The organism is Variovorax sp. J31P179, assembly GCF_030316985.1.
Classification (GTDB): Bacteria; Pseudomonadota; Gammaproteobacteria; order Burkholderiales; family Burkholderiaceae_C; genus Variovorax; species Variovorax ginsengisoli_B.
On sequence record NZ_JASZYL010000001.1, the window covers coordinates 559,000 to 614,124 of the forward strand.

The following is a 55,125-nucleotide window of genomic DNA, read 5'->3' on the forward strand; positions in this document are numbered from 1 at the left end:
TCGTCGACCACGTTTTCCTCGCGCCGCACGTAGAGCAACATCCGTGCCCATGCATCGAGCACCGAGCCGGATTCGAACTGCGATTCGATCTCCTGCCGCTTGAGGCGTTTCAGCTCGTCCTGCTCCCAGGTGGCCGAGGGCGGCCCGCGCCGGCCCAGCGCGTCGGCGCCCAGGCCGACGGCCGCGGCGAGCCAGGGCGCCTCGTAGATCGCTTTGAACATGCGCTCCGACATCGCATCCTTGGCATCGCGCACGCGGTCGAGCGATTGCTCGATGCGGCCGGACATCTCGCGCTCGGCCTTGGTGAAGGGGTTGTCGGGCGCGGCCGCGCGTCGATTCGCGCGCACGTTCTCGGCCATGGCCTGGACCCAGAACATCCACGGGTTGAGGTTGGAGAAGCCCCAGCGCTCCATCCGCGACGGATTGGTGGCCCGCGACATCTCGGCACTCGCCTCGCTGCTCATGGCCTTGACCAGCGGCGAGGCGAAGGTGTCGTAGAGCCCCTGGTTGATCTGCGCCACGCGGTCGACCACCTCGAAGGCTTTCTCGTCCTCGCGGCCGTCGTCGAAGGCCAGGATGTCCTCGATGGTGCGCGGCACGAACTGGATCAGGTAGCGCCCTTCCAGGTAGGCCAGGCCGGGCATGTCGGGCTGGGTGTCCTGGATCACGGCCTCGTAGAGGCCGGGCGGCAGTGTTTCGATGAGGTCGAGCGCGCTCGCCAGTTCCGAGGTTTCGCGCTTCGCCACGCCGGCCGAGACGAAGATGCCGAGGTGGCCGATCTTCTCGTGCAGGCAGTAGACGATGGTCTGCTCGTTGAGCCGGATCTCGTCCACGCTCGCATAGGCGTCCGGGATCCAGTTCAGCGCCTGCTGCGGCGGCGTGATGTTGTCGCCCCAGGAGGCGAACACCACGATCGGCGTGCGGATGTTGCGGATGTCCACGCGGTGCTTGCCGTCGAAGGATTCGACCTCCCCGGCCGAGAGCTTGTTGCCGACGAAGAGGTTCTTGGTGATCCACTCCATCTCTTCCTTGTTCATGAGGAAGAGGCCGCCCCACCACTTCTCGAACTCGAGGAAGCGCTCGCGCTCGGTGTCCACCTGCGCGTAGAGGTTGTAGAGCTTGCTCCAGTAGGTGTTGGCGGGATTGAGGCCCTCGAAGTTGTTGACCAGGTAGGCGCCGTCGAACTTGCCGTGCCCGAGGTCGCCGGCCAGCGAGGCCAGCCAGGTGCCGCCGAGCAGGCCGCCCGAATAGCGCATCGGGTTCTTGCCCTCGACGCCGGCCCAGTAGGAGACCGGCGACCCGGCCAGCAGCAGCGGGCCCACATGCTGCGGCGCCAGCGCGGCGAGCATGATGAGCGCCCAGCCGCCCTGGCAGTTGCCGATGACGAAGGGCTTGCCGTCGGCGTCCGGATGCAGCTCGTTGACCTTCTTCATGAAGGCGATCTCGGCGGCGCAGACCGACTCGATGGTCTGGCCCGGCATCGGGTACGGAAAGAACATCACGAAATAGCAGGGATGGCCGTGCTGGAGCGCGATGCCGATTTCGCTGTCCATCTTGAAGCCGCCGATGCCCGGGCCGTGGCCGGCGCGCGGGTCGATCACCACGAAGGGCCGCTTCTTCGCGTCGGTCTTCGCATGGCTGGCATCGGGCTTGATGCGCACCAGCGCGTAGTTCGCGGGCTTCGGGAAATCGCGCGCGTCGAGCACCGTGTCGTAGTCGAACACCAGCACCGGCGGCTTGCCGGACTTGGTGTGCTCGAGGTATTGGTTGCCGCGCTCGCGCAGCACGTCCATGGTGAGGATGCTGCGCTGCCAGGCATCGATGCCGTATTCGGCGGCGGCCTGCGCGGCCTGCATCGCCCACAGTGGGGAGGAAGGGAAAGAGGCGGAAGGGGGAGGGGCTTTGTTGGCCATCAATGCACTCCTGGAGGCGAAGGCCGATCGTCCTCGCCCTGTGTTTCAGATTCGTGGCGGCAATCCATGTGCACCAGCGTCACGCCACCGTCGCGCGCCAGGGTGATCGGCAGCCCGCTGCGCCTGAACACGGCCAGCATCGGCGCGTTGTCCGCCAGCACTTCGGCCTTCAGCGTGTGCAGCCGCGCCGCCTTGGCGATCAGCGCCAGGTGGCGCATCAGCAGCGTGCCGATGCCGAGTCCGTGGTGCGGGTCGTCGACCGCGAAAGCCATCTCCGCGCAGCCCGGCGCCGAGACGATGTAGCGGCCGCCGCCGGCGATCACCGGTTCGCCGTTCTCCTCCAGTTCGGCGACGAGTGCAACGTGGCTGACGAAATCCACATTGATGTAGTAGTCGATCTCGGTGTCGGTGAAGTGGTGCTTGGGCGAGAAGAAGCGGCGGTAGAGCGAGGCGTCGCCGATGCGATCCACCGCCGCGAGCATCGACTCGCGGTCCGCCGGCTTCAGCGCGCGGATGCGAACGGGTCGGCCATCGCGCAGGGTTTCTAACGCAAGGTACTCGGCTGCATTCATGAGTCGGTCGGCTGGGATTCGCGCCGCGGCGGGCTGTCGCCGGGCAGATTCGGGTGGCTTGAGCTTGCGCCTGCGGCGCGCGGCGTGTGAATCCAACCAAAGTAGGATTTTCGGCCCGTCGGGCAGGGACTAGCGTAGGGCCTCCATTTGTGCGGCCACCTCCCGGTCGACCCGCTGCCGCTTGCATCGAAGGACGACACATGCAACAACAAGTGCACATCGTCATCGGAAACCTGCCCGACGACGTCACCGAGGAAGGCATTCGCGAGGCGCTCAGCGCCTTCGCGCAGGCCGACAAGATCCGGCTGGTCAACGAGACCGGCACGCCGAGCGCGCTGATCGACGTCGACATGCCGCGCGCGCAGGTCGAGGCCCTGGCGCAGCGCATCAACGGGCGCTCCTACCAGGGCCGCGTGCTGCGCGCCTGGGTGCCCAAGATGGACTGGTAGCGCGCCGCCATGGACCTGAGCGCGTTGTTCGATCGCGTGGCCTCGGCCCTGTTCGGGCGCGATGGCGCGCCGCCAGACGACGCGGCCGAGAAGCAGCTCGTCGCCGACATGACCGAGCTGGTGGTCGAGACGGTGGATGCGCGCATTCGCCTGCAGTCGCGCTACGCCGAGAAGCTCGAAGGCTGCGTGCGCAAGACCATCGCCCACCTGCGAGAGATCGGCCGCCAGCCCCTGGAGCCGCTGCTGCTCTCCCGCTCGAGCTGGAACGACGATCCGCGGCTGAACGCGTTCTTTGCCTCGGCCGACGACGTGCCGGCGTTCCTGGGTCGCAGCAAGGAGCTGCGCGCCTTCTTCGGCGTGCCTTCGCAGCGCGAGCTCGGGGAGGCCTATGCGCTGCTGGCGATGAAGAAGGAGGAGCGCACCGTGCTGGCGCCCAAGCAGGACGGCGACCGGGTGCAGCACGAGGTACCGCAGGTCACGGTCAGCTTCTCGGGACACCGGCTGTTCGCGCCTTCGGCCACGCTCGAAGCGACGCGGCTGGAGGTCGGGCGCCGCATCATCCGCCGCCTGTCCCAGCAGGCGCTCAAGCGCATCGTGGACCTCGACATGAAGGCGGCCGATCTCGGCGAGCGCAAGGCCTGGCTCGCCGCCCGGCTGCGGCTGGTGAAGCTGGCGGTGGATGGCGCGGCCGGCCTGCTGGAAGACACGGTGGACACGCGCTCGAAGATGGCCGCGCTGGAGCGCGAGCTCAACGAGACGGTGCACGACTACATCGAGACCAAGGCCAGCGTCGCCACGATGGCCAGTTACACCGGCCACATCAAGGCCATCCTGGACCACCCCGAGCAGCATGTGAGCCTGCAGCGCACGCCGATGCGGCTGAGCCGGATGGGGGTGCGGGTGGACGACGCCGATCCGGGGCCGGTCAATGCGTTCACGCTGTCCGAACTCGCCATCGGCGAGGGCGTGGTCGCGGTGATCGCCATCGTACGCTGCCCGCTGGCCGAGCTGCCCGCCGAGGCGGACCCGCTCGCCAACGCCGAGCGTTTCCTCTAGCTGCCGACCAGGGAGGCGACGGCCCATGTCGAAGTCAGCCAGCGTCCGGATCGTCTATGTCGTGGATGGCGACGCTTCCGTGCGCGAAGGCATGTCGCGCCTGATGGACTCCGCGGGCCTGGAGGCGCGGCCCTGCGCCTCGGTGCCGGAATTCCTGGACCAGGCGCGCGGGATGCGTGTCGCCTGCGTGCTGCTCGACGTCTGGGGGGCGCGGCAGTGCGAGCTGGCGGTGCGCAATGCGCTGCTGGCGGTCGCCAGGGTGCTGCCTGTCATCGCCCTGTCATCGAGCGACGATCCGACGGCGCGGCAGCTGGCGCGGGAGTTGGGGGCCCAGTCTTTCTTCCGCAAGCCGGTCGATGCGGCGGCCCTGCTCGATTCGATCGAATGGGTGATGCAGGGCGATGGCCGAAATGCGCCGAACTGAGGGCGGCATGGGCCCTGCTCTTCGCTTGACAGGGATCGAGGTCGGGAATCATCATCGTGCGGAATTCCGGCCCTCGGCACGCCTGGCGCGTTGCGGGTGGCGCTGCGACAGGCTGCCATGTACGACAACCCGCGATCCGCGCGAGGAGGAATCGATGCGCCAGGCACAGGCCAGTTCGGCTGCGGCCGTCCACGCTGCCCAAGGGCGGGCGGAAGCCGTGCTGCTGGAGCGGCACGCCTTCGAGCGCCTGCTGGCCCAGCTGTCCGAGCGCCTGGGCGACATCGCCGAGCCCGATGTCCTGGCCCGCACCGAATGGGCGCTGAGCCGGCTGCTCGCGTTCCTCGACTGTGACCGCTGCACCTTCTCCGAGTTCGTCGCCGGCGACTACCTGAACGTGCTGTGCTCCGTGGGTTCGGCCGATTTCGGTGCCTTGCCCCGCGGCCGGTTCCAGCAACCGTTCCGGTGGTTCATCGACGCGCTGCGAAGCGGCCGCATCGTGGCGCTGTCGAACCTGCCGGACGAACTGCCGCCCGAGGCGATCGAGGAGGCCGAGCACTGCCGGCGCACCGGCCTGCGCTCGCACATCTCGATCCCGGTGCGCATCGGCGGGCGCGTGACCAGCGTGCTGTCGTTCGCCGCCGTCCGCAGGGCGCGCAGCTGGCCTCCCGAGATGGTCGACCGGCTGCGCATCGTCGGCGACCTGCTCGGCGGTTCGGTCGCCCTCGCGCGCTCGGAGGAGGAAGTGCGGCAGCTGCGCCACCGCATCTGGCATGCCGACCGCGTGCAGCGCGTGGGAGCGCTCACCGCGGCGATCGCCCACGAGGTCAACCAGCCGCTCGCGGCCATCCTCAGCAACGCCCAGGCCGGGCTCCAGTACCTCGCGCGCGGGGATGCGGCGCCCGAGGCGATCCAGGACATCCTCGGATCGGTGGTGCGCGAAGGCAAGCGCGCGGCCGAGACCATCCGCACCATGCGGGCCCTGATCCGCCGCGACGAGACCCGGCGCGAGCGCATCGACCTCGCGGCCGCACTGGGCGAGGCCGAGCGCCTGCTGGACAGCGAGTTCGCGGGCCACGGCGTGCGCCTCGAGACCGCCTTCGACCCCGCCTGCTGGGTGCTGGCGGACAAGGTGCAGATGGAACAGGTGGGCCTCAACCTGCTGCTCAATGCGGCCGCGGCGGTGCGGGACGCACCGCCGGCGTCGCGCCTGGTCCGGCTGCAGGTGTCGCGGGGCGAAGAAGGCAAGGTACGGATGTCGGTGCGCGACGCCGGCAAGGGCATCGCACCGCAGGACCTGGGTTCGATCTTCGAGCCCTTCTGGACCACCGGGCAGGAAGGACTGGGCCTCGGGCTCGCCATCTGCCGCTCCATCGTCGAGGCGCACGGCGGCCGCATCTGGGCCGAGTCGAATCCGGAAGGCGGCGCCACCTTCAGCGTCGAACTGCCGGCGGCCGCGCTCGATCGCGCTGCGTCGCAGCCGGCTCGCGACGAGCCCATGGCCGCTGCCGCCGTTCCCGCGAGCCAGGCCGGCGGGGAGGCGGTGGTGTGCGTCATCGACGACGACCCCGAGGTGCGCGGCAGCCTGCTGCGCCTGCTCGACGGGGCCGGCTGGCGCGGCGTCGGCTATGCCTCGGCCGAGGAGTTCCTCGGCAACCCTCCAGCGGGCGAGCCGGCCTGCATCCTGCTCGACGTGCAGATGCCGGGCCTCTTCGGGCCGCAACTGCATCGGCGCCTGCTCGAAGGCGGCTGCGCGCCGCCGGTCATCTTCATCACCGGGCGCAGCGATGTCGCGGCCGGCGTCGACGCGATGAAGCGCGGCGCGGCGGACTTCCTCGAGAAGCCGGTGGACGGCGAGGTCCTGCTCGCGGCGCTGCGCCGCGCGGTCGAGCGCCGCGCCGGCGAGCGCCGGCAGGCGCTGGCGCAGGACGCGGCCAAGGAGCGGATCGCCCGCCTGTCGCCGCGCGAGCGCGAAATCATGCGCCACGTGGTCAGGGGGCGCCTGAACAAGCAGATCGCGGCCGACCTGCTGATCGCGGAGCAGACCGTCAAGCAGCACCGGGGGCGCGTCATGGAGAAGGTGGGCGTGCATTCGGTCGCCGAACTCGTGCGGATCTGCGAGGCCGCCGACCTGGCCGCGGAGCCATCGCCGGGCCCCCTTGAACAACAGCGCGACGACACGACCGGCGCCGGAAGCCTGAAAGGAGACAAAAATGGAAACCCAGTTCGCATTCGACCTCTCGAGCCGCAAGGCTGACGGCCCATGGCGTGGCTTCACGCCCGGCATGTGGCAGGACCGCGTCAACGTGCGCGAGTTCATCCAGCGCAACTACACGCCCTACGAGGGCGACCACGCCTTCTTGCAAGGCCCGACCGCGCGCACCAAGACCATGTGGCAGACCCTGGCGCCGCTGCTCGCGAAGGAGCGCGAGAAGGGCATCCTCGGCGTCTCGCAGGTGCCGTCGGGCATCCTCGCGCACGCGGCCGGCTACATCGACCGCGACAACGAGATCATCGTCGGCCTGCAGACCGACGCGCCGCTGGTGCGCGCGATCATGCCCTTCGGCGGCTGGCGCGTGGTCGAAGACAGCTTGCGCGCCTACGGCTACGAGCCCGACCCGGCGCTGGTCGACGTCTTCACCAAGTACCGCAAGACCCACAACGCCGGCGTCTTCGATGCCTACACGCCGGAGATCCGCAAGGCGCGTTCGTCGCACGTCATCACCGGCCTGCCGGACGCCTACGGACGCGGGCGCATCGTCGGCGACTACCGCCGGGTGGCGCTCTACGGCGTCGACTTCCTGCTGGCCGACAAGGCGCGCGAGAAGCACGAACTCGACGAGCGCCATTCGACCGAGGAGACCATTCGCCTGCGCGAGGAACTGTCCGAGCAGATCCGCTCGCTCGAGGAGCTGAAGGAGATGGGGTCGCGCTACGGCTTCGACATCTCCGTGCCGGCCAACAATGCGCGCGAGGCCGTGCAGTGGACGTACTTCGCCTACCTCGCCGCGATCAAGCAGCAGAACGGCGCCGCGATGTCCGCCGGCCGGCTCTCCACCTTCTGGGACATCTACTTCGAGCGCGACCTGCGCGAAGGCACGCTGACCGAAACCCAGGCCCAGGAGATCATCGACGACCTGGTCATCAAGTGGCGGCTGGTGCGTTTCCTGCGCGCCCCGGAATACAACCAGCTGTTCTCCGGCGACCCGGTGTGGGTCACGGAGGTGGAAGGCGGCATGGGCGAGGACGGCCGCACGCTGGTCACCAAGTCGGCCTTCCGGATGCTGCACACGCTCAACAACCTCGGGCCGGCGCCGGAGCCGAACCTCACGGTGTTCTGGTCGCCGCGCCTGCCCGAGGGCTTCAAGCGCTTCGCGGTCAAGATCTCGATCGACACCAGCTCGATCCAGTACGAATCCGACGACCTGATGCGACCCAAGTGGGGCGACGACTGCGCCATCGCCTGCTGCGTCTCGGCGATGCGGCTGGGCAAGCAGATGCAGTTCTTCGGCGCCCGGGTCAACCTGCCGAAAACGCTGCTCTACGCGCTCAACGGCGGGCGCGACGAGCTGACCGGCGAGCAGGTCGGGCCGATGCTCGCGCCCATCACCGGCGACCTGCTCGACTACGACGAGGTGATGAAGCGGCTGGACCCGATGCTGGACTGGCTCGCCAAGACCTACGTCAACGCGCTCAACGTCATCCACTACATGCACGACAAGTACTGCTACGAGGCGATCGAGATGGCGCTGCACGATCGCGACGTGCTGCGCACGCTGGCCTGCGGCATCGCGGGCCTGTCGCACGCGGCGGACAGCCTGTCGGCGATCCGCTACGCGCAGGTGCGGCCGGTGCGCGACGAGCGCGGGCTCATCGTCGACTACCAGACGACCGGTGATTTCCCGTGCTTCGGCAACAACGACGACCGGGTCGACGGCATCGCGACCGAGCTGGTGTCGATGATGATGAACAAGATCCGCATGTACCCGAGCTACCGCAATGCGGTGCACACGCAGTCGGTGCTCACGATCACCTCGAACGTGGTCTACGGCAAGGGCACGGGCAACACGCCGGACGGCCGCAAGAAGGGCGAGCCGTTCGCGCCGGGCGCGAACCCGTCCAACGGGCGCGACACGCACGGTGCGCTGGCGGCGCTGATGTCGGTCGCCAAGATCCCCTACGACGACGCGGAGGACGGCATCTCGCTGACGCTGTCGGTGGTGCCCTCGGCGCTCGGCAGCGAGGAGGAGCGCCTCACGCGCGGCACCGGCGCCCTCGACGCCTACTTCGCGAGCGGCGGCTTCCACGTCAACATCAACGTGCTCAACCGCGAGACCTTGCAGGACGCGATGGCCCATCCGGAGAACTATCCGCAGCTCACGATCCGCGTCTCCGGCTACGCGGTGAACTTCATCAAGCTCACGAAGGAACAGCAGCTCGACGTGATCAACCGCACCTTCCACGGCGCGATGTAGGCCGGCCCGGAGCACCCCATGGGCCAGTCACTGAGCGGCAGCCGCTACGAGCTGCACGTCGCGCGGAAGTGGGCGGCGGAAACCAAGTCGCAGGACTACTACACGATCCACGCGGCGGATCTCGAGCAGGCGCCGGACACCGGCGAGGACATCGTCGGCTACGTCCACTCCTGGGAGGTGGGCAGCACCGTCGACGGGCCGGGCATCCGCTTCGTCGCCTTTCTCACGGGCTGCTTCCTGCGCTGCCAGTACTGCCACAACCCCGACACCTGGCACCGCCAAAACGGCAAGCCGGTGACGGTGGCACGGGCGATGCAGCAGATCGCGAAGTACGCGCAGGTGCTGAAGATCAGCCGCGGCGGCATCACGCTGTCGGGCGGCGAGCCGATGGTGCAGAAGGCGTTCGCGATGCAGATCTTCAGGCGCTGCAAGCAGCTCGGGCTGCACACCTGCATCGACACCTCCGGCCGCCTGGGCGAGCGCATGACGGACGAGGAGCTGAGCCAGATCGACCTGCACCTGCTCGACATCAAGTCGGGCGACCCGGCGATCTACCAGCAGGTCACCGGGCAGCCGCTGCAGCCGACGCTCGACTACGCGCGCCGGCTCTCCGACCTGGGCCGGCCGATGTGGGTGCGCTACGTGCTGGTGCCGGGCCTCACCGACGGATTCGACAACGTCGAGAAGGTTGCCGAGGTGTGCGCCGGGCTGAAGTCGCTGGAGCGGGTCGAAATCCTGCGCTTCCACCAGATGGGGCGCGACAAATGGCAGCGGCTCGGACTCGACTACCCGCTGAAGGACGTCGAGCCGCCGTCGCCGGAACTCGCCGAAAGGGTGCGCGGCCAGTTCCGCAGCCGCGGTCTCACGGTCTACTGAAACGAATCCCGGACCAGAACCAAGAACAACGAGGAGAAGACCTTGGAGACATTGAGCAACATACTCGTGCAGCAGCCGATGATGGCGCTGTTCCTCACCATCGCGCTCGGCTACCTGCTGGGCGAGGTCAACATCAAGGGCTTCTCGCTCGGCGTCGGCGCGGTGCTGTTCGTGGCCTTGTTCATGGGCTGGCTGGCGCCGAAGTCGGCGCCCGCGCCGATGGTCGGAACCCTGGGGCTGGCGCTGTTCCTGTATGCCGTCGGCGTGCAGTACGGCAAGCAGTTCTTCGTCGGGTTGACCAGCGCCAACGGCCGCCGGGCCAACCTGATCGCGCTCACCGGCGTGCTGCTGTCCGGCATCGTGAGCGTGCTGTTCATGAAGCTGTCGAGCCTGCCGCTCGGGCACGCGCTGGGACTGTTCGCGGGTGCCGGCACCAGCACGCCGACCTTGCAGGCCGCCATCGTGCAACTGGGCAACGACGATCCGGCGGTCGGCTATTCGGTGGCCTATCCGCTGGGTGTGGCGGGGCCGATCCTCTTCCTTTACATCTGCTTCATGGTCCTCAAGCCGAAGATCCAGGCGCCCACGGGCGGCGGCATCGAGATGCTCGAGATCGCGCCCGAGGACTCGGCGCTGAAGGGCAAGACGATCGGCGACCTGCTCGCCGGACTGCCCGCCGGCATCGACATCGCGGCGCTGCGGCGGGCGCACCACAACCTGCCGGCCTCGCGCTCGATGGCGCTGGCGGCCAACGACGTGCTGCTGGTCACGGGGCCGAGCCGCGAGGCGCTGGAGCAGGCCGCCAAGCAACTCGGCGAGGTCCATCACGGCCGCGTGACCGGCGACCGCCGCGACCTCGACTACGTGCGCATCTTCGCTTCGCGTGCGGCCGTGGTCGGCCGCAGCCTGGGCGACCTGAAATTGCCGGAGGGCCGGCCCCACGCGCTGGTCCAGGTCCGGCGCGGCGACGCCGACATCATGCCGAGGCCCGACCTGGTGCTGGAGTTCGGCGACCGCATCGGCATGCTGGCGCACCGCGACGACTTCGCCGCGCTGCGCAAGTTCTTCGGCGATTCGATCAAGGGCACGGCCGAATTCAGCTACATCTCGATCGGCTTCGGGATGGCGCTGGGCTTTCTGCTCGGGGCGATCAACTTCCCGCTGCCGGGAGTCGGCAAGCTCGCGCTGGGGCTTTCGGGCGTGCTGATCGTGGCGCTGGTGCTCGGCAAGATGCGCCGCACCGGCGGATTGAACTGGACCATCCCGCTGTCGGCCAACCTGGTGCTGCGCAACCTCGGCCTGACGCTGTTCCTGGCCCAGGTGGGCATGGCCTCGGGGCCCAAGTTCGCCGCCACGGTGTCGCAGACGGGCTTCCTGATGCTCGGCCTCGGCGCGATCGTGGTGGTGGCGCTGGTGCTGCCGATCCTGCTGCTGGGCCTGGGCGTCTTCAAGATGCCCTACGACGAGGTCGCCGGCATCGTGGCCGGGGCCTGCGGCAATCCGGCCATCCTTGCCTATGCCAACAAGCTGGCGCCCACCGACAAGCCGGACATCGGCTACGCGATGATCTTTCCGGGCATGACGATCATCAAGATCCTGTTCGTCGACATCGTGCCGGCGCTGCTGGGCGGGTGAGGCGGCCTGGGGATGACCTTGCGCAGCGCCGCCGAGGAAATCCGACCAAAGTAGGATTTGCGCCCCCGGTCGGCTGCGCTACGTTCGACGCACAACAATGACGAGCGAGGTTGCCATGGCGCAGAAACACAAACCGTCGGACAAGCAGGAGCACGAAGCCGTTGCGGTGCACGACGAGGCCAAACCCAAGGATGCCGAGACGACCAAGGGCACGCTCGGCCGCCGGCAGTACGACAAGGAGCTCGAACGCTTGCACGTCGAGCTCGTCAAGCTGCAGCAGTGGGTGGTGCACAAGGGCCTGAGGGTGTGCATCGTGTTCGAGGGGCGCGACGGCGCGGGCAAGGGCGGCACCATCAAGGCGATCACCGAGCGCGTGAGCCCTCGCGTGTTCCGGGTGGTCGCGCTGTCCGCGCCGACCGAGCGCGAGAAGAGCCAGATGTACGTTCAGCGCTATCTGCCGCACCTGCCGGCGGCCGGCGAGGTGGTCATCTTCGACCGCAGCTGGTACAACCGCGCGGGTGTCGAGCGGGTCATGGGCTTCTGCAGCGACGAGGCCGTCAAGGGCTTCCTCGAGGCGATCCCGAAGGTCGAGCGGGTGATGGTCGACTCCGGCATCATCCTCGTCAAGTACTGGCTCGAGGTGAGTCCCGAGGAGCAGACCCGGCGGCTCGAGGAGCGCATCGACGACGGGCGCAAGATCTGGAAGCTGACGCCGATGGACCTCAAGTCCTACAGCCGCTGGTACGACTATTCACGCGCGCGTGACGACATGTTCGCGGCGTCCGACACCGAGTTCGCCCCGTGGAACGTCGCGCGGTCCGACGACAAGCGCCGGGCCCGCCTCAACATCATTTCGCACTTGCTGAGCCAGGTGCCGTACCGGGAGGTGCATCGCGAGAAGATCAAGCTGCCCAAGCGGCAGAAGGCGGACGGCTACCGCGAGTCCAACCATCCGATGCGCTTCATCGAAGAGCGTTACTGAAGAGCAGCCGACCACGCCGCCACACCGGGAACGAACGGATGCCCCTCTTCAATCGCCTAGCCGCTGGCCGGTCGTGACGCTTCGGGCGATGGCTCGCAACCGGTCCTGATTGGAAAAAAATGACTCTCGCACTCAGGGAACATGCGGCGAAGCGCTCCCATCCGCCGCGCCTGCTTGGCATCGGCGCACTCATTGCGGCGCCGGCGGCGCATGCGTCCTTCCTGCCGCCCGACATGCTGGCCTCCGCCGCCACCGGCATCGCCTGGTTCGTCGTCTTCGTCGTGCCCATCGCCGTGATCGTGCTGTTCTGGATGGTGCACGTGCTGCCCGAGAAGATCGCGCACAAGCGGCATCACCCGCAGCGCGATGCCATCAAGACGCTGTGCCTGCTGTCGCTGGTGTTCGGCGGCATGCTGTGGCCGCTGGCCTGGCTGTGGGCCTTCGTCAAGCCGGTGGGCTACCAGGCCGCCTACGGCACCGAGAAGCACGACGACTACTTCCACGAGCAGAGCGAGAAGGCGCACGCGGGCGAGCTGCTGGAGCACGAGATCGCGCACCTGCGCGAGGAACTCGATGCGATGGAGGCCAAGGGCGCGCTGTCCGCCGAACTCAAGCAGGTGCGCCGGAACCTGGCCGCGGCGCTGCAGGCGCGGCGCGCCGAGGCGGACGCCACCCGAGACGCGAGCACCTGATGGACATCCTTCTCCTCGGCATCTATGCCTTCTTCGTCTGGCTGATCTTCATCAAGCTGAAGTGGCTGCCATGGAACACCGCGTGGCAGGTCACGGTGGTGATCATCCCGATCGTCGCGCTGTCGATCCTGATCCTCACGCTCAACGTCGTCGCGCCGTCGACCGCCGACGTGCGCGTGCTCAAGTACGTGGTGCAGGTGGTGCCGCAGGTGCGTGGCCGTGTGCTCGAGGTGCCGGTCGAGCCCAACCGGCTCGTGAAGAAGGGCGAGCTGCTGTTTCGCATCGACCCGACCCAGTACGAGAACGAACTCAACGCTGCCAAGGCCAAGCTGGCGTCCGACGAGGCGAAGTTCGCAGCGGCCGGCGCCTCGCTGGTCGATGCCTCGGCCGGCGCCCGCCAGCTGCAGGAGCAGCTGAAGGCCGCCACCGGCCAGGTCAAGGCGCTGCAGCCCAAGCTCGAACTGGCCCGCCTGCGGGTGCGCCAGAACCGCGAACTGGTCGCCACTGGCGCGGGCGAGCGCTTCGCCCTCGAGCAGGCCGAATCCACGCTGGCCGAGTTGCAGGGCCAGATCGCGACCGCCGCCGCCAACGAGACGCAGGTCTCCCAGCGGCTGGCGGCGCAGGTCAACGGTGAGCAGGCGTCGGTCGCCACATCGCGGGCCCAGCTCGCGACCGCCAAGGCGCAGGTCGACCTCAGCCGGGCCGAGCTGGGCAATGCGCAATGGAACCTCGACCAGACGGCCGTCTACGCGCCTTCCAACGGGTATGCGATCAATGTCCAGTTGCGGCCGGGCTCCTTCGTGGTCTCGGTGCCGTTCTCGCCGGCGATGAGTTTCGTCGAGGAAACCTACCAGGTGATCGCGCTCTTCGACCAGAACGAGCTGCGGCTGGTCGAGCCCGGCGACAAGGCGGAGTTCACGCTCAAGACCTATCCAGGCCGCATCATCAGCGCGACGGTCGACTCCATCGTGTGGGCGCAGGGCCAGGGGCAGGTGCAGCAGTCGGGCACGCTGCCGCAGACCGGCGCGTTCCCGCAGGTGCCGGGCCGCTTTCCGGTCAAGCTGATCGTCGACGAGCCCGACGCCGGGCTCTTCCTCGCCGCCGGCGCGGATGGGCAGGGCGCGATCTACACCGCACACGTCGCGGCCATCCATATCCTGCGCATGGTGATCCTGCGCGTCGGCTCGATCACCAACTACCTCGTGCTGAAACTGCACTGATGTCCATGCCCTCGCTTCGTCCCTGGGTCCTGGCGGCGCCGCTCGCGGCGGCGCTGGCGGGCTGCGCGCTCAAGCCGCCGCCGACCACCGACGACCTTCGCAAGGAGGTGCTGCAGCAGGGGCCGATGCCCGAGGCATTCCGGGCCGGCGGCGGCGTCTCGACACCGGTGGCCGATCACTGGCTCGCCTCCTTCGAGGAACCGGCGCTGACAACGCTGGTCAACGAAGCACTGGCCTACAACGCCGACCTGCAGGTCGCCGCGGCCCGGGTCGAACAGGCGGCGGGCTACGTCAAGGTGGCGTCCGGCGGCCTGCTGCCGTCGGTCGGCCTGGCTGCCCTGGGCGGCGACAAGTCGGGCGGCGGGGGCGGGCTCAATGGCGTCTTCCTGAATGCCTCGCTCGAACTCGATGTCTGGGGCCGGCTGCGCTATGAAAGCGCGGCCTCGCGCGAGCAGCTCGCCGCGGCCGAGGCCGACTACGCCTACGCGCGCCAGTCGCTGGCCGCGATGGTCGCGAAGAGCTGGTTCCTGGCGGTCGAGGCCGGCATGCAGCGGGCGATCGCGAAGGATTCGCTCAGCTCTTCCGAGGGCTTGATGCGCCTGGCCGACGACCGGTTGCGGATCGGCAACGGAACGGCACTTTCGTCGGCGCAGGCGCGGGCGAGCGTCAACGGCTATCGCGACACGCTGAAGCAGGTCGAGCTGTCGCGCGAACAGGCCTTGCGCGCGCTGGAGCTGCTGGTCGGCCGCTACCCGGGCGCGGAGATCGCGGTCGCGGACCAGCTGTCGCGCATGCCGCCGCCGCTGCCTGTCGGGGTTCCCTCGGAAGTGCTGGAGCGCCGGCCGGACATGGTCGCGGCCGAGCGTCGCGTGGCGGCCGCCTTCAATCGGGTGGGCGAAGCCAAGGCCGCGCAGCTGCCGAAGATAAGGCTCACTGCAGGCGGCAGCAACGTGTCGAGCGAACTGATCGTCCTGAAGGACGTCAGCAGCCCGGTGTGGAGCCTGGGCGCGAACCTGATCGCACCGATCTACCAGGGTGGCGCGCTGCGGGCCCAGGTCGAGATCCGGTCGGCCGAGCAGAAGCAGGCAGTGGCCGAATACGCGCGCGCGGGGCAAAAGGCGTTCAGCGAGGTCGAGACCGCGCTGGGCACGGAATCGATCCTGCGCGAACGCGAGGCCGTCCTGACGGCCGCGATCCGCGACAACGAGGAGGCGCTGCGGCTGGCGCGGATTCAATACCAGGTGGGCACGGCGGACCTGCGCACGGTCGAGCAGAGCCAGCTGGCGCTCTATGCGGCGCGGACGTCGAGGCTGCGGGTGCAGAGCGAGCAGCTGGCCCAGCGGGCCAATCTGTACCTGGCCCTGGGTGGCGGGGTCTAGCGCGATGGCGAACGCACACCCAAGCGGCGCGAGGTCAGCGACCCATGCGGGCGTCGTAGCTGCGCGAGACCCGATCGATGAGCGCGGGATCGCGCGCGCCGGTGGCGTCGAACTGGACGCGGACACTGCCGTCCGCCTGCTGGCGCACGCTGGCCGACACCGTGGCGCTGCCCGCCGTTCCGATGATCATGCCGGCGCTGCGGTCTTCGGTGCCGATCGCCAGCCCCTGGTCGCGCATCGCGCCGGCCGCGGCCGCGAACGATCGGTCGAAGCTGGCCGGGGCCCCCACGGTCACGGGGTACGCGGGCGGCGGGTAGTAGCAGCCACTGGCAACCAGGGCGGCGCCCAATGCCGCGACCCGCAGGAAGGTGATGATGAACTTCATTCGTGACTCCGATCGATCGTCCCGCGATCGTAGTGAGTTGCCCATCGACTGCCTACCGTCAGCCAATTGCGGCCTCCGGCATACCCCCGTATGCTGGCTGCCAACCTGAAGAGGAGTGCCCATGTTCTCTGTTGCGACCCGCTTCACGCGCATGCTGGCAGTGTCGATCTCGCTGCTGGTGTCGGCGTCCCTGGTGACGGCGCAGCAGGCGCCCACCTTCAGCCGGGAACAGCTCGACCAGATGATGGCGCCTATCGCGCTCTATCCGGATTCGCTGCTGTCGCAGGTGCTGATGGCCTCCACCTACCCAGCGGACGTGGTCGACGCCGCGAAATGGTCGAAGGCGAATTCCAAGCAGCAGGGTGATGCCGCCGTGAAGGCGGTGCAGGACAAGCCCTGGGACCCGAGCGTGCAGTCGCTGGTCGCCTTCCCGCAGGTGATCCAGATGATGGGCGACCAGCCCGACTGGACGCAGAACCTCGGCGACGCCTTCCTGGCCTCGTCCAAGGACGTGCTCGACTCGGCCCAGCGGCTGCGGACCAAGGCCCAGCAGCAGGGCAGCCTCAAGACGACCGAGCAGCAGAAGGTGATCGTCGAGCAGGAACCGCAGACGCAGCAGACCGTGATCAAGATCGAGCCCACGAACCCGGAAGTGGTCTACGTGCCGGCCTACAACCCGACCGTGGTCTATGGCGCCTGGCCCTATCCGGCCTATCCGCCGTACTACTACCCGCCCTACCCGGCCTACTACCCGGGCGCCGCGCTCGCCACCGGCATCGCCTTCGGCGTCGGCGTGGCCGCCGTGGGTGCGCTCTGGGGCAATGCGAACTGGGGCGGCGGCAACGTGAACGTCAACGTCAACCGCTACAACAGCATCAACACCAACCGCCAGATCGCGGCCAACCAGACCAACTTCCAGCACAACGCCGCCAATCGCAAGGGCGTGCCTTACCGCGATTCGCGCAGCCAGCAGCAGTACGGCCGCAACGCCGGCGATCCGGGCCAGCGCCAGGACTACCGCGGCCGCGACAACGCGGGCCGCGATGCGCAGCGGCAGCAGGCGCAGTCCTCGCTCCAGCAGCGGGGCATGGACCCGGGGCAGGGTCGCGAGAACCTGCGCAACGATCCGGGCACGCGTGAACGGGCGCAGCAGGCCGTCGACCGCGGCGGCCAGCGGGGCGGCCAGGGCGGGGCCGGCGGCGGCTTCGACCGCGGCGGGCAGGGCGGACAGGGCGGCGGCTTCGATCGGGGCGGCGCCGGCGGCCGCGAGCAGGTCCAGCATCGGGGCGGCTCCGACAATGCCCTGCGCGGCGCGGGCGATGGCGGCGCCCAGGCGCGGCAACAGGCCGATCGCGGCAACGCGAGCCGCCAGTCGATGGGCGGGGCCGGTGGCGGCGGGGCGCGTGCGGGCGGCGGTGGCTACGGGGGTGGCGGTGCGCATGCCGGCGGCGGTGCACGGCCGAGCGGCGGTTCCTACGGCGGTGGCCATGCGGGCGGTGGCGCGCGCGCCGGCGGCGGTGGCGGCGGCGGCATGAGGGGCGGTGGTGGCGGCGGACGCGGCGGCGGCGGAGGCCGGCGCTAGGCGCGCGAGCGATGACGGCGATGAACCCACTCCACTTCATGCGAGGCTCGAACATGCTGAATCCGATGCGCACCAGGGCAGCAGCGGCTGCTGCGATGGCCACACTCATGCTGGCGCTTTCCGCCCCCGCTTTCGCGCAGCGCGCGTACCCCAGTCCCGAGGCGGCCTCGGAGGCCTTCTTCCGGGCGCTGGCGGACAACGACCAGAAGGCGCTGCAGACGGTGCTCGGCAACGACTGGCGACGCTTCGTGCCGGCGGGCGAGGTCGATCGCGAGGACATTTACGACTTCCTGGGCGCCTACGCCAAGCAGCACAAGGTGGTGCCCGACGGGCCCGACCGGGCGTTGCTGGGGGCGGGCGACAGTGGCTGGACCTTGCCGATCCCGATCGTCAAGGGCGCGGGCGGCTGGCACTTCGACCCGCGCGCCGGCGCCGACCAGATGCAGACGCGCCGCATCGGCCGCAACGAGCTGGCCGCCATGCGGGCCGCGCTCGCCTACTTCGATGCCCAGCGGGAGTACGCGCAGGTCGACCGCGACGGCAACGGCGTGCTCGAGTTCGCCCAGAAGTTCGCCAGCACGCCGGGCAAGCACGACGGCCTGTACTGGCACACCGGCCCCGGCGAGGCGGAGAGTCCGCTGGGCCCGCTCTACGCCCCGGCCCGGGCCGGCGAGGGCTACCACGGCTACCACTTCAAGATCCTCAAGGCGCAGGGTCCGAACGCACCCGGCGGCGCCTACGACTACGTCATCGGCAATCGCATGCGCGGCGGCTTCGCGCTGGTCGCCTGGCCTGTCAAGTACGGCGAGACCGGCGTGATGAGCTTCATGGTCAACCACGACGGGGTGCTCTACGAGAAGAACCTGGGCGCCGGCACGGACGCCGCCGCACGGGCGATGACCCGGTTCGACCCCGATGCGGGCTGGAGAAAGGTCGACGTACAGTAGGCGCGGGCGCGGTTCCGCCGGCGCCCTCCACGCAGCGAGGGCCCAATTGATTCCCGACACCACCCGTCCCGACGGCGGCAGCGACGACCTGCTGCTGCGGGTCTCGCCGCCGAGAGTGCCGCGCCATCTGGTGGCGCGGCCGCGGCTGCTGGCGGCCGACCCGGCGTTCCGCGATGTCCCGGCCATCCTGCTGCAGGCGCCGGCGGGCTTCGGCAAGACCTCGCTGCTGGCCCAATGGCGGCTCGAGCATCTCGCGCACGGCCTGGTGGTGGCATGGGTCTCGGCGCAGGCGCGCGACACGCCGCAGCGCCTGGCGCAGGCGCTGGCGCTGGCGGTGCGGCGGGCGTCGGGGCGCTCCACTTTCGGCCACGTGCTGCTCGACGCGGCAGCGCCGAGCGGCCTCGAGGGCATCACCATCTGGCTGGCGGAACTGGCGCAGACGGCGCTCGACGTGGTGCTGGTGGTGGACGAGGCGGAGCGCCTGCCGGCGGCGTCGCGCGAGGCGCTGGCCTACCTGCTGCGCAATGCGCCACCCAACCTGCGCACCGTGATCGCCAGCCGGCCCGACTGCAACCTGGACATCGACGACCTGATCGCCTATGGGCAGTGCGTGGTGGTCGGGCCGGCGATGCTGCGCTTCAGGCTCGAAGAGACGCTGGAACTGATCCACGGCCGCTTCGGTGCCAGCGTCGACAACGACACCGCCGCCCGGCTGCACGCCCTCACGGAGGGCTGGCCGCTGGGACTGCAGCTCTCGCTCACCGTGCTGGCGCGCGGCACCGACGCGCGGGCCGACGTGGCGGGGATGAGCGCCCTTGGCGGGCAGCTGCGCGAGCAGTTCCTGGCGATGCTGCTGGCCAATCTCGATGCGCGCGACCGCGAGTTCCTCACCCGCATCGCGATCCTCGACCATCTGCACCCGGAGCTGTGCCGGCAGGTCGCCGGCATGGACGATGCGACGGAGCGGCTGGCGCGACTGAGCCGCGACACGCCGGTGTTCGTGGCGGCGGAGCAGGGCGACTGGCTGCGCATGCACGCGCTGGCGCGCGATGTGCTGCGCGAGGGCTTCGGCGCGCTCCCCCCGGAGGTGCAGGCCGGAGCCCATGCCCGGGCGTCCGGGTGGTTGGCCGAGCGCGGCATGCTCGAGGACGCGGCCCGCCACGCGCTGGTCGCCGGCCAGCGCGAGCGGGCCTACGAGCTGGCCGAGCGCAGCCTCTACGAATCGATCATGACCCACGGCCGGCAGGGCGTGGTGCTCGAATGGCTGGCGCAACTGCCGCCCGACGAACTGGACCGCCGGCCGCGGCTGCTGCTGGCCGCGGCCTGGACGCTCGCCACCAGCGAACGCCATGAAGACGCCGGCCGGCTGGTCGACCGGATCCTGGCGCAGCCGCAGCACGCGCCCGATGCCCCCCTGCGCTGCGAATGCGCGTTGATCCTGAGCGGCGGGGCGGTGTTCGCGGACGACCCGGACCGCTTCGCGGCGCTGCACGACCCCTGGGCCGAGGCGCCGCCTCTGCGCGATCCGCTGCTGCTGCAGGTGCACGCCAATCGCACCGCCTACCGGACGCTGCTCGAGGGCGATCCGGCGCTGGCGCGGCTGCGCCAGCAGCAGTCGCCGCGCGGGGATTTCGGCCGCGGGCAGGGCTTCATCGGGCGCTGGGGCGAGCTCATCATCGCCCTCTCCTATGTCTGGGAAGGCCAGGTCCGGCTGGTCGAGAGCCTGCTGCATCCGGCCGTGGCCAGCGCCGAAGCCGACCTGGGGCGGCGCAACAGCTTCGTGTGCATGCTCGCCGCCCTCCTTGCCGCCGCGCTGTGGGAGCGCGGCCGCCCGGTCGATGCCGCCGCGCTGCTGGCCGACCGGCTCGACGTGCTGGAGCGCAGCGGGCTGCCTGAAGCGCTGCTGCTGGCCTACCGGACGATGGCCCGCATGGCGGTGGCCGAGGGCGCCGAGCACCGGGCGGTGGAACTGCTCGGCGCGCTCGACGCGGCGGGCTCGGCACGCGCGCTGCCGCGGCTTCGCATCGCCAGCCTGGTGGAGCTGGTGCGCCTGCATGCCCGACGCTTTCGGGCGCAGCGCTGCCGGGAACTGTGCCAGCGCATCGACGCCCTGCTGGCCGACCCGGCCCTGCCGCAGGGGCGGCTCTGGCGGCGCAGCGTGGACGCGATGCGCGATCTGGCCCACGGCTACGCGGCGATCGCGGCCCAGGACTGGCGCGGCGCCCTGGCGCCGCTGACCCAGGCCAGCGAACTCGTGCAGGTGGTGCGGCAAGGCCGGCTGGAGATCGAGATCCTCGGCCTGCGCGCCTTCGCACTCGACCGTTGCGGCGAGAAACGCGCCGCCCCGATGCTGCGCGAGGCGATCGACCTGGCTCAAAGTTACGGCCTCGTGCGCATTTTCGAGGACGCCCATCCGGACCTGGGCGCATGGGCCAGGCAGGTCGCCGGCGAAGGCGACGAGCATGCGCCGGTGGCGCCGGCCGTGGCCGCGCCGACGCGTCCGGTGCCGGCCGCCGAAACGCCCCGGCCTCCGGCGGTGCGCGGCATGGTGCTGACGCCCAAGGAGCGCGAGGTGATGGAGCTGCTGGCGCGCAGCCTGTCCAACAAGGAGATCGGGCGCGCCATGCAGGTGGGCGAAACCACGGTCAAGTGGCACGTCAAGAACCTGCTGGCCAAGCTGGACGCCGGCACGCGCAAGGAAGTCGTCGTCCGCGCCCGCATCCTCGGGCTGCTCCAGCCGGCGCCCTAGCGGAAGGGGCCTCCCCCCTCCTGCAAGGAGGGGCTCGGAAAGGGCGCCGAATCCTATTCTTCGGGCTTGGGAATTCGCGCTCAAGCGGCCTCCCGCCAGACGGAGACAAGACATGCCCTCAACAACCGAAGCCGCGCCCCTGAAAGGCGCACCCGCCGTAGTGTCCAGCGCGGCACTGAAGACATCCATCCAGGTCGAACCGCTGACCTGCACCATCGGCGCCGAGCTGCGCAACGTGGACCTCGGCGCCGCCTCGCGCGACGCCGACACGGTGGCCGAGATCCGCGCGCTGCTGCTCAAGCACAAGGTGCTGTTCCTGCGCGACCAGGACTTCTCGCGCGCCGAGCACGTGGCCTTCGCCCGCCACTTCGGCGAACTCGAAGACCATCCCGTGGCCGGCAGCGACCCCGAGCACCCCGGCCTGGTCCGGATCTACAAGTCGCCCGACACGCCCAACGACCGCTACGAGAACGCCTTCCACACCGACGCCACCTGGCGCGAGAAGCCGCCCTTCGGCTGCGTGCTGCGCTGCGTCGAAACGCCGGAAGTCGGCGGCGACACCATCTGGGTGAACATGGTCGAGGCCTACGCCCGTCTGCCGGAAGACATTCAGCGCAAGATCGAGGGCCTGCGCGCCCGTCACAGCATCGAGGCCAGCTTCGGCGCGGCGATGCCGATCGAGAAGCGCCTCGCGCTGCACGCGCAGTTCCCCGATGCGGAGCACCCGGTGGTGCGCACCCATCCGGAAACGGGCGAGAAGATCCTCTTCGTCAACGCCTTCACCACGCACTTCACCAACTTCCACACGCCGGCGAACGTGCGCTTCGGCCAGGACTACGCGCCGGCCGCCGGCCAGCTGCTGAACTACCTGGTCAGCCAGGCCGCGATCCCCGAGTTCCAGGTGCGCTGGCGCTGGAAGAAGAACAGCGTCGCCTTCTGGGACAACCGCAGCACCCAGCACTACGCGGTCATGGACTACCCGCCCTGCCACCGAAAGATGGAACGCGCCGGAATCATCGGCACAGCCACCTACTGAACCCCTCATCCAACACGCAACTGAAAGACCAACCATGAACTTCCTCGACGGCTCCCTCTTCCCGGAGAACCAGGACAAGCTGGTGATCACCGTGGCGCCCTACGGTCCCGAGTGGATCCCCTCCGACTTCCCGCAGGACATCCCTGTGACCATGGAACAGCAGATCCAGAAGGCGATCGACTGCTACAACGCCGGCGCCAGCGTGCTGCACCTGCATGTGCGCGAGCTGGACGGCAAGGGCTCCAAGCGCCTGTCGATGTTCAACGAGCTGATTGCCGGCGTGCGCAAGGCAGTGCCCGACATGGTGATCCAGGTCGGCGGCTCGATCTCCTTCGCTCCCGAGAGCGACGGCGCCAACGCCAAGTGGCTGCACGACGACACGCGCCACATGCTGGCCGAGCTCGACCCGAAGCCGGACCAGGTCACGGTCACCGTCAACACGACGCAGATGAACGTGCTGGAGCACATGGAGGCCGAGGACATCGCCGGCACCTCGCTGGCCGAGGCCCAGACCAACGCGGCCTACCGCGAGATGATCGTGCCCTCGGGCCCCGGCTTCATCGAGGAGCATGTGCGCCGCCTGAGCGCCGCCGGCATCCAGAGCGCCTTCCAGTTCTACAACATCAACAGCTACGAAACGGTGGAGCGGCTGATCCGCCGCGGCGTCTACAAGGGCCCGCTGGTGATGAACTGGGTGGCGATCAGCGGCGGCATGGATGCGCCCAACCCCTACAACCTGACGAACTTCCTGCGTGCGATTCCGGACGGCTCGATGCTGACCGTGGAAAGCAGCATGCGCAACGTGCTGCCGATCAACATGATCGGCATGGCGCTGGGCCTGCATGTGCGCTGCGGCATCGAGGACAACCTCTGGAACCAGTCGCGCACCGAGAAGATGACCTCGGTGCAGCAGATCGAGCAGCTGGTGCGCATGGCGCGCGAGTTCGGCCGCGAAGTCGCCAACGGCAAGGAAGCTCGCGAGATCCTGAAGATCGGCGTGTTCTACGACACCGTCGAGGAGACGCTGGCCGCCAACGGCTTCGCGCCCAACCCGAAGGGGCGCCAGCAGGGCTACCTGCGCCGCGTGGCCTGAAGGTGAGCGGAGCATCCCCCATGACCACCGTGCTCATCGTCCCCGGCCTGCGCGACCACGTCGGCGCCCACTGGCAGACGCTGCTGGCCGCGCGCCTGGCGGCGCGGGGCGGTCCGGTGCGCTGCGTGCCGCCGATGGGCCGGGCCGACCTCGACTGCGCGACGCGCGTGGCCGCGATCGAGCGCGAGGCGCAGGCCGTCGAGGGCCCCTTGATCCTGGTGGCGCACAGCGGCGGCTGCGTGATGGTCGCGCACTGGGCGCGCCAGACCAAGCGGGCCGTCCATGGCGCGCTGCTGGCCGCGCCGCCGGACTTCGATCGGCCGATGCCCGAGGGCTACCCCACGGTCGATGACTTGCGCGCCAGCGGCTGGCTGCCGGTGCCGCGCCGGACGCTGCCTTTCCCGAGCATCGTGGCGGCGAGCCGCAACGATCCGCTGGCCGACTACGGCCGGGTGGCGGAACTGGCCCGCGACTGGGGCAGCCGCCTGGTCGACCTCGGCGAGGTCGGCCACCTGAACCCCGCCTCGGGCTTCGGCGACTGGCCCCGCGCCGAGCTGTTCATCGCCGAGCTTTCGCACCGCTGAAATCAGATACCAAGGAGACACATCATGGCCAAGGCCATTCGCTTTCATGAAACCGGCGGACCGGAAGTCCTCAGGCTGGAGAACGTCGATGTCGGCGAACCCGGCCCGGGCCAGGCGCGCGTGCGCCACACCTACATCGCAGTCAACTTCATCGACATCTACTTCCGCACCGGCCGCTATCCACTGCCGCTGCCCAACGGGCTCGGCTCCGACGCCGTGGGCGTGGTCGAGGCCGTGGGCCCCGGCGTGACCGACATCCGCGTGGGCGACCGCGTGGGCTACCTGATCGGCCCCCAGGGCGCGTACTCGGAAGCGCGCGTGATGCCGGCCGAGCTGCTGATCCCGCTGCCTGAAGGCGTGTCCGACCGCACGGCCTCGACCTTGATGATGAAGGGCATGACGGCGCAGTATCTGTTCCGCCAGGTCTTCCCGCTGAAGGGCGGCGAAACAATCCTCTATCACGCGGCCGCCGGCGGCGTCGGCCTGATCGCCTGCCAGTGGGCGCGCGCGATGGGCGTGACGATGATCGGCACCGTCAGCACCGACGAGAAGGCCGCCATCGCGAAGGCCAACGGCTGCGCACACACCATCGTGACCTCGCGCGAGAACATCGCGAAGCGGGTGCGCGAGATCACCGACGGCAAGGGCGTGCCGGTGGTGTACGACTCGGTGGGCAAGGACACGCTGGAAGCCTCGCTCGACAGCCTGCAGCCGCGCGGTTCGCTGATCAGCAACGGCACCACCTCGGGGCCGGTGGTGATCGACTCGCAGACGCTGGCGGTGAAGGGCTCGATCTGGGTCACGCGCCCGGCGATGATGCACTACATCACGCCGCGCACCCACATGCTGGCGATGGCCGAGGAGCTGTTCGGCCATGTGCTGGCGGGCCGCATCGTCAGCGAACCCAAGCAGAGCTTCGCACTGGCCGATGCCGCCGACGCGCACCGCGCGCTCGAATCGCGCGCAACCACCGGCGCGACCGTGCTGGTGCCCTGAGGGGAAGACCATGGATCTGCATTCCCACGACGCGAAGCCGGGCACGGCCGACGGCTACCTGATCGGTCCGCGCCAGGCCTGGTTCGCCTTTGCCATGACCATCGGGCTGATGATGGTCGACTACATCGATCGCCAGGTGATCGTGTCGCTGTTCCCGCACCTGAAGGAGGCCTGGGGCCTGTCGGACAAGCAACTCGGCGCGCTGGTGTCGGCCGTCTCGGTGACGGTGGCACTGGGCGCGATCCCGATCGCGCTGTTCGCCGACCGCTTCAGCCGGGTGAAGAGCATCGTCGCGATGGCCACGATCTGGAGCCTGGCCTCGATCAGCTGCATGTTCACTCGCAACTATGGCCAACTCCTGGCCGCGCGTGCCGCGGTGGGATTGGGCGAGGCGGGCTACGGCTCGGTCGGTGCGGCCCTCATCGCCAGCCATTTCCCGGCCCGCATGCGCGGCGCGCTGATGGCGGCCTTCTTCGCCTCGGCGTCGGTCGGCTCGGTGCTGGGCGTGATGCTCGGCGGCCTCATCGCCGCCAAATGGGGCTGGCAGGCGGCCTTCGGCGTCGTCGGCGTGCCGGGCCTGATCCTGGCGCTGCTCTACACCCGGGTCCGTGACTACCGCACGGTGGCGCTCACGCCGAGCATCGAACAGGCCACCCGTTCGACCCAGGGCACGGCACGCGCCATCGTGAAGCGGCTGGCGCGTTCGCGCACCTTGTTGTGGGTCTGCATCGGCGCGCCGGCGCAGCTGATCCTGGTCTCGGCCATCTGGGCCTGGATGCCGAGCTACCTCAACCGCATGCATGGCATGGCGCCGGAACAGGCGGGCGTGAAGGCCGCGCTGGTGGTGCTGTGCGGCGCGCTGGGCAGCGTGGTCTGGGGCGCGGTCGCCGATCGCGCCGGCCGCAAGAATCCGGCCGCCAAGCTGCACGTGACGGCCGCGGTGTGCGTGGCCTCGGCGGCGGTGCTGGCGTTCGCCTTCGGCGCCGGCCACCTCGGGCTGGACCTCGGCAAGCAGGCGCAGTTCGCACTGTTCGCGCTGGGCGGCTTCCTGATGACCTGCACCGTCGGCGTGGTCGCCGCCGTGGTGATCGACGTGATCCACCCCGGCATCCGCGCCACCGGCGCCTCGGTGCTGTCGCTGTTCCAGAACCTGCTGGGACTGGCCGTGGGCCCGCTCATCGCCGGCGCGCTGTCGGACCTGTGGACGCTCCAGAACGCCCTGATGGTGATGCCTGTGTTCGGACTTCTCGCCGCCTGGGCCTTCATGGTTGCCTCGCGCAGCTACGGGGCCGACCTGCAAAGCGCCGGCGACAGCGCCGACGAAGACATCCATGCCGCGCCGGCCGGCGCCCCCCGCAGCGTGCCGGCCTGAGCCGCCGCCGCGCCACCACTGTCCATTTGAACGAACGAACGGAAACCGACATGAACGGATTGATGATGGATCAGCCGCTGCTGATCTCCAGCCTCCTCACCCACGCCGAGCGCCACCACGGCGACCAGCAGATCGTCTCGCGCCGGGTCGAAGGCGACCTGCACCGCTACACCTACCGCGACCTCGGCCAGCGCGCGCGCCGGCTCGCCAACGCGCTCGCCGCGCGCGGCATCGAGAAGGGCGAACGCGTCGCCACGCTGGCCTGGAACGGCTATCGCCACATGGAGCTGTACTACGCGGCCTCTGGCTCGGGCGCGGTCCTGCACACGCTCAACCCGCGCCTGCACCCCGACCAGGTGGTGTGGATCGCCGACCACGCCGAAGACGAGATCCTCTTCTTCGACCTGAGCTTCCTGCCGCTGATCGAGGCCATCGCCTCGCGCGTATCGACCATCAAGGCCTTCGTCGCCATGACCGACCGCGCCCACATGCCCGCCGAGTCGAAGGTGCCCAACTTGCTGTGCTACGAGGAACTGATCGACGACCATTCGCCCGACTTCACGTGGCCGGTGTTCGACGAGAAGGCGGCTTCTTCGCTGTGCTACACCTCCGGCACCACCGGCAACCCGAAGGGCGCGCTCTACAGCCACCGCTCGACCATGCTGCACACCTATGCGGCGGCGCTGCCCGATGCGCTGAACTGCTCGGCCAACGACGTCATCCTGCCGGTGGTGCCGATGTTCCACGTCAACGCCTGGGGCCTGCCCTATATCGCGTGCATGGTCGGCGCCAAGCTGGTGTTCCCGGGTCCGTGGCTCGACGGCAAGTCGCTGCACGACCTCTTCGAGGCCGAGGGCGTGACGGTCTCGGCCGGCGTGCCCACCGTGTGGCAGGGCCTGCTCGCCCATGTGGAGAGCAACGACCTCCGCTTCAGCACCATGCGCCGCACGATCATCGGCGGCTCGGCCTGCCCGCCGGCCATGATGCGCGCCTTCCAGGAGCGCTACGACGTGCAGGTGCTGCACGCCTGGGGCATGACCGAGCTGAGCCCGGTGGGCGCGGTGTGCACGCTCAAGCCCTGCCACCGGTCGCTCGACGGCGAGCAGCGCCTGGCGTTGCAATCGAAGCAGGGCCGCTCGGTGTTCGGCATCGACATGAAGATCGTCGGGGCCGACGGCGCCGAGCTGCCGCAGGACGGCAAGGCCTCGGGCGAGCTGATGGTGCGCGGCGCCTGGGTGATCTCCGGCTACTACAAGGGCGAGGGCGCGGGCCCGCTGGTCAATGGCTGGTTCCCCACCGGCGACGTCTCGACCATCGACGCCGACGGCTTCATGCAGATCACCGACCGCAGCAAGGACGTGATCAAGTCCGGCGGCGAATGGATCGGCTCCATCGACCTCGAGAACATCGCCATGGCGCACCCCGCCGTGGAGATGGCGGCCTGCATCGCGGCGCGCCACGCCAAGTGGGACGAGCGCCCGCTGCTGATCGTGGTGAAGAAGCCCGGCCAGCAATTGACGCGCGAGGAACTCATCCGCTTCTACGACGGCCGGATCGCCAAGTGGTGGACGCCCGACGACGTGGTCTTCGTCGACCGCATCCCGCTCGGCGCGACCGGCAAGGTGCAGAAGAACCTGCTGCGCGACGCCTACGGCAACCACCTCATGGCCGACGGCGGAATGAGGTTCGCATGACCGCCCTGTCGATCGCCGCCTGGCCGGCGCGCAGCCGCACGCTGTTCCCGGGGGTGCTGGCCTGCGCGGTGGTCGCGGCCGCCTCCACTTTCCTGTCGCAGCACTACGGCGCGCCGGTGATGCTGTTCGCGCTGATCCTCGGGATGGCGATGAACTTCCTGTCGGTCGAGGGTGCCTGCAAACCCGGCATCGAGTTCACGGCGCGCCAGGTGCTGCGCTGGGGCGTGGCGCTGCTGGGCCTGCGCATCACGGCCGCGCAGGTGGTGGCGCTGGGCTGGCACCCGGTGCTGCTGGTGGTGCTGTCGGTGGTGCTGACCATCGGGGTGTCGATGGTGGTCGCCAAGCTGATGGGCTTCCAGTCGCTGTTCGGCCTGCTCAGCGGCGGCGCCACGGCGATCTGCGGGGCATCGGCCGCGCTGGCGTTGGCGGCGGCGCTGCCGTCGCATCCGCAGAAGGAGCGCGCGACGCTGTTCACGGTGGTCGGCGTCTCGGCGTTGTCGACCTTCGCCATGATCGCCTATCCCATGATCGCGCACGCCCTCGGGCTCGACGAGCGCGCGGCCGGGATTTTTCTCGGCGCGACGATCCACGACGTGGCGCAGGTGGTTGGCGCCGGCTACAGCATGTCGAAGGAAACCGGCGACATCGCCACCTTGGTCAAGCTGATGCGCGTGGCGATGCTGCTGCCGGTGATCGTGTTCGCCGTGATGTGCACACGCGCCGCCGGCAAGGGGGCAGGGGGGCCGCGTCCGCCGCTGCTGCCGTGGTTCGCCGTCGCGTTCGCGCTGCTGGTGGCCGTCAACAGCACCGGCTGGATTCCGAAGGTCCTGACCGACGCCGGCAGCGACTGCTCGCGCTGGTTCCTGGTGGCCGCCATCGCCGGCATCGGCATGAAGACGCAGCTGCGCGACCTTGCCACGGTGGGCTTGAAGCCCGTCGTCCTGATGTTGGGCGAAACGGTGTTCCTCGCCATACTGGCGATCGCTCTCATTCGCTGGACATCCTGAACAGAACAACAGATAGAAGGAAACCGAACATGAATCCGAATCAATGGCGGCGGCGGATGATCCAGGCCGCGTGCCTGTCCTGCCTTGGCGTCTCGGGCCTCGCGATGGCGCAGGCCCAGCCGACAGCGAAATGGCCCGAGAAGATGGTGCGCGTGATCGTCGCCGGTCCGGCCGGCGGCACCGCCGACATCATCGCGCGCCTGGTGGCAGACCAGTTGTCGAGGGACACCGGCCAGCCCTTCGTGGTCGACCCGAAGCCCGGCGCGGGCGGCGTGCTCGCGGTCAACGAGCTTTCGATCGCGCCGCACGACGGCCACACCCTGCTGGTGGGCGTCAACTCGCTGGTGAGCGAGATCCCGCACATCATCAAGCTGCGGGTGGACATGGCCAAGGAGATCAAGCCGGTGGCGGAACTCGGCCACGGCGGCCTGGTGATGGTCGGCGCACCCACGGTGCCGGCGAAGAACTTCCGCGAGCTCCTGACCTGGGTCAAGGCCAACCCCGGCAAGGTGAGCTATGCCTCGTACAGCCCTGGCACGGTGTCGCACGTGGCGGGGCTGCAGCTCAACAAGGCGGCCGGCATCGACATGACGCACGTCGGCTACAAGGGCTCCACGCCGGCGCTCGCCGACGTGATGGGCGGCCACGTGCCGCTGATGTTCGACGGCATCGCGACTTCGCTGCCGTTGATCAAGGCCGGCAAGATCAAGGCCTTCGCGGTGAGCACGCCCAAGCGCTCGCCCCTGCTGCCCGAGGTGCCGACCTTTGCCGAGCTGGGCTATCCGCAGCTGGAGACCGTCTCGTGGATGGGCCTCTGGCTCAAGCCCGACGTGCCCGCCGCGGTGCAGGCCAGCGTGCGGGAGGCGACGCTGAGGGCGCTGGCCCAGCCGGCGCTGCGCGCGCACCTGCTCGACACCGGGCTGGAGGCCGGCGGCACCCGCAAGCCCGAGGAGCTCACGGGTTCGCTAGCGGCAGACTACCGGCGCGTGGGCGAGGTGCTCAAGTCGATCGACTTCAAGCCGGAGTGAGTGCGCGCAGCATGGCGTCCAGCAGCGTGTCGGCCGACACGGCGCCGGCCAGCGCCAGCGATGCGTCGAACACGAAGAAGGGCACCCCGCTGACCAGGTGGCGCACCTTGGCCTGAGGGTGGCGGCCCTGGGCGCGCTCGCCGCCAGGGACGGGAGCCTCGGCCGGCAGCCCGCATTCGCGCGCCAGCTGCGCGAGCATGGAGGCGTCGCCGATGTCCTGGCCGCAGTTGAAGTAGGCCATGAAGATGCGGTCGATCAGCTGGCGCTGCTGGACCTCGGTGCCGACCGCGGCCGCCTGCGCGACCCGCGCGTGGGCGGCGGCCGTGTTCGGCATCATGGCGATCCGGTCGAAGGCGAACGGGACCCCGGCCGCCTGGCCGGCCTGCAGCACCTGCGCGCGCCGCCGGGCGACGGCTTCGGGGCTGCCCAGGCGGGCCACATAGAAGGCCTGGTAAGGCAGGCCGCCCGCCGGCACGTCGGGCAGCAAGGGGTACGAATGCCAGACCATGCGCAGCCGCACATCGGGCCGCAGTTCGGCGAGACGGCTGGCGGCGGCGTCGAGCTGGCGCTTGCCGATCAGGCACCAGGGGCAGACGAAATCGAAGTAGACCTCGACCGTCAGCGTGGGCTCGGGCGAATGCATGCTGTGCTCCTGTGGAAGGTGGCCACACCCGGGTGGCGCGGCAATGGGCAGGCCCGTGGGGTCTGTGCCGCAACTCTAGGGGCCGGACGTCCCGGCGGCCCCCTCCGCGAAGGAGGGGGAAGGCCGGCCGCGGGGCCGCGCGTTCAACCGCCCAGCGCGATGACGATCAGTTCGATGGTCACGCCCAGCACGACCATCAGCAGTGCGGCCCGCCAGGGCGGGGTGCCGGCGTAGCGGCCCCATTCGTAGCCGCAGAGAAACAGCATCACGATCGCGATCGCGGCGGACGCGCGCATCGCACTGCGCAGGTCGGAGAAGAAAAGGAAGGGCAGCGTCGGCGGAAAGGTCGAAAGAAAGACCAGCAGGAAGACGCCCAGGCCGCCGACCAGGTCCTTCCGCTTCAGCACGCGGGCCGGCGCGACGTGCGCGGGCTGGGCCAGCATCCATTGGCGCGTGCGTTCGAAATCCTGGCGCCCGAGCGCATCCGACAGCGGGCCGATCTCCTGGGCGATCAGTCCATGTGCCTCTTCGGGTTGCTGGCTGGAGACCACCCGGCGCCAGAGCATCGCCTGGCGCGCGCGGCCGACGACGCGGCGCAGCATGAACATCACGCCGTCGACGAGGCCCCATGCGATGTTGCAGCCGATGGCCGCGATCAGCATCGCGCGCACCTCCTTCGGTCCGGCCGAAGCCACGCTCAGCGTGCCGGTGAAGGTCAGGACCATGAAGAGTCCGAACAGGATCTCCGAGTTGCGATCGATCGGGTCCAGCACGCGGTTGCTCATGTCGTCTCCATGCGGTCGGGCATCAGTGTACGTGCAGTGCTAGGCTCAAGACATGGACGTCGTACGCGAGATCCTCTCCTTCAACGCGAACCGGGAACCGGAGCGGCTGCAGCTCAAATTCCGCAACATGCGCACCAGCCCGTTCGTGTTCCTGCGCGGCACCTGCCATCTCTTCTACGGCCGGCTTCCGGGCAGCGGCATCTTCCGGTCGGCGCCTCCGGGGTGGGTCTGCGGCGACCTGCATCTCGAGAATTTCGGCAGCTACAAGGGCGACAACCGGCTGGTCTACTTCGACATCAACGACTTCGACGAGGCGGCGCTGGCGCCGGTGAGCTGGGACCTGGTCCGCTTCCTGGCGAGCCTGTGGGTCGGTGGCGAGACGCTCACGGCACGCCGCCGCGAAACGCGCAAGCTCTGCGAGATCTTCCTCGAAAGCTATGCGACCACCCTTCGCGCGGGCAAGGCCTACTGGGTGGAGCGCGACACGGCGCAGGGCCTGGTGCGGGCGCTGCTCGACGGCCTGCGGGAGCGGCAGCGCACGCAGTTCCTTGCTTCGCGCACCGAACTCAGGGAGCGTCGCCGCGTGCTGCGGATCGACGGCAAGAAGGCGCTCGGCGTCGACAAGGCGCAGGAAGCGGCCGTCCGTGCGGTGGTCGCGCAGTACGCCGAGGCGCAGCCGAACCCGGACTTCTACCAGGTGCTCGATGTGGCGCGCCGCATTGCGGGCACCGGCAGCCTGGGCGTCGACCGCTATGCGATCCTGGTCGAGGGCAAGGGGTCGCCGGACGGCAACTACGTACTCGATCTCAAGCAGGCGCTTGCGTCGTCGCTGGTGCCGCACCTGAAGGTGGCGCAGCCGAAGTGGAAGTCGCAGGCGCACCGCGTGGTGGCGCTTCAGCGTCGCCTGCAGGCGGTGTCGATGGCCTTTCTGCAGCCGATCGTCGCCGGCGGTACGCCCTACGTGTTGCGCGCATTGCAGCCGACCGAGGACCGGGTCGTGCTCGGCGGCCAGTCGGCCAGGAACCTCGCCGACCTCGAAGGCGTGATCGCGGTGATGGGCAAGCTGGTGGCGTGGGCCCAGCTTCGCAGTTCCGGGCGCGAAGGATCGGCCACCGCCGACGAATTGATCGATTTCGGCGGCCGCGCGAAGTGGCGGGACCGCCTGCTCGATGCGGCGGCCGAATGTGCCGCCCAGGTGCGCGCGGACTGGGCGGTCTATGCCGCGGCCTATGACGATGGGGCCTTCGGCGGTCCGTCGAGCGGGCATGGACGAGGCTGACGCCGGCAAGCACAATGCACCCGCTCCCGGTCATGTGGGGCAGGAGGAATCCATGAAAGCTCGGTTGCTGGCGCCGTGTGCGCTCGTGCTCGTCTCTGCCTTGCTCGGCGCCTGCGCCAACCCGCCCGGCGCGGCAGCCGGTGCTCCGCTGCCGCGGGTCGCGCAGACGCAGACACTCAAGCTCGGCTACCGGGAGGACGCCCAGCCCTTCTCCTTCAAGGGCGCCGACGGCAAGCCGGCCGGCTACTCGGTGGCCTTGTGCCAGCGGGTGGCGGCTTCCATCCAGGCGCAGCTCAAGCTGCCCAAGCTCGATGTGCAGTGGGTTCCGGTGACCGCCGCCACGCGGATGCAGGCGGTGAACGACGGCACCGTGGACATCGAATGCGGCAGCACCACGCGCACGCTGGGCCGCGAGCAGCAGGTGGATTTCAGCAACACGATCTGGGTCGAGGGCGCCTCCTTCGTGACCCAGGCCTCGTCGCCCATGGCGCGTCCGGCCGACCTGAACGGCAAGCGCGTGGGCGTCATTCCCGGAACTACCACCGAGGCGGTACTCAAGAGGCTGTCGGCGCGCGGCATCGCGCCCGTGCTGGTCCCCATGCAGACGCACACCGAGGGCATCGCGGCGGTGCGCACCGCCCGCATCGACGCCTACGCCACCGACCGCCTCATCCTGCTGGGCGAAGCGCTCGGCCAGCCCTCCACGGTGGCGCTCAAGCTCAGCGACGACTACTTGTCCATCGAGCCTTACGCGCTGATGATGCGGCGCGACGCCGACCTGCGGCTGGCGGTGAACCGCGGGTTGGCCGAGACCTACCGCAGCGGTGCGATCACCGAGGTGTTCCGCCAGTCCTTCCCGGCCGGCGCCCGGCCCTCGCCGCTGCTCGAGGCCATGTACATCCTGAACGCTCCGGAGGAGTGACCGGGCCGTCTCAACCCCGCTCGCTCCCGGCACGTCGCAGTGCTACGCTATGCGGCACACGAGCGCAGGAGACAAGCATGACGGCCAGCTACGTGGAAATACAAGGCGCCCAGGCGGATGTCGATCTCTGGGACGGGCTGATCAGGGACCACAACGCCCTGATCGTCGCCATGATGCAGAAGATGTCCGAGGTCGCGAGCGCGGACGCGATCTGGTTCGACGAGCGGATCACGGAGGCCGAAGGCATCGAGAATCGCCTGGTCGTCGGGCTCGACCGCGCCCAGCGCCGGTTGCGCGGACTCATCTAGGCCGTTGCCGCCGCGTGCTGGTCCATGAACCTCTCGACGCGCCGCGCGGTCTGCGCGGCGCGGGTCAGCACGAAGAGATGCCCGCAGTCGACCATCTCCAGCGTCGCCCGGGGCAGCCCGGCCGCGATGATGCGGCCGTTGACCGGCGGCACGATCGGATCGTCGCTGCCCATCATCACCAGCGCCGGCGCCTGCACCCGCTTCAGCCAGGGCCAGCTGGTCCAGCCCGCGGTGGCCAGCAGCTGGTAGAAGTAGCCGTGCCAGCTCGGGCTGCGCATGGATTGCGCATGCAGCTGCAGCAGCTCGGTCTCCAAGCGCAGTTCGCCGCCGTAGAGGTCGCCGCCGATGCGCATCAAATAGGCCGGATCGACATAGCGCCGCGGGCTCAGCATCTTCAGCAGCACGTTGAGCCGGCCCGGCACCATGACGATGCCGGCGCAGGTGGCGGCCAGCGTCAGCGTGCTGCAGCGGCGCGGATGGTTGATCGCGAACTCCTGCGCCGCGGCACCGCCCCACGAGACGCCGAACACATGGGCGCGCTGCACGCCCAGGTGGGTGAGCAAGTCGGCGCCCAGGCGCGCGATGTCGCGCGGACGGTAGGGCAGCCAGGGCGCGGGCGATTCGCCGACGCCCGGCGCATCGAAGGTGACGACCCGGGTGTGCGAGAAGCGGGCAATGAAAGGCGCCAGCGTCTCGACGCTGGCGCCGATGCCATTGAACAGCAGCAGGGTGCGTTCGGCGTCCGGCGCGCCGCCGATGGCGACGCGCAGGCGCTGGGTTCCGATGCGGACCGGGAAGGTCTCCAGAGGTCGGACCCCGGCCTTCATTCGGCCGCCGACCCGGTGGGCCCGAGCACGTAGGTTCCCGGTGCCGCGCACAGGGCCGGATGGTCGCGTGAGCCTTCGCGGGCCGGCGCCCGCTTCTGCGCGTCGGAACGCGCCGCGAGCCAGGCCGTGAGGTGCGGCCACCAGCTACCTTCGTTCGCCTGGCCGCCCGACTCGAAGCGCTCGGGCGTGTCGTGCGCACCGGTGTTGGTCAGGAACGACGCCTTCTTGCCGCCGGGCGGCGTGACGATGGATTGCACGTGCCCGCTCGATGTCAGCACGAACTCGCTGTGCCCGCCGAGCATGCGGCGCGTCTGGTAGCAGCCCTCCCAGGGCGTGATGTGGTCGGTGCGGCCGGCGACGATGTAGCTGTCGCAGCCAACGTTGGCGAGCGACAGCGGCAGCTCGCCGATCGAGAGGCCGCCTTCGTGCGCCAGCGCGTTGGTCTCCAGCAGCGCGATGAAGTCGGCATGCAGCCGTGCGGGCAGGCGGGTGGTGTCGGAGTTCCAGTAGAGGACGTCGAAGGTCGGCGGCTTCTCGCCCATCAGGTAGTTGTTGACCCAGTAGTTCCAGATCAGCTCGTTCGGCCGCAGCCAGGCGAAGACCTTTGCCAGGTCCTTGCCCTGCAGCACGCCGCTGCCCCCGCTGGCCGTGCGCGCGAGCTCGAGCGTCTCGAGGTGCGCGAACAGGCCCATGGAACTGTCGGCGATGCCTTGCACGTCGAGCAGCGACACCAGCAGCGTGAGGCTTCGGGCCCAGTCGCTGCCCTTGGCCGCCAGGTAGGCGAGCAGGGCCGATGCCGTGATGCCGCCGGAGCAGGCACCCAGCACGTGCATCTGCGGCGCGCGGGAGATGTCGCGCACGGCCTGCATGGCCTCTTCGAGCGCCAGCACATAGTCTTCCAGCCCCCAGCCCGACTGCTCTGCGCCGGGATCGAACCAGCTCACGACGAAGACCTGGAAGCCCTGCTGCACCAGGTGCTCGATCAGGCTGCGGCCGGGCGCGAGGTCCCAGATGTAGTACTTGTTGATTTGAGGTGGCACGATGAAGAGCGGCGTGCCGTGCACCTTCTGCGTCTGCGGCCGGTACTGGACCAGCTCCAGCATCGCATGCCGATAGACGACCGAGCCGGGCGTGACCGCGAGGTTCTCGCCGACGCCGAAGGCGGTGCCGTCAACCATCGCCGGCAGGCCGCCGTTGTCGCGCCAGTCGGTCACCAGGTTGCGTGCGCCGTCGAGCAGGTTGCGCCCGCCGGTATCGAGCGTGCGGCGCAGCGCCGCCGGGTTGCCCAGCAGCGTGTTGGTCGGCGCCAAAGTGTCGGCGACCATGCCCAGCGCCATGCGGGTGCGGGCCTCGTCGCGTGGCGACAGATCGAGTTCGCCGGCCAGGCGCTGGGCTTCCCGCACCAGCGCCAGGTGGCTGTGCATCAGGCCGCGATAGAGCGGATTGCCCTGCCAGGCAGGATCGTCGAAGCGGCGGTCGCCGGCGGCGGGCTCGACGGTCGAGCGGCCGATGGCGACATCCAGCAGGGCCGCGCCGGACCGGTGCAGGCTCTGCAGGGCCTCGACCGGACGGGTGCCGACGGCGGCGGCGAGCGCGACCAGGGAATCGGCGAGCCGCGTGCCGTCGCGCGGCAGGTCGTCGCGGATGTGTGCGCCCGTGTTCATGCCATCACCAGCGCCAGCGATTCGGCCACCATCACGGCGCCCCATGCCTCGCCGCGGGCATGCGCCGTGTTGCGGCAGCGGACCAGCCACTGGCCGGGCTGCTTCTCGGTGACCTCCACCAGTTCCACCTGCAGGCGGACATAGCTGCCGCTCGGCACCGGCGCGAGGAATCGCACGCGGTCGAAGCCATAGTTGAGCACGCCGCTCGCGTCGGCCGGATAGACGCCGAGCTCGAAATGCGCCGCCGGAATCAGCGACAGCACCAGCAGGCCGTGCGCGATCGTGTGGCCGAACGGCCCCTGCGTGCGGGCACGATCGACGTCGACATGGATCCACTGGCTGTCGCCGGTGCAGCCGGCGAAGCTGTCGATGCGCCGCTGGTCGAGCAGCACGGGGGCCGCGTGGCCGAAGTCATGGCCGACATGCGCCTTCAGCGCGGCCAGGGTGTAGTCCTTGGGGATGTTCATGGTGAGTGCGCTGGCGGCCGATCTCAGAAGATGTGGCGGATGCCGACGTCGTAGCCGGTGGAGGTCTTGGCGGTCGGCATGACGCCATTGATCGGTTTCGCGTAGAAGGCCGGCCCGCCCACCGTGAGGTCGGCGCCGCCCTTGTTGTCGATGCGTGCCGCGGTCGCGTACACGGCCGTGCGCGCCGACAGGTTGTACACGTAGCCGAGGGCGAACTTCTCCGACTTCGGATCCGGCGACAGGCCGGGGATGAGCTGGTTCAGGGCGGTGACGTTGTTGTACTTGACCTGGGTGTAGACGGCGCGGATCAGGCCGGGTCCGACCGGCACGGTGGCGCCGACCAGGGCGCCGTTGGCACCGGGGCTGGTGAAACCGAAGGCATTGGGCAGCGGCGGGATGCCGGAGAAGTCGGTCTTGGTCTTGTTGTGCGAGTACTCGCCGAACAGCTTGACGACGCCGAAGTCGTAGGTGGCGCCGAGGTTCCAGATGTCCAGATAGCTCGTGGTGCCCTGGAAGAACTGGTCCCCGATGGTGCTGCGGGCGGCCGCCACGGCGACGTCCAGCGGGCCTTTGGCGTAGCCGAAGCGACCGCCGACATAGCGGCCGGCGCGCTGGCTGTTGGGCACGTTCGGGGTCAGCGTGCCGGGGTCGTACTTGGTCGCCTCGTTGAAGGCGTACATGAGCTGGCCGTAGAAGCCGCCCAGGTTCGGCGGCAGGAAGTAGCCCACCGAGTTGGAGGCCCGGACATAGTTGGGATTGCCCTGGAAGCCGTTGGCCACCTGGCCCGGAGTGTTGAAGCCGCTCGCGGTGGCGATCAGGTTGATGCCCACGCCGTTGGAGGTGAACGGATCCATCACGGCGTCGTTCCAGAAGGTGGGCGTGTAGTCCCGGCCGAGGCGGACCTCGCCCAGGGCGCCCGACAGGCTGACCGTGGAGCGGCGGTTGAAGGCCAGGCCACCGCTGGGGGTGACGCCGTTGCCGGTGTCGTTGAGTATCCCGGCCTCGAGCCAGAAGCTGGCAGCGGCACCGCCGCCGAGGTCCTCGGTGCCGCGGAAGCCCAGGCGGCTGCCGGTGTAGCCCGAGCTGTTCTGCCCGGTGCTGCTGGTCGTGACGCCGACGCCGAACGGCGTCTCGGCCTTGTTCGAATAGCCGCTGACCGTGGCGTCGACGACGCCGAACATCGTGACGGAGGACTGGGCGGAAGCGCCGCCGGCGGCGAGGACGGTCAGGGCGATCAGGGTTTTCTTCATGGGGTCTCTGCGGTGTTGGAAATAGGGCAAGGAAGTGAAGCGATCGAGCGCTGGCGAGGGCCAGCCTCGACCACCCGGTGTGCTTGCGGGACAGGCGGAATTTTGGAAGGGGGGCCGATTTGGATACCCCTCCTTGGCGGAGGGGGGGCAGGGCGGGGAAGGCCCGAGGGCCGCGCTTGTCCGGTGCGTCCGGATTGCTGTCCAATGCGCTGCACATCATCACTTCAGCGGGTCGAAGCATGAAGCTCGGCAAGATCATCCTCGGCGCGCTCGCGGTCGCCGCCATCGCCGGAACCGCGGGCTGGTTCAGCCTGGACAAGGAAACGCGCGGGCTGCTCGCCACGCTGCCGACCGACCGCGACCTGCTGTTCTGGAGCCAGCCGCAGCGCGACGCCGCCTTCCGGGCCCTCGATCGCCTGCCGGTGCTGGCCAAGGCCCATGTCGTCGCCGCTGGCGGCAAGCCCTCGCCGTTGCCGCCGGGCCCGCCACTGGCCCTGCCACTGGATGTCGACGCCTACATGGCCCAGCAAAGGAGTGCCGCACTGCTGATCCTCCATGACGGCAAACTGCGCCTGGAGCGCTATGGCCTGGGCTTCGACCGCGACGGGCGCTGGACCAGCTTCTCGGTGGCGAAGTCCATCACTTCCACGCTGCTCGGCGCCGCCGTGCGCGACGGCAAGATCCGCAGCCTCGACGACAAGGTCAGCGACTACATCCAGGAGATGAAGGGCTCGGCCTATGACGAGGTCAGCATCCGCCAGCTGCTGACCATGACCTCGGGCGTGCGCTGGAACGAGGACTACGCCGATCCGGACTCGGACGTGGCGCGCTTCAACAACCACCAGCCCGAGGAAGGCGTCGATGCGCTCGTGAGCTATCTGCGCAAGCTGCCGCGGGCAGTGCCGCCCGGCACGCGCTGGAACTACAGCACCGGCGAGACCAACCTGGTGGGCGTGCTGGTCGCGCGGGCGACGGGCAAGCCGCTGGCCAGCTACCTGTCGGAGAAGATCTGGGTGCCGGCCGGCATGGAGCAGCAGGCGACCTGGCTCCTGAGCCGCACCGGCCAGGAGATCAGCGGCTGCTGCATCCAGGCGGCCACGCGCGACTTCGCGCGCTTCGGGCAGTTCGTCCTCGACGGCGCGCGTGCCGGCGGGCAGCCCGTGGTGGCGGACGGCTGGCTGGCCGAGGCCACCACGCGACAGGCCGACATCGGGCAGCCGGGCCGAGGCTACGGCTTCCAGTGGTGGACCTACGACGACGGCAGCTTCGCGGCGCGCGGCATCTTCGGCCAGGGCATCTTCATCGATCCGAAGCGCAGGCTGGTGATCGCCTCCAACGGCGACTGGGCGGGCGGGGCCAACGACCGTGCCGACAGCATGGCGCGAGAGGACTTCTACAAGGCGGTGCGCAAGGCGATCGACGACGAGGCGGCAGCGGCGGCGAAGAAGCCCGGGGGCTGAGGCTGCCCTGAAGCCCACGCTCGTGCGTCAGATTGCGGACGAGCCCTGGCTCGATACGCCGGTCATCACTCGCACCCAGACCGAACTGAAGACGCTGCGCATCGCCAGTGGCACGGTTGCCGAGGTCCTGGCGACGAAGTCGCCTGTTCCTCCAGACGCCGCGGTCTACGACGCGCAAGGGCAGTGATGCTGCCGACGTTTCGGGACATGCACATCCACCTCGACAAGACCTTCTACGGCGGCCCGTGGGCTGAAGCTGTTGCTCGTCTATCTGTCCGCAATGCCGTATTTCACAAGGGCAGACTCGTGTATGGCGCCGCCGCCGCCGCTGGCGCCGCAGTGCCGAAGGCCGTCTAGCGGCGCTATTGCGGCAGATACGGTGCGATCTGTCCGAAGGCGTTGGCGACGTACGCTTCCTTCTCGCCCACGGGCGCCACGTAGTGCAGCGCCGCCCTCGCGGCCTCGTGTCCTTCGGTGCGGGCGATGATCCAGGCCGCCAGGTAGGGCGAGGCCAGGCAGCCACCCGCGGTGGCGACGTTGCCGCGTGCATGGAAGGGCTGGTTCAGGACTTTGACGCCGGCCGCCTGCACCCAGGGTCTGGTGGTCAGGTCGGTGCATGCCGGCACGCTGCCGAGCAGGCCGAGCCTGGCCAGGATCAAGGTGCCGGAACACTGGGCCGCGATCAGCTGCCGGCCGGGGTCGAGTGCCAGGCGCCCCATCAGCACGGGGTCGTCGACGACCTCCCGTGTCCGCACGCCGCTGCCGACGACGACGGCATCCGCATCTCGAGCGTCCGCGAGCGACGACTGGGCGCGCACGGTGACGCCGTTCATGGACCTGACTTCCGCCGTCGGGCAGCACAGCGTCACGCGCCAGTCAGGCTTCTTGATGCGGTTCAGGACGCCGAGGGCGATCAGCGAATCCAGTTCGTTGAAGCCGTCGAAGGTGAGGATGGCAATGTGCATGGTGATGCCATCGTAGGCGCAGCGATCAATACAATCAAAAAATTGTCATGAATACACCGAGTGATGGCCGAAGCCCGATACAAGCAGCTGGTCGATGAACTCGCGGCCGAGATCCGGACCGGGCATCTCCCGCCGGGTACGCGCCTGCCCACCCATCGCCGGCTGGCCGAGCGCCACGGCCTGGCCCTGGTCACGGCGTCGCGCGTGTATGCGGAGCTCGAGGCCATGGGCCTGGTCAGCGGCGAGGTCGGGCGCGGCACCTTCGTTCGCGAGGCGGCGCTTCCATTCGGCCAGGGCGTCGACCAGCAGGCCGTGGCGGCAGGCCTGGTGGAGCCGAGCTGCTGCGCGCGGCCCTGCGGCAGATCGCCGCCGGCGGCGATCTGGAAGCGATGCTGCGCTATGCGCCCCATGGCGGGCGCATGCACGAACGCGCCTGCATCGCCCGGCACCTCGCGTCGCGGGGGCTGGCGGCCGATGCGTCTTCGGTATTGATCGTCGACGGCGCGCAGCACGGCCTGGCGGTGACGGTGATGGCGCTGCTGCAGCCGGGCGACGTGGTCGCGGTCGATGCGCTGACCTACCCGGGATTCAAGGTCCTCGCCGAGGCCCAGCGGCTGGAACTGGCGCCCATTCCGGCCGCGGGGCAGGGGCCCGACCTGGATGCGCTGGAACGGTTGTGCGCGCGGCGCCGGGTTCGGGCCGTCTACACGATGCCGACCCTTCACAACCCGCTCGGCTGGGTGATGAGCGCGACCCGTCGTCGCCGCCTGGCCGCGATCGCCCGGCAGCACGGCCTGCTCGTCATCGAGGACGCGGCCTATGCCTTCCTGGCCGACAACCCGCCGCCGCCGATGGCGATGCTGGTGCCGGACCGCACGGTTTACGTTTCGGGCCTGTCGAAGAGCGTGGCGACCGGGCTGCGCGTGGGCTTCGTGGTCGCGCCCCAGGCCTGGGTGCCGAGGATCGAGCGCGCGATCCGGGCCACCACCTGGTGCGCGCCGGGCGTGACGACAGGGATCGCCTGCGGCTGGCTGGAGGACGGCACGGTCGCCCGGCTCGAGGCCGAGAAGCGACAGGACGCCGCTCTGCGCCAGTCGATGGCCGGTGCCGCGCTCGCCGGCCTGCGCTGCGTGCGCCATCCGTCGTCGTACTTCGCCTGGCTGCCGCTGCCCGAAGAGGTCCGCGCCGACCGGGTCGCGGCGGCGCTGATGCGCGAAGGGGTTTCGGTGTCGACGGCCGAGCCCTTTGCGATCTCGCGGCAGGTGCCGCACGCCCTGCGCCTGGCGCTCGGCTCGGTCGCGCTCGACAGCCTGGACAGTGGCTTGAGGGCGGTGCGGCGGGTGGTCGGGGAGCACGCCTTCTGAGCGCTCGGTGCCCGGCACTCAAGTTTCGGCGCCGAGCGCCGATAGAGGAGAGATGGCTTCCCCCACCCTCCCCGCCTTCACCATGGCATTCCAGCCCATCGTGGACGCCGACGAGCGCGCGGTCTTCGCCTATGAGGCACTCGTGCGGGGGCTCGAGGGGGAGGGCGCGCTCGAGGTGCTGGGGCAGGTCGGCCCCGAGCAGCGCTTCGCCTTCCATGAGGCCTGCCGCATGCGCGCCATCGAACTGGCGGCCCGGCTGGGCATGCGGGCCAAGCTGAGCCTCAACGTCATGCCCAACGACGTGGCCGGCCAGGAGCAGTGCTTTCGCAGCGCGATGGCCGCTGCGGCGCGCTTCGGCTTCCCGGTCGAACAGCTGATGTTCGAACTCACGGAGGGCGAACGGGTGCAGAACCTGCCCGGCCTGGCGGCGTCGTTCAAGACCTTCAAGTGCTACGGCTTCACCTCGGCCATCGACGATTTCGGCGCTGCCTATGCGGGCTTCGAGCTGCTGGCGGGCTTCCAGCCCGACATCGTCAAGGTCGACATGAGCCTGGTGCGGGGCGTCGATGCCGATCCGGTGCGCCTGGCCATCGTGCGCGGCTTCGTCCAGACCTGCGGCGAGCTGCGCGTGCGCGTCGTCGCCGAGGGCATCGAGACGCGCGACGAGCTGCGCGCGCTGCGCGGCATCGGTGTCAAGCTGTTCCAGGGCTACCTCTTCTCGCGGCCGGTCATCGCGTCCCTGCCGCCGATCGCCTGGGGGGACGCCGAGTGATGAAGCGCATGCGCATGAACCTGCCCACCCGATCCGCGCTGTTGACGACCTCGCTCGTGCTGATGCTGGTCGGCGCCACCGCGGCCTGGCAGTACCGGCAGTTGTCGCGCGGATACACGGCACTGCTCGGCCAGCAGCTCCAGGGCCTCGCGCAAGCAGCGGCCGCGGACCTCGACTACAAGCTCGCGATGCACCTCGCGACGCTGTCGCGAGAAGCGCGGCGCGGCGATGCCGCGACCTTCTACGATCCCGGGCGGCGTGCGCCGTTCCTCGCCCACAGCGGTCTCCGCCCGATGTTCGACGGCATCGCACTGATCGACGTCGCGGGCAACATCCTCCAGGCCGAGCCGCCGCCGGTCGCCAAGGAGGTCAGCGTGGCGGACCGCGAATATTTCCGGCGGGCCCGCGACACCGGGGTCGCCGCGGTCTCGCAGCCGCTGAACGCGCGCACCAGCGGCGAGTCGGCGGTGCTGATGGCGGTGCCGGTCAAGGACGCCGACGGGCGCGTGCTGGGCGTGCTCGGTGGCGGCCTGAACCTGCATCGGCCGAACATGCTGGGCAACCTGGCGGCGGCGCGCCTGAGCGGCGAGGGCTACTACATCGTCGACTCCGGCGGCGAGTCGCCGGTCTACGTCGTCCACCCCGACCCGGCTCGCGTGCTTCAGCCGGTGCGAGGCGGGAAGGCCGACACCGAATGGCGCCAGCCCGACGACCTCGAAAGCAGCGCGAAGATCGCGGCCACCGGCTGGAACGTGCATGTGGTGTTGCCGGCCCGGACCGCCTATGCGCCGCTGGCGAAGGCGCGCCGGGCGCTGCTGCTCCAGATGCTGCTGCTCGCGGTGGTGACCGGCGCCCTGGTGTGGGCCGGCACGCTGTGGCTGGTGCGCCCGCTCGGCTCTTTGCATTCGGTGATCCGGCGCCTGCGCCGCAATCCCGACGCGCCGGTGTTGCTGGACGTGCGCGCGAACGACGAGTACGGCGACCTCGCGCGCGAGTTCGATGCGCTGATGACCGAGTTGCGCACGCAGCGCAGCGAAAAGGCCGCGCTGTCCGATGCCGCGCCGGTCGGCCTCTTTCGTTGCGACGAGCGGGGGCGCATGGTCGACGTCAACGACGCCTACCTGGCCATCCACGGGATCGAGCGGGCACAAGCGGCCAATGGCTGGCTCGGGTGCGTCCGGCCCGAGCAACGCGAGGAGACATGGCGGCAATGGCTCACGCGGGTGGCCAGCAACGAGCCGTTCCAGTTGAAGCGCTGGATCCGGCGTACCGACGGCAGCAGCGTGCTGGTGTCCCTGCAGATGCAGCCGATCGTCGCCGCCGGCCGGGTGGTCGGCCAGGTCGGCACCCTGATCGACATCACCGAGCGCACGCTGGCCGAGCAGGCGCTGCGCACCCAGACCGCGATCTTCGAGAAGACCACCGACTACGTGGTGCAACTCGACAAGCATGGCCGCCTGAGCTATATGAATCCGGCGGCGCGCCTGCGCACCGGCGTGGCCCAGGACGCGCCTGTCACGCATTTCACGATGGCTGACTTCATGCCGCCGGCCACCCTGCTGAGGCTGCGGGAAACCATCGTCCCCACGGCCGTTTCCCGCGGCGTCTGGGTGGGCGAATCGGACATCTGCGGCGCCCATCCGGCGGACGTGTTTCCGGTCAGCCACATGGTCATCGCCCACCGCGACAAGGCTGGCAAGATCGAACGCTTCTCGGGCATCATGCGCGACATCTCGGAAGCCAAGGCCACCGAGGTCGCGCTCTTCGAGAGCGAGGCGCGATTGCGCACCATCGCCGATGCGCTGCCGATGCGGGTGGCGTTCATCGACACCTCGCAGCGCTACAGGTTCGTGAACCGGGCCTACGAAGGCGCCTTCGGCATCCCGCGGGAGGCGATCGTCGGCCGGACGGTGAAGGAGCTTTTCGGCAGCCGCTTTCATTCCATCGAGGCCCACGTGGCCCGGGCCCTGCAAGGGGAGCCGGTCACGTTCCAGAGCGAGCTGGTCAGCGACGGCGGCTATGCCTGCTTCGAGTCGAACTACATTCCCCAGCGCGGCATCGACGGCAGCGTCCTCACGGGCTTCCACGCGGTCTCGACCGATGTCACGCGCCAGAAGCAGGAAGAGAAGCGCCTGCTGCAGCTCGCGCACGAGGACCCGCTCACGGGGCTGGCCAACCGTGCCGGCTTCAACCGGCGGCTCGAGGAAACGCTGGCGGCGGCGCCCGGGGGAGGCCGCGTGGCGGCCTTGATGTTCCTGGACCTCGACCGCTTCAAGCAGGTCAACGACCAGTTCGGCCATGGCACCGGCGATGCCTTGCTGCGCGAAGTGGCCGACCGGCTGGTCCAGGCCCTGCGGGCACGCGATTTCGTCGCCCGCGTCGGCGGCGACGAGTTCACGGTGATCATCGGGCAGGTGGCCGACGCCCAGACCGCGGCACGCATCGCCGCCAAGATCGTCGACGCCTTGAGCCGGCCCTACATGCTGAGCGGCTGCCGCATCGACGTCAGCGCCAGCGTGGGGGTGGCCTTCCATGTCGCCGGCAGCGCGGCGACCGCCACGCAGCTGATGCTCGCCGCCGACGAGATGCTCTACCAGGCCAAGGGCGCGGGCCGCAACGACTACCGGCTGGCGGAGTTTCCCGAGGAGCGCGCGACGGCCTGAGGCGCGGATTCGCCAGGCCATCGGCACCGTGCGGTCAGCCGTCGGCCAGCTTCATCACGACGCGCCCTTCGATGGCGCCCTGGCGCATGCGATCGAAGATGCCGTTGACGTTCTCCAGCGTGTCTTCGGAGTAGACGGTGTGCACCTTGCCATCGCCGGCGAAGGCCAGGGCTTCCTGCAGGTCCATGCGGGTGCCGACGATCGAGCCCCGGATGGTCTTGGCGTTGAGCACGACGTCGAAGATCGGCAGGCCGAACTCGCCGGGCGGCAGGCCCACGAGCGACATCGTGCCGCGCTTGTGCATCATGCCCAGGGCCTGGTCGAAGGCTTTGCGCGAGGGCGCGGTGACCAGCACGCCGTGCGCGCCGCGCAGCGCGCGCTGCAGCTCCTGGGCCGGGTCCACCTTGCTGGCGTTGACGACGAGCTCGGCGCCGACCTTGCTGGCCAGCGCCAGCTTCTCGTCGTCGACGTCGACCGCGGCGACGTGGAAGCCCATCGCCTTGGCGTACTGCACCGCCATGTGGCCCAGGCCGCCCACGCCGGAGATCGCGATCCAGTCGCCGGGTTTGCAGTCGAGCACCTTCAGGCCCTTGTAGACCGTCACGCCCGCGCAGAGCACCGGGGCGATGGCCGAAAAGCCGATGTTCGAGGGCAGGTGGCCGACATAGCCCGGGTCGGCCTGCACGTATTCGGCATAGCCGCCGTTGACGGTGTAGCCGGTCATCTGCTGGCCGTCGCACAGCGTCTCCCAGCCGGTCATGCAATGCTCGCAGTGGCCGCAGGCGGTGTGCAGCCAGGGGATGCCCACGCGGTCGCCCTCCTTGACATGCTTCACGCCGGCGCCGACCGCCGAGACATAGCCGACGCCTTCGTGACCCGGAATGAACGGCGGGCTGGGCTTCACGGGCCAATCGCCATCGGCGGCGTGCAGGTCGGTGTGGCAGACGCCGGAAGCCATGACCTTGACGACGATGCGGCCCGGCACGGCCTCGGGAACGGGGACCTCGTCGATCGTCAACGGCTGCTTGAAGGCGTGGACGACGGCGGCTTTCATGGTCGGCATGCTGTGCTCCTTGGTCGAGGCACGGGGCGAGGTTTTCAATGTAGCGATCGGTTCGGCGCTTGTCCAGCCCGGCGGCGCCGCGCGGATTGACAACCGGCAATCTGAAGAATATGATTGCGATCATATTAATTCCGATCGACACGAGCCCTCATGAGCCGCACCCCGAACAGCCGCAAGGAAGAAACCCACGAGCGCATCGTTGCCGTGGCTGCCCGCGCGATCCGGGAGCGCGGCTATGCCGGCGTGGGCGTGGCCGATGTCATGAAGGAAGCCGGCCTGACGCATGGCGGCTTCTATGCCCATTTCGATTCGCGCGACGCCCTGCTGGTCGAGGCCCTCGAACGGGCGGGCCGCGAGAGCGCCGAGGCCGTGGCCCTCGCCGCCGAGCGGCGCGCCCGCAGGGGAGTGAGCGCATTCCGCGCGCTGGTCGAGACCTACCTGGCGGATTCGAACCTGGCCTCGCTGGCGTGCGGCTGCCCCGTGGCTGCGCTCGGCTCCGACATGCCGCGCCAGTCCGAGGCCGTGCGCGAAGCCTCCGCCCACCGGGTACGTCGCCTGATCGCCGGCGTGCGCGGCGCCCTTCCAGACGCGCCGCGCGCGGCTGCCGCGGCGGTGGCCGGCACCCTGGTCGGCGCCCTGCAACTGGCGCGGGCGCTGGGCGACGGCGAAGAAGCGCGCGCGGTGCTGGCGGATGCGCGCAAGTCGCTGCTCGCGCAGTACGAACCGCCCGCCGCCGCCCACTGAACCCTGCCGACATCCTGCCATCGTCATGCTTCGCCTATTAATATGACATAGATCATATTGTTTGTTCCCTCCCACCACCCTCACTTGTCCCAAGGAAGCCATCATGAAAATCAGCAACGCCACCGTCCTCGTCACCGGCGCCAATCGCGGCATCGGCCTGGCCTTCACCCGTGAGCTGCTGGCGCGCGGCGCCCGCAAGGTCTACGCCGGCGCCCGCGATCCGTCCAGCGTCACGCAGCCCGGCGTCGAGGCCATCCGCCTCGATGTCACGAAGCCCGAAGAGGTCGCCGCCGCCGTGGCCCGCGCCGGCGACGTGACCCTGGTGATCAACAACGCCGGCGTCGCCCAGGTCGGCGGCTTTCTCGCGGCCGACAGCGAAGAGGTCGCGCGGCGCCAGTTCGAGACCAACTTCTTCGGCATGCTGCGCATGAGCAAGGCCTTCGCGCCGGTGCTGAAGGCCAACGGAGGCGGCGCGCTGCTCAACGTGCTGTCGATCGTCTCGTGGATCAACGGCGGCCAGCTCGCCGGTTATGCGGCGACCAAATCGGCCGCCTGGTCGCTCACCAACTCGCTGCGCCACGAACTGGCGCCGCAGCACACGCAGGTCCTGGCGCTGCACATGGCCTTCGTCGACACCGACCTGGCGCGCGGACTCGAGGGCCCGAAGACCAGCCCCGAGGACATCGTCAAGAGCGCCCTCGATGGCCTCGAGGCCGGCCTCGACGAGGTGCTGGCCGACGATCGCACCCGGCTGGTCAAGCAGGGCCTGACCGCCGCCACGCCGAGCTACCTGCCGACGCGCGCCTGAGCGCCGAGCCGAATCCGACGGACGACACGATGACGATCGCCACCGCACCCACGGCTCCGGCCCCGGCCGCAGCCGCCCATCCACCCAAGGCCTCGCCCTGGCCGGTGTTCTGGGTCGCCAGCGTGGCGGCCTTCCTGGTCTCGCTCGACAGCACGATGCTGTATTCGGCCTTCGGCGCGCTGCGGACCGGTTTCCCGGACGCCAGCGCGGCCGAGATGTCGTGGGTGCTCAACGCCTACACGGTGGTCTATGCGGCCATGCTGATTCCCGCCGGCGGCCTGTCGGACGCCCATGGCCGCAAGCGGGTCTTCATGCTCGGCGTGACGCTGTTCATCGCCGCCTCGGCCGCCTGCGGCCTGGCCGGCAGCGTCGGCTGGTTGATCGCCGCGCGGGTGCTGCAGGCGGTCGGCGCCGCGCTGCTGACGCCAGCGTCGCTGTCGATCGTGCTGGCGGCCTTTCCGCAGAGCAAGCGTGCGGTCACCGTCAGCCTGTGGGGCGCGGTGGGCGGCTTCGCGGCGGCCGTCGGGCCGAGCCTCGGTTCCTTCGTGATCCAGACCATCGGCTGGCCCTGGGCCTTCTTCATCAACCTGCCGATCGGAGCCCTGTCGCTCTGGTGCGGCGCCTACCTGCTGACCGAGTCGACGCGATCGGCCCACCGGACCCGGATCGACGGGGTCGGAATGAGCCTGCTGATCGTTGCCGTCGGTGCGCTGACGCTGGCGATCGTCGAGTCCGAATCGCCGGCCTGGTCGCGCGGGCAGCTGGCGGCCGTCGCGGCGACGGGCGCGATCGCGCTGGTGAGCTTCGTCATCTGGGCCCGCAACGTGCGTGCACCGCTGATCGACCTGACGCTGTTCCGCCACCCGACCTACAGCGCGGTCAATGCCGCGACGCTCACGTTCGGGATCGCGTTCGCGATGATGTTCTTCGCCTTCTTCTTCTACATGAGCAATGTCTGGCACTACAGCCAGGCGCTCGCCGGCCTGGCGATCGCGCCGGGACCGTTGATGGTGATTCCGGTGGCCATCGTCACCGGCCGGCTCGCCGGACGCTACGGCCATCGCCCATTCCTGGTCGGCGGCGCCTTGCTGTTCGCCGCCACCGGCCTGTGGTTCCTGCTGGTGCCCGGCACCGAGCCGGCCTATGCGATGCAGTGGCTGCCCGGCCTCTTCCTGAGCGGGACCAGCGTCGGCCTCGTGATGCCCTCGCTGTCGGGCGCGGCTGTGAGCAAGCTGCCCGCCGCCCACTACGCGGTCGGCAGCGCGGTCAACCAGGCCACGCGCCAGATCGGCGCCGTGATCGGCGTCGCGATCACGGTGGTGCTGCTCGGCCACGGCGTGCTGCAGCGCGGCGACTTCGACGCCCTCTACAAGTGGCACATCGGCCTGGCGCTGCTGACGGCGCTGCTGTGCACGCTGGTCAACACCCGACCAGCGGCGGCGGCGTCGTCGCGCGGCTAGCCCGGCTGCTCGCCCGTGGCGCGGATCTCCACGCGGCGGTTCGGCTCGAAGCAGGCGATGAGCGCGGTGCGGGTCTTCGCCTTGCCCTGGGCCCTGCAATCCGCTTCGGTGACCTTCAACTCCGAGAAGCTGCGGCCTTCGGTCGTGATGATGTTGGCCGGGACGCCTTGGGCGACCAGGTAGTCGCGCACGGAGTTGGCCCGCGCCAGCGACAGGCGCTGGTTGAACTCGTTGGTGCCGATCGGGTCGGTGTGGCCGACGATGGAGATCGCGCGCAACCGGATGCCCGAGGACTTGAGCTCCGCGAGCGTGTTGTCGATGCGGGTGCGGCCGGTGGGCGTCAGGTCCGACTTGGCGAAGGCGAAGGTGCCGTCGGCCTTGAGCTCGAAGTTGCGCGCAGCCGGCGGCGGCGGGGGCGGCGGCGGCATCGGTGCCGGCATGGCCGCCGGCGGGGCCGCTCGCGCCACCTGCGGGGGCGGCCCGAACGGAATCTGCAGGCCCACCGAGAACAGCCAGTCGTTCATGCTCTGCCGGTTGCCAGTCAAGCTGTTGTTGGCGTTGTCGACATAGCGATAGCGTGCGTCTGCCACCAGGCGGCCCCAGGAGGAAAACGGCCAGACGATGCCGACCCCCGCATTGGCCATGAAACTCGTGTGGCTGTCGTTGATGCCGAACGCCCGCTCCACCTTGTTGTCGATGGCGCCGATGCCGCCCACGAGATAGGGATGCACCCTGTTCGACTGCCAGCGGTCGATCCCCAGGCGACTCCAGGGGAACCACTGCGCGTCGAGCGTGCCGCTCCAGTTCTTGTACTTGTTCGTGCTGTTGAAGACGCCGAAGTTGGTGCCGACGTTGCCGTCCAGTTCCTCGTACTGGCCACGCAGCTCGATGTTCCAACTCGGGCTGATCGGCTTGCCGATGGAGACGCCTCCGCCCCAGCCGTTGTCGGCGTTCCGGTCACCGTCGGGATGGATGTAGCTGCCGAAGGGCGTGATGTACCAGCGGTTGTCGTAGTACTGGTCCGGTGCGAAGGTGGTCTGCGCCAGGCAGGCACCATACGGAAGGGCCAGCGCGCAGCAAGCTGCGAAAGTGCGTCGGACGAACATGAAAGCCTCACTTTGCTGATGTTGATGAGAGCCCTCGGCCGGAGCCAGTGGTGTGAAGCACGATAGGTGCGCGCAAGTCTGCGGGCCCGTCTACACGCAACCGGGTGTGTCTCACTCGCGGCACGGCCACTTCCGGTTTCACTTCTTTCACGATGGAGCGAAACCTTTTGCGCAGCGGCCACGCTGGTGTCGCTAGAAGAGGCGTTGCACCAAAGGGCAATTGCACCCCGGCGCCATCACCGCCAACATCGGTTTCCTCGGCAGCCGCGGTGCGCGCAGGCGGCATGGCCGTGCCGTGCTCGAACAACAGGAGTGGCAGCGCATGCGCGTCTCGTTCAACAGGCATGGTCCGTTCTATCGCTGGCAGCGCCGCGTCGGCCTGCTGACCGACACCGATCTCGCGGCGGGTCGCCGTGCCGCGCTGTTCGTGGCCGTGGGGTGGATTCCCGCACTGGTCCTGGCCGCGGTCCAGGGCTTTGCCATCGATGCGCATCCGGAGCGCGCCATCCTGTTCGACTACAGCGCCTATGCCTACGCCTTCGCCATCGTGGCCTTCGTGTCGATGGAGCAGAGCTCGGACCAGCGCATGGCGCAGCTGGTCGGTCAATTCGAGGACCGGGGAATCGTGCCGCCGGCATCGCGCAGCGGCTTTGCCAAGGCCCGCGCGAACATGGAAAGGCGCACCGGCTCGTGGATGGCCGAAGGCCTGATCCTCGTGCTGGCCTACCTGTTGTCCTGGTTGTGGCTCACCAAGGCCCCGATGGCTGCCGCCGGCGGCACCTGGCACGGGCGCATGGTCGACGGCACGCTCCAACCGACCCTGGCCGGCTGGTGGGCCATGCTGGTCGCGCTGCCGCTGTACTGGTTCCTGCTCGGGCGCTGGCTGTGGCGCTTCGTGACATGGGGCTTGATGCTGTATGAGATCGCGCGCTGCGACATGCGCCTGGTCGCGACGCATCCCGATCGCTGCGGCGGACTCGCCTTCATGGGGCAGTACCCGAAGACCTACGTCCTGTTCGTGTTGGCCGAAAGCACGGTGGTGTCCGCCACGGTTCTCAAGCTGGTGGTGCACGGCGATGCCAGCCTGATGGGTTTCAAGTTCGCCCTGATCGGCATGATCGTCTTCTTCGCCATTGCCTTCGTCGCGCCCCTCGCGGTCTTCGCGCCCCGGCTCGTGGCCTTGAAGCACGCCGGTCTGGCGCACTACGGCTCACTGGCGAGCCAGCACAACATCGCCTTCGAGAGGAAGTGGATTTCGGCGACCAGGGCACTGCCGGCTGAAGAGATGCTGGGCTCGCCCGACCCGTCGTCGATGGCCGACTTCGCTGCCGGCTACGACCTGATCAAGCGCATGCTTCCGGTGCCGGTCACCCTGGAGAGCGTCATGCCGATCGTCCTTGCGGCGGTGCTTCCGCTGATTTGCGTGGCGGCCACGCAGGTGCCCCTTGCGCAGGTCCTCGAGCAGGTCAAGACACTGCTGCCTGTTTGAAGCTGGCCGGCAAGATCAGGCGGCGCCGCGAAAGCAGGAGAGCCCCCAGGGGGTGAGCTTGACCGGGAGGTGGTAGTGCTGCGAAGGATCGGCCAGGCCGAAGCGAAAACACTGCACGTCCATGAAGGCCGGCTCGGGAAGCGCCTGTCCGCGCGCTCGGTAGTAGTCGCCCACGTGCAGCCGCATCTCGTAGACACCGATGTCGAACAGTTGGGCCTGCCCCTCGATGCCGTCCACCACGCCGTTGCGCCCCACCTTGCCGGCGACCAGCGGCTCCCAGCGCTCGGCCCGACCGCGTTCGCCGGTTTCCCTGCGCAGGACCTCGACGCGCATGCCGACCGCAACCACCCCGTTGGCCACGTCAACGACGTGGATCGACACAGCTTGCATTCTCGTTCCTTGCCTCCAGGCGCATGACGCGCGACAGGAGCGAATTTAACGGATGCCGGACGAGGTCGGTCACCAGACGAGTCCCGAAGCGTAGACTTCCACGCCAGCCGCAATGGCCGATGGAAGGGCGCAGAAGGTCATGAACCGCCGCCTCGTGGTCTCGATCGCCATGGCCCAACTGGCCGCCCGCGCCGCGGTTCTGCACGCGCAGCCCGCCCGGGCGGTCCTGCCGCGGATTGGCGTGCTGTCCTTCGGCCATCCACCTTCGGGCCCGGAGCCGGATCCGATCACCGGCTTCCGACGTGGCATGCGCGACCTGGGTCATGACGATGGCCGGAACATCGTGCTGGACCTTCGGTATGCCGAGGGCCGGCCCGACCTGCTGGCGGCGAACGTCGCGGCCTTCGTCCGGTCGAATGTCGACGTGATCCTGGCCGGCGGCCCCTTGCCTCTGCAATTCGCCCGTCAGGCGACGCGCACGGTTCCGATCGTGGCGATCAGCGGCAGCGACCCGGTGCGCGAAGGCTGGGCGCAGACCTTGGCCCGGCCCGGCGGCAACGTCACCGGCGTGCAGGTGACCTTCCTCGGGCTGGCCGCGAAGCAGCTCGAGATCCTCCAGGGCGCCGTGCCGGCGCTCGAGCGGGTGGCCGTCATGGTGGCGCCGGCCGAACTCGACGATCCCGGCGTGGAGGCTGGCGCCCGCGCGCTGGGGCTCCAGTTGACCCTGCTGGAGGTGCGGGGGCCGGACGACTTCGAGCGGGCGTTCGAGACGGCCGCAGCGCGTCGCGCCCAAGGGCTCTACGCCATCGCGACCAACACGGTCGTGGCCCATCGGACGCGATTGGCCCGGCTCGCCATCGAACATCGACTGCCCTCGATCAGCGAGTTGACCCTGCTGGCCGACGCCGGCTTCCTGCTGAGCTATGGCGCCGACCTCGAAGCGCTGGGTCGACGCGCCGCGACCTACGTCGACAAGATCCTCAAGGGGGCGCGCGCCGGCGAGCTGGCGATCGAGTTGCCGGCGGTGTTCGAGTTCGTCGTCAATCGCAAGACGGCCGCGGCGCTCGGCATGGCGATGCCGCAGTCCCTGTGGATGCGCGCCACGCGGCTGATCGAATGAGCGCGCGATGCCGGCATGCGCCGGCGCCTAGCGAGCGGCCGTGGCCGCGGCGCACGCCGGCGTGCCGTTGGCCTGCTTGAGATAGGCGATCAGGTCGGCCCGCTCGGCCGGGTCCGCGATCCCGGCATAGGTCATCGAGCTGCCGGGCACCACCGCCAGGGGCATGGCGAGGAAGCGGTCGAGCGTGGCGTCGTTCCAGACGATGCGGGACTTCTTCATCGCCTCCGAGTAGTCGAAGCCGGGCACGCTGCCGGCCAGCCGCCCGAACAGGCCGCAGTGGTGTGGCCCGACCCGGTCACTGGCCAGCGCATGGCAGGCCTGGCAGCGGGCATAGACCTGTTCGCCGCGCAGCGCGTCCGGCGCGGCCTGCGCGGGCGCACCCATCCACGCGGCCAGCAGGCTGGCCGCCAATCGGCTGCAGGGCTTCACGACACGAAGGCCGACGGAACGGGCGCCTCGCCGACCGCCTGGCGCAGCACGGCCCAGTGCATCGCCTCGTCGCCGAGGATGCTGGCAGCGGCCTTGGCGAGATCGGGGTTACCGAACAACGGAACCGCGCCGAGGTAGGCACTGACCGCGCCTTGCTCGAGGCGGGCGGCGAAGCGCAGCACATCGGCCTGCGTCTTCAGCTGCTGCACCGGAAAGTCGTAGCTCGGCTTGGGCGCGGCCGGCTTGCCGCCCAGCTTGGCGACCGTCTTGGCCAGCAACTCTGCATGCTCCTTGTGGTGGCCCTGGAAGGTCAGCGCCAGCGCGAGCGTCGGCTTCTCCAGCAGCTTGCTCTCGGCGCCCAGCTGGTAGGCGGCGATCGCCTCGAGTTCTGCCCCCAGGGCGGTGTTGAGGATCTGGACGTCGTTGCCCGTCGCGCCGTCGGACTTGGCGGCCAGCGCGTCCTGCCCGGACAACAGCGCGACCGCGGTCCCGGACAGGAGCAGGCCGGACTGGCCGAGGAACAGGCGCCGGGCGGCGATCGGGGCGGGCATTTGAAAGAACGACATGGCTAGTCTCCTCGTGGGGTGGGATCGGTGGGGGGCGGATGGCCGGCGGCGCCGAGCTCGGCGAGCACGTGCGCCACGATGCGGTCGCAGCGCGCACCGTCGAACGAGAAGGCGTCGCCGAGCGCGACGTCGAGATCGCGCGACAGGCCCTCGCGCAACAGGCTGCGGGCGCGGAAGAAGCGGGTGCGCACCGTGGCTTCCGCAAGCTGCAGCATGGCCGCGGTTTCGGTCACGCTCAGTTCCTGGACCGCGCGCAGCATGAACACCGTGCGATAGCTGTCCGGAAGCCGATCGATGCGAGCCTCCATGAGTCGTCGTATCTCGTCCCGCATGGCCAGTCCTTCGGGTCGTTCGCCGGGATCGTCCGCCATCCAGGGGGCGTCCCCATCGTCGGCGCCGATCGCGGTGTCCAGCGGAATCACCTGCGCGCTGCGCCGG

51 protein-coding genes and 1 pseudogene (2 of these 52 cut by a window edge) are annotated in these 55,125 nt (G+C 69.5%); 36 read left to right on the plus strand and 16 right to left on the minus strand.

All coding sequences use genetic code 11. From position 1 onward, the window contains the following. On the minus strand, positions 1 to 1,913 hold the 5' portion of the coding sequence (locus tag QTI17_RS02695) for a TerB family tellurite resistance protein (RefSeq protein ID WP_286530835.1). The gene continues 304 nt to the left of window position 1, outside the view; 1,913 of the gene's 2,217 nt are visible here — the first part of the coding sequence; the start codon lies at positions 1,911 to 1,913; its stop codon lies off the left edge, out of view. Then, complete coding sequence (locus QTI17_RS02700; RefSeq protein ID WP_286530836.1) at positions 1,913 to 2,485, minus strand: GNAT family N-acetyltransferase; 573 nt, start codon at positions 2,483 to 2,485, stop codon at positions 1,913 to 1,915. The genes QTI17_RS02695 and QTI17_RS02700 overlap by 1 nt, the downstream gene beginning before the upstream one ends. Positions 2,486 to 2,685: 200 nt before the next feature. Between QTI17_RS02700 and QTI17_RS02705 the strand changes: the two genes are divergently transcribed. The 11 genes from QTI17_RS02705 (at position 2,686) to QTI17_RS02755 (ending at position 15,670) form a co-directional block, all read left to right on the plus strand. Continuing rightward, positions 2,686 to 2,934, plus strand: coding sequence for an RNA recognition motif domain-containing protein (locus tag QTI17_RS02705; RefSeq protein WP_286520646.1), 249 nt, complete (start codon positions 2,686 to 2,688; stop codon positions 2,932 to 2,934). Between the two features lie 9 nt (positions 2,935 to 2,943). Beyond that, positions 2,944 to 3,990 (plus strand): hypothetical protein, encoded by a 1,047-nt coding sequence (locus QTI17_RS02710; RefSeq protein WP_286530837.1) that lies wholly within the window; start codon positions 2,944 to 2,946, stop codon positions 3,988 to 3,990. Between the two features lie 25 nt (positions 3,991 to 4,015). Further along, positions 4,016 to 4,414, plus strand: a complete 399-nt coding sequence (locus tag QTI17_RS02715; protein ID WP_286530839.1) for a response regulator — start codon at positions 4,016 to 4,018, stop codon at positions 4,412 to 4,414. A gap of 154 nt (positions 4,415 to 4,568) precedes the next feature. Beyond that, entirely contained in the window at positions 4,569 to 6,668 is a 2,100-nt protein-coding gene (locus tag QTI17_RS02720) for an ATP-binding protein (protein ID WP_286530840.1), read from the plus strand. Beyond that, the gene (gene pflB / locus QTI17_RS02725) at positions 6,625 to 8,886 is read left to right on the plus strand and encodes a formate C-acetyltransferase (RefSeq protein ID WP_286530841.1); all 2,262 of its coding nucleotides are present in this window, start codon (positions 6,625 to 6,627) and stop codon (positions 8,884 to 8,886) included. The genes QTI17_RS02720 and pflB overlap by 44 nt, the downstream gene beginning before the upstream one ends. A gap of 18 nt (positions 8,887 to 8,904) precedes the next feature. Further along, on the plus strand, positions 8,905 to 9,762 hold the full coding sequence (gene pflA, locus QTI17_RS02730) for a pyruvate formate-lyase-activating protein (protein WP_286530842.1): 858 nt from the start codon (positions 8,905 to 8,907) through the stop codon (positions 9,760 to 9,762). A 42-nt stretch (positions 9,763 to 9,804) separates the two neighbouring features. After that, positions 9,805 to 11,397 (plus strand): aspartate:alanine exchanger family transporter, encoded by a 1,593-nt coding sequence (locus QTI17_RS02735; protein WP_286530843.1) that lies wholly within the window; start codon positions 9,805 to 9,807, stop codon positions 11,395 to 11,397. A gap of 115 nt (positions 11,398 to 11,512) precedes the next feature. Next, on the plus strand, positions 11,513 to 12,379 hold the full coding sequence (gene ppk2 / locus QTI17_RS02740; RefSeq protein ID WP_286530844.1) for a polyphosphate kinase 2: 867 nt from the start codon (positions 11,513 to 11,515) through the stop codon (positions 12,377 to 12,379). Between the two features lie 119 nt (positions 12,380 to 12,498). Further along, a complete protein-coding gene (locus QTI17_RS02745) occupies positions 12,499 to 13,071 on the plus strand; it encodes a DUF3302 domain-containing protein (protein ID WP_286530845.1) in 573 nt (190 codons plus the stop codon). After that, positions 13,071 to 14,291 carry an HlyD family secretion protein gene (locus QTI17_RS02750; protein ID WP_286530846.1) on the plus strand — a complete coding sequence of 407 codons (1,221 nt, stop codon included), beginning with the start codon at positions 13,071 to 13,073 and terminating at the stop codon, positions 14,289 to 14,291. The genes QTI17_RS02745 and QTI17_RS02750 overlap by 1 nt, the downstream gene beginning before the upstream one ends. Then, on the plus strand, positions 14,291 to 15,670 hold the full coding sequence (locus tag QTI17_RS02755) for a TolC family protein (protein ID WP_286530847.1): 1,380 nt from the start codon (positions 14,291 to 14,293) through the stop codon (positions 15,668 to 15,670). Before QTI17_RS02750 ends, QTI17_RS02755 begins: the two co-directional genes overlap by 1 nt. Before the next feature lie 34 nt (positions 15,671 to 15,704). Here the strand turns inward: QTI17_RS02755 and QTI17_RS02760 are convergent, their stop codons facing one another. Beyond that, positions 15,705 to 16,055: a hypothetical protein gene (locus tag QTI17_RS02760; protein WP_286520631.1), complete on the minus strand. Its 351-nt coding sequence runs from the start codon at positions 16,053 to 16,055 to the stop codon at positions 15,705 to 15,707. Between the two features lie 121 nt (positions 16,056 to 16,176). On the opposite strand from QTI17_RS02760, the gene QTI17_RS02765 reads away from it, so the two are divergent. The 11 genes from QTI17_RS02765 (at position 16,177) to QTI17_RS02815 (ending at position 30,143) form a co-directional block, all read left to right on the plus strand. Beyond that, positions 16,177 to 17,637 carry a DUF3300 domain-containing protein gene (locus QTI17_RS02765; RefSeq protein WP_286530848.1) on the plus strand — a complete coding sequence of 487 codons (1,461 nt, stop codon included), beginning with the start codon at positions 16,177 to 16,179 and terminating at the stop codon, positions 17,635 to 17,637. Between the two features lie 20 nt (positions 17,638 to 17,657). Beyond that, the gene (locus QTI17_RS02770; protein ID WP_286530849.1) at positions 17,658 to 18,584 is read left to right on the plus strand and encodes a DUF2950 domain-containing protein; all 927 of its coding nucleotides are present in this window, start codon (positions 17,658 to 17,660) and stop codon (positions 18,582 to 18,584) included. Beyond that, positions 18,553 to 21,333, plus strand: coding sequence for a winged helix-turn-helix domain-containing protein (locus QTI17_RS02775; protein WP_503011011.1), 2,781 nt, complete (start codon positions 18,553 to 18,555; stop codon positions 21,331 to 21,333). The genes QTI17_RS02770 and QTI17_RS02775 overlap by 32 nt, the downstream gene beginning before the upstream one ends. Before the next feature lie 187 nt (positions 21,334 to 21,520). Then, complete coding sequence (locus tag QTI17_RS02780; protein WP_286531319.1) at positions 21,521 to 22,369, plus strand: TauD/TfdA dioxygenase family protein; 849 nt, start codon at positions 21,521 to 21,523, stop codon at positions 22,367 to 22,369. Between the two features lie 34 nt (positions 22,370 to 22,403). Beyond that, positions 22,404 to 23,462, plus strand: coding sequence for a beta-keto acid cleavage family enzyme (locus QTI17_RS02785; protein WP_286530851.1), 1,059 nt, complete (start codon positions 22,404 to 22,406; stop codon positions 23,460 to 23,462). 20 nt (positions 23,463 to 23,482) lie between these two features. Next, positions 23,483 to 24,046: an RBBP9/YdeN family alpha/beta hydrolase gene (locus QTI17_RS02790; RefSeq protein ID WP_286530852.1), complete on the plus strand. Its 564-nt coding sequence runs from the start codon at positions 23,483 to 23,485 to the stop codon at positions 24,044 to 24,046. Between the two features lie 24 nt (positions 24,047 to 24,070). After that, positions 24,071 to 25,042, plus strand: a complete 972-nt coding sequence (locus tag QTI17_RS02795; protein ID WP_286530853.1) for a quinone oxidoreductase family protein — start codon at positions 24,071 to 24,073, stop codon at positions 25,040 to 25,042. A 10-nt stretch (positions 25,043 to 25,052) separates the two neighbouring features. Then, positions 25,053 to 26,414 carry an MFS transporter gene (locus QTI17_RS02800; RefSeq protein WP_286530854.1) on the plus strand — a complete coding sequence of 454 codons (1,362 nt, stop codon included), beginning with the start codon at positions 25,053 to 25,055 and terminating at the stop codon, positions 26,412 to 26,414. 50 nt (positions 26,415 to 26,464) lie between these two features. Then, positions 26,465 to 28,108, plus strand: coding sequence for a 3-(methylthio)propionyl-CoA ligase (locus QTI17_RS02805; RefSeq protein ID WP_286530855.1), 1,644 nt, complete (start codon positions 26,465 to 26,467; stop codon positions 28,106 to 28,108). Next, on the plus strand, positions 28,105 to 29,115 hold the full coding sequence (locus tag QTI17_RS02810) for a YeiH family protein (protein ID WP_286530856.1): 1,011 nt from the start codon (positions 28,105 to 28,107) through the stop codon (positions 29,113 to 29,115). Before QTI17_RS02805 ends, QTI17_RS02810 begins: the two co-directional genes overlap by 4 nt. Positions 29,116 to 29,144: 29 nt before the next feature. Further along, on the plus strand, positions 29,145 to 30,143 hold the full coding sequence (locus tag QTI17_RS02815; RefSeq protein ID WP_286530857.1) for a Bug family tripartite tricarboxylate transporter substrate binding protein: 999 nt from the start codon (positions 29,145 to 29,147) through the stop codon (positions 30,141 to 30,143). On the opposite strand, the gene QTI17_RS02820 is transcribed toward QTI17_RS02815, so the two are convergent. Beyond that, positions 30,130 to 30,786 carry a DsbA family oxidoreductase gene (locus QTI17_RS02820; protein WP_286530858.1) on the minus strand — a complete coding sequence of 219 codons (657 nt, stop codon included), beginning with the start codon at positions 30,784 to 30,786 and terminating at the stop codon, positions 30,130 to 30,132. The two genes, QTI17_RS02815 and QTI17_RS02820, sit on opposite strands and share 14 nt — an antisense overlap. 143 nt (positions 30,787 to 30,929) lie before the next feature. Next, a complete protein-coding gene (locus QTI17_RS02825) occupies positions 30,930 to 31,571 on the minus strand; it encodes a VIT1/CCC1 transporter family protein (protein ID WP_286530860.1) in 642 nt (213 codons plus the stop codon). A gap of 52 nt (positions 31,572 to 31,623) precedes the next feature. Here QTI17_RS02825 and QTI17_RS02830 point away from each other — a divergent pair, with 52 nt between their 5' ends. The 3 genes from QTI17_RS02830 to QTI17_RS02840 all read left to right on the plus strand — a co-directional run bounded on the left by QTI17_RS02830 (position 31,624) and on the right by QTI17_RS02840 (position 34,080). Beyond that, positions 31,624 to 32,850 carry a DUF2252 domain-containing protein gene (locus QTI17_RS02830; RefSeq protein ID WP_286530861.1) on the plus strand — a complete coding sequence of 409 codons (1,227 nt, stop codon included), beginning with the start codon at positions 31,624 to 31,626 and terminating at the stop codon, positions 32,848 to 32,850. A gap of 52 nt (positions 32,851 to 32,902) precedes the next feature. Next, positions 32,903 to 33,772: an amino acid ABC transporter substrate-binding protein gene (locus QTI17_RS02835; RefSeq protein WP_286530863.1), complete on the plus strand. Its 870-nt coding sequence runs from the start codon at positions 32,903 to 32,905 to the stop codon at positions 33,770 to 33,772. Positions 33,773 to 33,849: 77 nt separating this feature from the next. Continuing rightward, a complete protein-coding gene (locus tag QTI17_RS02840) occupies positions 33,850 to 34,080 on the plus strand; it encodes a hypothetical protein (protein ID WP_286530864.1) in 231 nt (76 codons plus the stop codon). Here the strand turns inward: QTI17_RS02840 and phaZ are convergent. The 4 genes from phaZ to QTI17_RS02860 are packed head-to-tail and all read right to left on the minus strand — an operon-like array spanning position 34,077 to position 38,288. Next, positions 34,077 to 34,907, minus strand: a complete 831-nt coding sequence (phaZ, locus tag QTI17_RS02845) for a poly(3-hydroxyalkanoate) depolymerase (protein WP_286530865.1) — start codon at positions 34,905 to 34,907, stop codon at positions 34,077 to 34,079. The genes QTI17_RS02840 and phaZ overlap by 4 nt on opposite strands. Beyond that, complete coding sequence (locus tag QTI17_RS02850) at positions 34,904 to 36,571, minus strand: alpha/beta fold hydrolase (RefSeq protein WP_286530867.1); 1,668 nt, start codon at positions 36,569 to 36,571, stop codon at positions 34,904 to 34,906. Before QTI17_RS02850 ends, phaZ begins: the two co-directional genes overlap by 4 nt. Next, complete coding sequence (locus tag QTI17_RS02855; RefSeq protein ID WP_286530868.1) at positions 36,568 to 37,038, minus strand: MaoC family dehydratase; 471 nt, start codon at positions 37,036 to 37,038, stop codon at positions 36,568 to 36,570. Before QTI17_RS02855 ends, QTI17_RS02850 begins: the two co-directional genes overlap by 4 nt. Positions 37,039 to 37,061: 23 nt before the next feature. Next, positions 37,062 to 38,288: a porin gene (locus tag QTI17_RS02860; RefSeq protein WP_286530869.1), complete on the minus strand. Its 1,227-nt coding sequence runs from the start codon at positions 38,286 to 38,288 to the stop codon at positions 37,062 to 37,064. A gap of 239 nt (positions 38,289 to 38,527) precedes the next feature. Here QTI17_RS02860 and QTI17_RS02865 point away from each other — a divergent pair, with 239 nt between their 5' ends. Genes QTI17_RS02865 through QTI17_RS02875 form a run of 3 tightly spaced genes read left to right on the plus strand, consistent with a single transcriptional unit; the run spans position 38,528 to position 40,105 of the window. Beyond that, positions 38,528 to 39,748, plus strand: coding sequence for a serine hydrolase domain-containing protein (locus QTI17_RS02865; protein WP_286530870.1), 1,221 nt, complete (start codon positions 38,528 to 38,530; stop codon positions 39,746 to 39,748). A gap of 22 nt (positions 39,749 to 39,770) precedes the next feature. After that, the gene (locus QTI17_RS02870) at positions 39,771 to 39,935 is read left to right on the plus strand and encodes a hypothetical protein (protein WP_286530871.1); all 165 of its coding nucleotides are present in this window, start codon (positions 39,771 to 39,773) and stop codon (positions 39,933 to 39,935) included. After that, positions 39,935 to 40,105, plus strand: coding sequence for a hypothetical protein (locus QTI17_RS02875; protein ID WP_286530872.1), 171 nt, complete (start codon positions 39,935 to 39,937; stop codon positions 40,103 to 40,105). Before QTI17_RS02870 ends, QTI17_RS02875 begins: the two co-directional genes overlap by 1 nt. A gap of 5 nt (positions 40,106 to 40,110) precedes the next feature. Here QTI17_RS02875 and QTI17_RS02880 read toward each other — a convergent pair whose 3' ends face one another. Continuing rightward, entirely contained in the window at positions 40,111 to 40,713 is a 603-nt protein-coding gene (locus tag QTI17_RS02880) for a DJ-1/PfpI family protein (RefSeq protein WP_286530873.1), read from the minus strand. 63 nt (positions 40,714 to 40,776) lie between these two features. Between QTI17_RS02880 and QTI17_RS02885 the strand changes: the two are divergent. From QTI17_RS02885 to QTI17_RS02895, 3 genes and pseudogenes are all read left to right on the plus strand, one after another. Beyond that, positions 40,777 to 42,077, plus strand: a pseudogene (locus QTI17_RS02885) (aminotransferase-like domain-containing protein). Between the two features lie 82 nt (positions 42,078 to 42,159). Next, positions 42,160 to 42,849 (plus strand): EAL domain-containing protein, encoded by a 690-nt coding sequence (locus QTI17_RS02890; protein ID WP_286530874.1) that lies wholly within the window; start codon positions 42,160 to 42,162, stop codon positions 42,847 to 42,849. A gap of 14 nt (positions 42,850 to 42,863) precedes the next feature. Continuing rightward, the gene (locus tag QTI17_RS02895) at positions 42,864 to 45,512 is read left to right on the plus strand and encodes a diguanylate cyclase domain-containing protein (protein ID WP_286530875.1); all 2,649 of its coding nucleotides are present in this window, start codon (positions 42,864 to 42,866) and stop codon (positions 45,510 to 45,512) included. A gap of 34 nt (positions 45,513 to 45,546) precedes the next feature. On the opposite strand, the gene QTI17_RS02900 is transcribed toward QTI17_RS02895, so the two are convergent. After that, positions 45,547 to 46,575 carry a zinc-dependent alcohol dehydrogenase gene (locus QTI17_RS02900; protein WP_286530876.1) on the minus strand — a complete coding sequence of 343 codons (1,029 nt, stop codon included), beginning with the start codon at positions 46,573 to 46,575 and terminating at the stop codon, positions 45,547 to 45,549. 150 nt (positions 46,576 to 46,725) lie between these two features. Between QTI17_RS02900 and QTI17_RS02905 the strand changes: the two genes are divergently transcribed. From QTI17_RS02905 to QTI17_RS02915, 3 genes are all read left to right on the plus strand, one after another. Further along, the gene (locus tag QTI17_RS02905) at positions 46,726 to 47,319 is read left to right on the plus strand and encodes a TetR/AcrR family transcriptional regulator (RefSeq protein ID WP_286530877.1); all 594 of its coding nucleotides are present in this window, start codon (positions 46,726 to 46,728) and stop codon (positions 47,317 to 47,319) included. 103 nt (positions 47,320 to 47,422) lie between these two features. Further along, positions 47,423 to 48,127 carry an SDR family oxidoreductase gene (locus QTI17_RS02910; protein ID WP_286530879.1) on the plus strand — a complete coding sequence of 235 codons (705 nt, stop codon included), beginning with the start codon at positions 47,423 to 47,425 and terminating at the stop codon, positions 48,125 to 48,127. 29 nt (positions 48,128 to 48,156) lie between these two features. Next, entirely contained in the window at positions 48,157 to 49,587 is a 1,431-nt protein-coding gene (locus QTI17_RS02915; protein ID WP_286530880.1) for an MFS transporter, read from the plus strand. Here the strand turns inward: QTI17_RS02915 and QTI17_RS02920 are convergent. Beyond that, positions 49,584 to 50,693: an OmpA family protein gene (locus tag QTI17_RS02920; RefSeq protein ID WP_286530881.1), complete on the minus strand. Its 1,110-nt coding sequence runs from the start codon at positions 50,691 to 50,693 to the stop codon at positions 49,584 to 49,586. The two genes, QTI17_RS02915 and QTI17_RS02920, sit on opposite strands and share 4 nt — an antisense overlap. A gap of 220 nt (positions 50,694 to 50,913) precedes the next feature. Here QTI17_RS02920 and QTI17_RS02925 point away from each other — a divergent pair, with 220 nt between their 5' ends. After that, a complete protein-coding gene (locus tag QTI17_RS02925; RefSeq protein ID WP_286530882.1) occupies positions 50,914 to 52,182 on the plus strand; it encodes a hypothetical protein in 1,269 nt (422 codons plus the stop codon). A 15-nt stretch (positions 52,183 to 52,197) separates the two neighbouring features. Here the strand turns inward: QTI17_RS02925 and QTI17_RS02930 are convergent, their stop codons facing one another. Continuing rightward, on the minus strand, positions 52,198 to 52,572 hold the full coding sequence (locus QTI17_RS02930; RefSeq protein ID WP_286530884.1) for a hydroxyisourate hydrolase: 375 nt from the start codon (positions 52,570 to 52,572) through the stop codon (positions 52,198 to 52,200). Positions 52,573 to 52,711: 139 nt separating this feature from the next. On the opposite strand from QTI17_RS02930, the gene QTI17_RS02935 reads away from it, so the two are divergent. Further along, positions 52,712 to 53,692, plus strand: coding sequence for an ABC transporter substrate-binding protein (locus QTI17_RS02935; protein WP_286530886.1), 981 nt, complete (start codon positions 52,712 to 52,714; stop codon positions 53,690 to 53,692). A gap of 27 nt (positions 53,693 to 53,719) precedes the next feature. On the opposite strand, the gene QTI17_RS02940 is transcribed toward QTI17_RS02935, so the two are convergent. The 3 genes in view from QTI17_RS02940 to QTI17_RS02950 are tightly spaced (at most 41 nt apart) and all read right to left on the minus strand, a layout consistent with a single transcriptional unit that may run on beyond the window. Beyond that, on the minus strand, positions 53,720 to 54,076 hold the full coding sequence (locus tag QTI17_RS02940; protein ID WP_286531320.1) for a c-type cytochrome: 357 nt from the start codon (positions 54,074 to 54,076) through the stop codon (positions 53,720 to 53,722). Between the two features lie 41 nt (positions 54,077 to 54,117). Beyond that, positions 54,118 to 54,687 carry a ferritin-like domain-containing protein gene (locus QTI17_RS02945; protein WP_286530888.1) on the minus strand — a complete coding sequence of 190 codons (570 nt, stop codon included), beginning with the start codon at positions 54,685 to 54,687 and terminating at the stop codon, positions 54,118 to 54,120. Positions 54,688 to 54,689: 2 nt separating this feature from the next. Next, positions 54,690 to 55,125: the 3' portion of an RNA polymerase sigma factor gene (locus QTI17_RS02950; RefSeq protein ID WP_286530890.1), read on the minus strand. 290 nt of this gene lie beyond the right edge of the window; only the last 436 of its 726 coding nucleotides appear in the window; its start codon lies off the right edge, out of view; it ends in the stop codon at positions 54,690 to 54,692.

What these genes read in the sequence shown, in the direction of transcription:
- QTI17_RS02705 (WP_286520646.1), top strand. Translation starts at nt 2,686, where the DNA reads ATGCAACAACAAGTGCACATCGTCATCGGAAACCTGCCCGACGACGTC.
- QTI17_RS02800 (WP_286530854.1), top strand. Translation starts at nt 25,053, where the DNA reads ATGGATCTGCATTCCCACGACGCGAAGCCGGGCACGGCCGACGGCTAC.
- QTI17_RS02715 (WP_286530839.1), top strand. Translation starts at nt 4,016, where the DNA reads ATGTCGAAGTCAGCCAGCGTCCGGATCGTCTATGTCGTGGATGGCGAC.
- QTI17_RS02935 (WP_286530886.1), top strand. Translation starts at nt 52,712, where the DNA reads ATGAACCGCCGCCTCGTGGTCTCGATCGCCATGGCCCAACTGGCCGCC.
- QTI17_RS02930 (WP_286530884.1), bottom strand. Translation starts at nt 52,572, where the DNA reads ATGCAAGCTGTGTCGATCCACGTCGTTGACGTGGCCAACGGGGTGGTT.
- QTI17_RS02810 (WP_286530856.1), top strand. Translation starts at nt 28,105, where the DNA reads ATGACCGCCCTGTCGATCGCCGCCTGGCCGGCGCGCAGCCGCACGCTG.
- QTI17_RS02915 (WP_286530880.1), top strand. Translation starts at nt 48,157, where the DNA reads ATGACGATCGCCACCGCACCCACGGCTCCGGCCCCGGCCGCAGCCGCC.
- QTI17_RS02790 (WP_286530852.1), top strand. Translation starts at nt 23,483, where the DNA reads ATGACCACCGTGCTCATCGTCCCCGGCCTGCGCGACCACGTCGGCGCC.
- pflB (WP_286530841.1), top strand. Translation starts at nt 6,625, where the DNA reads ATGGAAACCCAGTTCGCATTCGACCTCTCGAGCCGCAAGGCTGACGGC.
- QTI17_RS02815 (WP_286530857.1), top strand. Translation starts at nt 29,145, where the DNA reads ATGAATCCGAATCAATGGCGGCGGCGGATGATCCAGGCCGCGTGCCTG.
- QTI17_RS02745 (WP_286530845.1), top strand. Translation starts at nt 12,499, where the DNA reads ATGACTCTCGCACTCAGGGAACATGCGGCGAAGCGCTCCCATCCGCCG.
- QTI17_RS02710 (WP_286530837.1), top strand. Translation starts at nt 2,944, where the DNA reads ATGGACCTGAGCGCGTTGTTCGATCGCGTGGCCTCGGCCCTGTTCGGG.
- QTI17_RS02910 (WP_286530879.1), top strand. Translation starts at nt 47,423, where the DNA reads ATGAAAATCAGCAACGCCACCGTCCTCGTCACCGGCGCCAATCGCGGC.
- QTI17_RS02840 (WP_286530864.1), top strand. Translation starts at nt 33,850, where the DNA reads ATGACGGCCAGCTACGTGGAAATACAAGGCGCCCAGGCGGATGTCGAT.
- QTI17_RS02880 (WP_286530873.1), bottom strand. Translation starts at nt 40,713, where the DNA reads ATGCACATTGCCATCCTCACCTTCGACGGCTTCAACGAACTGGATTCG.
- QTI17_RS02700 (WP_286530836.1), bottom strand. Translation starts at nt 2,485, where the DNA reads ATGAATGCAGCCGAGTACCTTGCGTTAGAAACCCTGCGCGATGGCCGA.
- QTI17_RS02905 (WP_286530877.1), top strand. Translation starts at nt 46,726, where the DNA reads ATGAGCCGCACCCCGAACAGCCGCAAGGAAGAAACCCACGAGCGCATC.
- QTI17_RS02830 (WP_286530861.1), top strand. Translation starts at nt 31,624, where the DNA reads ATGGACGTCGTACGCGAGATCCTCTCCTTCAACGCGAACCGGGAACCG.
- QTI17_RS02775 (WP_503011011.1), top strand. Translation starts at nt 18,553, where the DNA reads ATGCGGGCTGGAGAAAGGTCGACGTACAGTAGGCGCGGGCGCGGTTCC.
- QTI17_RS02765 (WP_286530848.1), top strand. Translation starts at nt 16,177, where the DNA reads ATGTTCTCTGTTGCGACCCGCTTCACGCGCATGCTGGCAGTGTCGATC.
- QTI17_RS02900 (WP_286530876.1), bottom strand. Translation starts at nt 46,575, where the DNA reads ATGCCGACCATGAAAGCCGCCGTCGTCCACGCCTTCAAGCAGCCGTTG.
- QTI17_RS02895 (WP_286530875.1), top strand. Translation starts at nt 42,864, where the DNA reads ATGAACCTGCCCACCCGATCCGCGCTGTTGACGACCTCGCTCGTGCTG.
- QTI17_RS02835 (WP_286530863.1), top strand. Translation starts at nt 32,903, where the DNA reads ATGAAAGCTCGGTTGCTGGCGCCGTGTGCGCTCGTGCTCGTCTCTGCC.
- pflA (WP_286530842.1), top strand. Translation starts at nt 8,905, where the DNA reads ATGGGCCAGTCACTGAGCGGCAGCCGCTACGAGCTGCACGTCGCGCGG.
- QTI17_RS02750 (WP_286530846.1), top strand. Translation starts at nt 13,071, where the DNA reads ATGGACATCCTTCTCCTCGGCATCTATGCCTTCTTCGTCTGGCTGATC.
- QTI17_RS02785 (WP_286530851.1), top strand. Translation starts at nt 22,404, where the DNA reads ATGAACTTCCTCGACGGCTCCCTCTTCCCGGAGAACCAGGACAAGCTG.
- QTI17_RS02890 (WP_286530874.1), top strand. Translation starts at nt 42,160, where the DNA reads ATGGCATTCCAGCCCATCGTGGACGCCGACGAGCGCGCGGTCTTCGCC.
- QTI17_RS02825 (WP_286530860.1), bottom strand. Translation starts at nt 31,571, where the DNA reads ATGAGCAACCGCGTGCTGGACCCGATCGATCGCAACTCGGAGATCCTG.
- phaZ (WP_286530865.1), bottom strand. Translation starts at nt 34,907, where the DNA reads ATGAAGGCCGGGGTCCGACCTCTGGAGACCTTCCCGGTCCGCATCGGA.
- QTI17_RS02770 (WP_286530849.1), top strand. Translation starts at nt 17,658, where the DNA reads ATGAACCCACTCCACTTCATGCGAGGCTCGAACATGCTGAATCCGATG.
- QTI17_RS02945 (WP_286530888.1), bottom strand. Translation starts at nt 54,687, where the DNA reads ATGTCGTTCTTTCAAATGCCCGCCCCGATCGCCGCCCGGCGCCTGTTC.
- QTI17_RS02920 (WP_286530881.1), bottom strand. Translation starts at nt 50,693, where the DNA reads ATGTTCGTCCGACGCACTTTCGCAGCTTGCTGCGCGCTGGCCCTTCCG.
- QTI17_RS02940 (WP_286531320.1), bottom strand. Translation starts at nt 54,076, where the DNA reads ATGGGTGCGCCCGCGCAGGCCGCGCCGGACGCGCTGCGCGGCGAACAG.
- QTI17_RS02755 (WP_286530847.1), top strand. Translation starts at nt 14,291, where the DNA reads ATGTCCATGCCCTCGCTTCGTCCCTGGGTCCTGGCGGCGCCGCTCGCG.
- QTI17_RS02865 (WP_286530870.1), top strand. Translation starts at nt 38,528, where the DNA reads ATGAAGCTCGGCAAGATCATCCTCGGCGCGCTCGCGGTCGCCGCCATC.
- QTI17_RS02805 (WP_286530855.1), top strand. Translation starts at nt 26,465, where the DNA reads ATGAACGGATTGATGATGGATCAGCCGCTGCTGATCTCCAGCCTCCTC.
- QTI17_RS02820 (WP_286530858.1), bottom strand. Translation starts at nt 30,786, where the DNA reads ATGCATTCGCCCGAGCCCACGCTGACGGTCGAGGTCTACTTCGATTTC.
- ppk2 (WP_286530844.1), top strand. Translation starts at nt 11,513, where the DNA reads ATGGCGCAGAAACACAAACCGTCGGACAAGCAGGAGCACGAAGCCGTT.
- QTI17_RS02720 (WP_286530840.1), top strand. Translation starts at nt 4,569, where the DNA reads ATGCGCCAGGCACAGGCCAGTTCGGCTGCGGCCGTCCACGCTGCCCAA.
- QTI17_RS02855 (WP_286530868.1), bottom strand. Translation starts at nt 37,038, where the DNA reads ATGAACATCCCCAAGGACTACACCCTGGCCGCGCTGAAGGCGCATGTC.
- QTI17_RS02850 (WP_286530867.1), bottom strand. Translation starts at nt 36,571, where the DNA reads ATGAACACGGGCGCACACATCCGCGACGACCTGCCGCGCGACGGCACG.
- QTI17_RS02860 (WP_286530869.1), bottom strand. Translation starts at nt 38,288, where the DNA reads ATGAAGAAAACCCTGATCGCCCTGACCGTCCTCGCCGCCGGCGGCGCT.
- QTI17_RS02760 (WP_286520631.1), bottom strand. Translation starts at nt 16,055, where the DNA reads ATGAAGTTCATCATCACCTTCCTGCGGGTCGCGGCATTGGGCGCCGCC.
- QTI17_RS02795 (WP_286530853.1), top strand. Translation starts at nt 24,071, where the DNA reads ATGGCCAAGGCCATTCGCTTTCATGAAACCGGCGGACCGGAAGTCCTC.
- QTI17_RS02875 (WP_286530872.1), top strand. Translation starts at nt 39,935, where the DNA reads ATGCTGCCGACGTTTCGGGACATGCACATCCACCTCGACAAGACCTTC.